Source organism: Jeotgalibaca sp. PTS2502 (genome assembly GCF_001975685.1).
Lineage (GTDB): Bacteria > Bacillota > Bacilli > Lactobacillales > Aerococcaceae > Jeotgalibaca > Jeotgalibaca arthritidis.
Genome location: NZ_CP019433.1, coordinates 230,685 through 288,355 on the forward strand (window position 1 = coordinate 230,685; position 57,671 = coordinate 288,355).

Annotated in this window: 57 protein-coding genes, 4 pseudogenes, 1 riboswitch and 1 other annotated feature (2 of these 63 cut by a window edge); of the genes and pseudogenes, 38 read left to right on the plus strand and 23 right to left on the minus strand. The window is 36.2% G+C overall.

Translation table 11 applies throughout. From position 1 onward, the window contains the following. The 4 genes in view from BW721_RS01095 to BW721_RS01110 are tightly spaced (each overlapping or abutting the next) and all read right to left on the minus strand, a layout consistent with a single transcriptional unit that may run on beyond the window. Positions 1–645: the 5' portion of a bifunctional lytic transglycosylase/C40 family peptidase gene (locus tag BW721_RS01095; RefSeq protein WP_076765352.1), read on the minus strand. It extends 378 nt beyond the left edge of the window; only the first 645 of its 1,023 coding nucleotides appear in the window; the start codon lies at positions 643–645; its stop codon lies beyond the left edge, outside the window. Beyond that, complete coding sequence (locus BW721_RS01100) at positions 642–2,669, minus strand: CD3337/EF1877 family mobilome membrane protein (RefSeq protein WP_076765354.1); 2,028 nt, start codon at positions 2,667–2,669, stop codon at positions 642–644. The genes BW721_RS01095 and BW721_RS01100 overlap by 4 nt, the downstream gene beginning before the upstream one ends. Further along, positions 2,666–5,119 (minus strand): ATP-binding protein, encoded by a 2,454-nt coding sequence (locus tag BW721_RS01105; protein WP_076765356.1) that lies wholly within the window; start codon positions 5,117–5,119, stop codon positions 2,666–2,668. Before BW721_RS01105 ends, BW721_RS01100 begins: the two co-directional genes overlap by 4 nt. After that, on the minus strand, positions 5,103–5,498 hold the full coding sequence (locus BW721_RS01110; RefSeq protein ID WP_076765358.1) for a conjugal transfer protein: 396 nt from the start codon (positions 5,496–5,498) through the stop codon (positions 5,103–5,105). The genes BW721_RS01105 and BW721_RS01110 overlap by 17 nt, the downstream gene beginning before the upstream one ends. Before the next feature lie 180 nt (positions 5,499–5,678). Here BW721_RS01110 and BW721_RS01115 point away from each other — a divergent pair, with 180 nt between their 5' ends. Beyond that, entirely contained in the window at positions 5,679–7,367 is a 1,689-nt protein-coding gene (locus BW721_RS01115; protein WP_076765360.1) for an IS1182 family transposase, read from the plus strand. A gap of 5 nt (positions 7,368–7,372) precedes the next feature. Here the strand turns inward: BW721_RS01115 and BW721_RS01120 are convergent, their stop codons facing one another. From BW721_RS01120 to BW721_RS01160, 8 genes are all read right to left on the minus strand, one after another. Then, the gene (locus tag BW721_RS01120) at positions 7,373–8,011 is read right to left on the minus strand and encodes a DUF6037 family protein (RefSeq protein WP_076765362.1); all 639 of its coding nucleotides are present in this window, start codon (positions 8,009–8,011) and stop codon (positions 7,373–7,375) included. A 55-nt stretch (positions 8,012–8,066) separates the two neighbouring features. After that, on the minus strand, positions 8,067–8,561 hold the full coding sequence (locus BW721_RS01125) for an antirestriction protein ArdA (RefSeq protein ID WP_198031418.1): 495 nt from the start codon (positions 8,559–8,561) through the stop codon (positions 8,067–8,069). Positions 8,562–8,684: 123 nt separating this feature from the next. Further along, positions 8,685–8,906, minus strand: coding sequence for a hypothetical protein (locus BW721_RS01130; RefSeq protein ID WP_001009054.1), 222 nt, complete (start codon positions 8,904–8,906; stop codon positions 8,685–8,687). 265 nt (positions 8,907–9,171) lie between these two features. Beyond that, positions 9,172–10,356 carry a MobT family relaxase gene (gene mobT / locus BW721_RS01140; protein ID WP_000426691.1) on the minus strand — a complete coding sequence of 395 codons (1,185 nt, stop codon included), beginning with the start codon at positions 10,354–10,356 and terminating at the stop codon, positions 9,172–9,174. A 181-nt stretch (positions 10,357–10,537) separates the two neighbouring features. Continuing rightward, positions 10,538–11,941: an FtsK/SpoIIIE domain-containing protein gene (locus BW721_RS01145; RefSeq protein ID WP_001130247.1), complete on the minus strand. Its 1,404-nt coding sequence runs from the start codon at positions 11,939–11,941 to the stop codon at positions 10,538–10,540. Positions 11,942–11,962: 21 nt separating this feature from the next. Then, positions 11,963–12,736 (minus strand): Mom family adenine methylcarbamoylation protein, encoded by a 774-nt coding sequence (locus BW721_RS01150; RefSeq protein WP_000185760.1) that lies wholly within the window; start codon positions 12,734–12,736, stop codon positions 11,963–11,965. A gap of 9 nt (positions 12,737–12,745) precedes the next feature. After that, positions 12,746–13,123 carry a YdcP family protein gene (locus BW721_RS01155; protein WP_001234189.1) on the minus strand — a complete coding sequence of 126 codons (378 nt, stop codon included), beginning with the start codon at positions 13,121–13,123 and terminating at the stop codon, positions 12,746–12,748. 20 nt (positions 13,124–13,143) lie between these two features. Continuing rightward, positions 13,144–13,458, minus strand: a complete 315-nt coding sequence (locus BW721_RS01160; RefSeq protein ID WP_076765366.1) for a YdcP family protein — start codon at positions 13,456–13,458, stop codon at positions 13,144–13,146. A gap of 319 nt (positions 13,459–13,777) precedes the next feature. On the opposite strand from BW721_RS01160, the gene BW721_RS01165 reads away from it, so the two are divergent. The 19 genes and pseudogenes from BW721_RS01165 to BW721_RS01260 all read left to right on the plus strand — a co-directional run bounded on the left by BW721_RS01165 (position 13,778) and on the right by BW721_RS01260 (position 30,215). Further along, positions 13,778–14,092 carry a UvrB/UvrC motif-containing protein gene (locus BW721_RS01165; protein WP_076765368.1) on the plus strand — a complete coding sequence of 105 codons (315 nt, stop codon included), beginning with the start codon at positions 13,778–13,780 and terminating at the stop codon, positions 14,090–14,092. Between the two features lie 62 nt (positions 14,093–14,154). Next, positions 14,155–14,266: riboswitch (TPP riboswitch) on the plus strand. A gap of 97 nt (positions 14,267–14,363) precedes the next feature. After that, positions 14,364–15,146 (plus strand): bifunctional hydroxymethylpyrimidine kinase/phosphomethylpyrimidine kinase, encoded by a 783-nt coding sequence (gene thiD, locus BW721_RS01170; protein ID WP_076765369.1) that lies wholly within the window; start codon positions 14,364–14,366, stop codon positions 15,144–15,146. A gap of 45 nt (positions 15,147–15,191) precedes the next feature. After that, a complete protein-coding gene (locus BW721_RS01175) occupies positions 15,192–16,592 on the plus strand; it encodes a sodium:solute symporter family transporter (RefSeq protein WP_076765372.1) in 1,401 nt (466 codons plus the stop codon). Then, entirely contained in the window at positions 16,573–17,217 is a 645-nt protein-coding gene (locus BW721_RS01180) for an HAD family hydrolase (RefSeq protein WP_076765374.1), read from the plus strand. The genes BW721_RS01175 and BW721_RS01180 overlap by 20 nt, the downstream gene beginning before the upstream one ends. Before the next feature lie 55 nt (positions 17,218–17,272). Then, positions 17,273–18,109, plus strand: a complete 837-nt coding sequence (thiM, locus tag BW721_RS01185) for a hydroxyethylthiazole kinase (RefSeq protein WP_076765376.1) — start codon at positions 17,273–17,275, stop codon at positions 18,107–18,109. A 3-nt stretch (positions 18,110–18,112) separates the two neighbouring features. Beyond that, positions 18,113–18,823, plus strand: a complete 711-nt coding sequence (locus BW721_RS01190) for a thiamine phosphate synthase (RefSeq protein WP_076765378.1) — start codon at positions 18,113–18,115, stop codon at positions 18,821–18,823. Between the two features lie 420 nt (positions 18,824–19,243). Further along, positions 19,244–19,462, plus strand: coding sequence for an NAD-dependent epimerase/dehydratase family protein (locus BW721_RS01195; protein ID WP_076765380.1), 219 nt, complete (start codon positions 19,244–19,246; stop codon positions 19,460–19,462). Next, positions 19,401–19,703 (plus strand): hypothetical protein, encoded by a 303-nt coding sequence (locus BW721_RS11735; protein ID WP_156892168.1) that lies wholly within the window; start codon positions 19,401–19,403, stop codon positions 19,701–19,703. Before BW721_RS01195 ends, BW721_RS11735 begins: the two co-directional genes overlap by 62 nt. A gap of 57 nt (positions 19,704–19,760) precedes the next feature. Next, positions 19,761–19,955 (plus strand): hypothetical protein, encoded by a 195-nt coding sequence (locus BW721_RS01205; RefSeq protein WP_076765384.1) that lies wholly within the window; start codon positions 19,761–19,763, stop codon positions 19,953–19,955. A 188-nt stretch (positions 19,956–20,143) separates the two neighbouring features. Next, complete coding sequence (locus tag BW721_RS01210; protein ID WP_076765386.1) at positions 20,144–20,368, plus strand: helix-turn-helix domain-containing protein; 225 nt, start codon at positions 20,144–20,146, stop codon at positions 20,366–20,368. 178 nt (positions 20,369–20,546) lie between these two features. Beyond that, the gene (locus BW721_RS01215; protein WP_076765387.1) at positions 20,547–21,065 is read left to right on the plus strand and encodes a DUF4358 domain-containing protein; all 519 of its coding nucleotides are present in this window, start codon (positions 20,547–20,549) and stop codon (positions 21,063–21,065) included. Between the two features lie 206 nt (positions 21,066–21,271). After that, on the plus strand, positions 21,272–22,489 hold the full coding sequence (locus BW721_RS01220) for an MBOAT family O-acyltransferase (protein ID WP_198031377.1): 1,218 nt from the start codon (positions 21,272–21,274) through the stop codon (positions 22,487–22,489). Positions 22,490–22,497: 8 nt separating this feature from the next. Next, on the plus strand, positions 22,498–23,625 hold the full coding sequence (locus BW721_RS01225) for a DHHW family protein (RefSeq protein ID WP_076765391.1): 1,128 nt from the start codon (positions 22,498–22,500) through the stop codon (positions 23,623–23,625). 829 nt (positions 23,626–24,454) lie between these two features. Next, complete coding sequence (locus tag BW721_RS01230) at positions 24,455–25,048, plus strand: helix-turn-helix domain-containing protein (RefSeq protein ID WP_076765393.1); 594 nt, start codon at positions 24,455–24,457, stop codon at positions 25,046–25,048. A 109-nt stretch (positions 25,049–25,157) separates the two neighbouring features. Continuing rightward, entirely contained in the window at positions 25,158–26,297 is a 1,140-nt protein-coding gene (locus BW721_RS01240) for an alpha/beta hydrolase (protein ID WP_083686743.1), read from the plus strand. A gap of 133 nt (positions 26,298–26,430) precedes the next feature. Then, positions 26,431–26,685 (plus strand): annotated as a pseudogene (locus BW721_RS12300) (transposase); the annotation flags it as partial. 288 nt (positions 26,686–26,973) lie between these two features. Next, a complete protein-coding gene (locus tag BW721_RS01250; RefSeq protein WP_227004680.1) occupies positions 26,974–28,461 on the plus strand; it encodes a DUF1538 domain-containing protein in 1,488 nt (495 codons plus the stop codon). Further along, positions 28,454–29,122, plus strand: coding sequence for a P-II family nitrogen regulator (locus BW721_RS01255; RefSeq protein WP_076765400.1), 669 nt, complete (start codon positions 28,454–28,456; stop codon positions 29,120–29,122). Before BW721_RS01250 ends, BW721_RS01255 begins: the two co-directional genes overlap by 8 nt. Before the next feature lie 589 nt (positions 29,123–29,711). Further along, positions 29,712–30,215, plus strand: a complete 504-nt coding sequence (locus tag BW721_RS01260; protein WP_076765402.1) for an IS110 family transposase — start codon at positions 29,712–29,714, stop codon at positions 30,213–30,215. A 442-nt stretch (positions 30,216–30,657) separates the two neighbouring features. Here the strand turns inward: BW721_RS01260 and BW721_RS01270 are convergent, their stop codons facing one another. The 5 genes from BW721_RS01270 to BW721_RS12150 all read right to left on the minus strand — a co-directional run bounded on the left by BW721_RS01270 (position 30,658) and on the right by BW721_RS12150 (position 34,555). After that, entirely contained in the window at positions 30,658–31,119 is a 462-nt protein-coding gene (locus BW721_RS01270) for a hypothetical protein (RefSeq protein ID WP_076765406.1), read from the minus strand. Further along, a complete protein-coding gene (locus BW721_RS01275; protein ID WP_076765408.1) occupies positions 31,116–31,556 on the minus strand; it encodes a prepilin-type N-terminal cleavage/methylation domain-containing protein in 441 nt (146 codons plus the stop codon). The genes BW721_RS01270 and BW721_RS01275 overlap by 4 nt, the downstream gene beginning before the upstream one ends. Before the next feature lie 18 nt (positions 31,557–31,574). Further along, entirely contained in the window at positions 31,575–32,918 is a 1,344-nt protein-coding gene (locus BW721_RS01280; protein WP_076765410.1) for a prepilin-type N-terminal cleavage/methylation domain-containing protein, read from the minus strand. A 628-nt stretch (positions 32,919–33,546) separates the two neighbouring features. Then, positions 33,547–33,846, minus strand: a complete 300-nt coding sequence (locus BW721_RS12145; RefSeq protein WP_250637834.1) for an IS30 family transposase — start codon at positions 33,844–33,846, stop codon at positions 33,547–33,549. 31 nt (positions 33,847–33,877) lie between these two features. Next, positions 33,878–34,555: an IS30 family transposase gene (locus BW721_RS12150; protein WP_083686745.1), complete on the minus strand. Its 678-nt coding sequence runs from the start codon at positions 34,553–34,555 to the stop codon at positions 33,878–33,880. A gap of 159 nt (positions 34,556–34,714) precedes the next feature. Between BW721_RS12150 and BW721_RS01290 the strand changes: the two are divergent. Continuing rightward, a pseudogene (locus BW721_RS01290) lies at positions 34,715–35,035 on the plus strand (hypothetical protein); the annotation flags it as partial. A gap of 598 nt (positions 35,036–35,633) precedes the next feature. Here the strand turns inward: BW721_RS01290 and BW721_RS11740 are convergent. Next, positions 35,634–35,762: pseudogene (locus BW721_RS11740) on the minus strand (IS3 family transposase); the annotation flags it as partial. A 394-nt stretch (positions 35,763–36,156) separates the two neighbouring features. On the opposite strand from BW721_RS11740, the gene BW721_RS01305 reads away from it, so the two are divergent. Further along, positions 36,157–36,435 (plus strand): DUF1905 domain-containing protein, encoded by a 279-nt coding sequence (locus BW721_RS01305; RefSeq protein WP_076765416.1) that lies wholly within the window; start codon positions 36,157–36,159, stop codon positions 36,433–36,435. A 1,639-nt stretch (positions 36,436–38,074) separates the two neighbouring features. Continuing rightward, complete coding sequence (locus BW721_RS01320; RefSeq protein WP_076765420.1) at positions 38,075–39,430, plus strand: ISL3 family transposase; 1,356 nt, start codon at positions 38,075–38,077, stop codon at positions 39,428–39,430. A 497-nt stretch (positions 39,431–39,927) separates the two neighbouring features. Here BW721_RS01320 and BW721_RS01330 read toward each other — a convergent pair whose 3' ends face one another. Continuing rightward, complete coding sequence (locus BW721_RS01330; protein WP_076765422.1) at positions 39,928–40,773, minus strand: AraC family transcriptional regulator; 846 nt, start codon at positions 40,771–40,773, stop codon at positions 39,928–39,930. Positions 40,774–41,157: 384 nt separating this feature from the next. Between BW721_RS01330 and BW721_RS12305 the strand changes: the two genes are divergently transcribed. Next, on the plus strand, positions 41,158–41,250 hold the full coding sequence (locus BW721_RS12305; protein WP_232222953.1) for an antA/AntB antirepressor family protein: 93 nt from the start codon (positions 41,158–41,160) through the stop codon (positions 41,248–41,250). Positions 41,251–42,007: 757 nt separating this feature from the next. On the opposite strand, the pseudogene BW721_RS12020 reads toward BW721_RS12305, so the two are convergent. After that, positions 42,008–42,636, minus strand: a pseudogene (locus BW721_RS12020) (IS3 family transposase); the annotation flags it as partial. A 266-nt stretch (positions 42,637–42,902) separates the two neighbouring features. On the opposite strand from BW721_RS12020, the gene BW721_RS11895 reads away from it, so the two are divergent. From BW721_RS11895 to BW721_RS12310, 4 genes are all read left to right on the plus strand, one after another. Continuing rightward, entirely contained in the window at positions 42,903–43,148 is a 246-nt protein-coding gene (locus BW721_RS11895; protein ID WP_198031379.1) for a hypothetical protein, read from the plus strand. A 200-nt stretch (positions 43,149–43,348) separates the two neighbouring features. Next, positions 43,349–43,882: a helix-turn-helix domain-containing protein gene (locus BW721_RS01355; RefSeq protein ID WP_076765426.1), complete on the plus strand. Its 534-nt coding sequence runs from the start codon at positions 43,349–43,351 to the stop codon at positions 43,880–43,882. Positions 43,883–44,024: 142 nt separating this feature from the next. Then, a complete protein-coding gene (locus BW721_RS01360) occupies positions 44,025–44,654 on the plus strand; it encodes an IS3 family transposase (protein WP_232222954.1) in 630 nt (209 codons plus the stop codon). Positions 44,655–44,684: 30 nt separating this feature from the next. Next, positions 44,685–44,747, plus strand: coding sequence for a hypothetical protein (locus BW721_RS12310; RefSeq protein WP_442905238.1), 63 nt, complete (start codon positions 44,685–44,687; stop codon positions 44,745–44,747). A gap of 230 nt (positions 44,748–44,977) precedes the next feature. Here the strand turns inward: BW721_RS12310 and BW721_RS01365 are convergent, their stop codons facing one another. Further along, positions 44,978–45,361 carry a MerR family transcriptional regulator gene (locus tag BW721_RS01365; RefSeq protein ID WP_076765428.1) on the minus strand — a complete coding sequence of 128 codons (384 nt, stop codon included), beginning with the start codon at positions 45,359–45,361 and terminating at the stop codon, positions 44,978–44,980. A 76-nt stretch (positions 45,362–45,437) separates the two neighbouring features. Between BW721_RS01365 and BW721_RS01370 the strand changes: the two genes are divergently transcribed. The 3 genes from BW721_RS01370 to BW721_RS01380 all read left to right on the plus strand — a co-directional run bounded on the left by BW721_RS01370 (position 45,438) and on the right by BW721_RS01380 (position 47,174). Continuing rightward, positions 45,438–45,737, plus strand: coding sequence for a hypothetical protein (locus BW721_RS01370; protein ID WP_076765430.1), 300 nt, complete (start codon positions 45,438–45,440; stop codon positions 45,735–45,737). Positions 45,738–46,017: 280 nt separating this feature from the next. After that, complete coding sequence (locus BW721_RS01375) at positions 46,018–46,506, plus strand: GNAT family N-acetyltransferase (protein WP_076765432.1); 489 nt, start codon at positions 46,018–46,020, stop codon at positions 46,504–46,506. A gap of 80 nt (positions 46,507–46,586) precedes the next feature. Next, the gene (locus BW721_RS01380) at positions 46,587–47,174 is read left to right on the plus strand and encodes a 3'-5' exonuclease (RefSeq protein WP_076765434.1); all 588 of its coding nucleotides are present in this window, start codon (positions 46,587–46,589) and stop codon (positions 47,172–47,174) included. 110 nt (positions 47,175–47,284) lie between these two features. Here the strand turns inward: BW721_RS01380 and pdxR are convergent, their stop codons facing one another. Continuing rightward, positions 47,285–48,673 carry a MocR-like pyridoxine biosynthesis transcription factor PdxR gene (gene pdxR, locus BW721_RS01385; RefSeq protein ID WP_076765437.1) on the minus strand — a complete coding sequence of 463 codons (1,389 nt, stop codon included), beginning with the start codon at positions 48,671–48,673 and terminating at the stop codon, positions 47,285–47,287. A 135-nt stretch (positions 48,674–48,808) separates the two neighbouring features. Here pdxR and pdxS point away from each other — a divergent pair, with 135 nt between their 5' ends. From pdxS to BW721_RS01415, 6 genes are all read left to right on the plus strand, one after another. Continuing rightward, on the plus strand, positions 48,809–49,666 hold the full coding sequence (pdxS, locus tag BW721_RS01390; RefSeq protein ID WP_076765439.1) for a pyridoxal 5'-phosphate synthase lyase subunit PdxS: 858 nt from the start codon (positions 48,809–48,811) through the stop codon (positions 49,664–49,666). 690 nt (positions 49,667–50,356) lie between these two features. Continuing rightward, positions 50,357–52,138, plus strand: coding sequence for a pyruvate oxidase (gene spxB, locus BW721_RS01395; RefSeq protein ID WP_076765441.1), 1,782 nt, complete (start codon positions 50,357–50,359; stop codon positions 52,136–52,138). A 160-nt stretch (positions 52,139–52,298) separates the two neighbouring features. Further along, entirely contained in the window at positions 52,299–52,814 is a 516-nt protein-coding gene (locus tag BW721_RS01400; protein ID WP_076768612.1) for an FUSC family protein, read from the plus strand. 417 nt (positions 52,815–53,231) lie between these two features. Continuing rightward, a complete protein-coding gene (locus BW721_RS01405) occupies positions 53,232–53,585 on the plus strand; it encodes a carbohydrate ABC transporter permease (protein WP_232222955.1) in 354 nt (117 codons plus the stop codon). 126 nt (positions 53,586–53,711) lie between these two features. Beyond that, positions 53,712–53,972, plus strand: coding sequence for a DUF2382 domain-containing protein (locus BW721_RS01410; protein WP_076765442.1), 261 nt, complete (start codon positions 53,712–53,714; stop codon positions 53,970–53,972). 112 nt (positions 53,973–54,084) lie between these two features. Then, a complete protein-coding gene (locus BW721_RS01415; RefSeq protein WP_076765444.1) occupies positions 54,085–55,032 on the plus strand; it encodes a YsnF/AvaK domain-containing protein in 948 nt (315 codons plus the stop codon). A 656-nt stretch (positions 55,033–55,688) separates the two neighbouring features. On the opposite strand, the gene BW721_RS01420 is transcribed toward BW721_RS01415, so the two are convergent. After that, complete coding sequence (locus BW721_RS01420; RefSeq protein WP_076765446.1) at positions 55,689–56,837, minus strand: cobalamin-independent methionine synthase II family protein; 1,149 nt, start codon at positions 56,835–56,837, stop codon at positions 55,689–55,691. A gap of 425 nt (positions 56,838–57,262) precedes the next feature. Then, positions 57,263–57,496, plus strand: a binding site (T-box leader). Between the two features lie 66 nt (positions 57,497–57,562). Between BW721_RS01420 and BW721_RS01425 the strand changes: the two genes are divergently transcribed. Further along, positions 57,563–57,671 carry the 5' portion of a M20 family metallopeptidase gene (locus BW721_RS01425; RefSeq protein WP_076765447.1) on the plus strand. Its footprint extends 1,082 nt past the window's final position, so only the first 109 of its 1,191 coding nucleotides appear in the window; the start codon lies at positions 57,563–57,565; its stop codon lies off the right edge, out of view.

The window sequence follows — 57,671 nt, forward strand, 5'->3', positions numbered from 1 at the left end:
ATCATCAAATTCTGTTGGGGAAGTAGCGGTTAGGTATTGCGAAACCAACTGAACATAAAACTGATTTCCATAGTTATATCGCCAACCACCATTCACAGGTATGGCTATGGGATTGGGATAGTCTGCTTTTTGACCACCCGACTTCTCTTTAGAAAACTGTTCGGCTAATTCATAGGTATATTTTTTCCCATGATTCCCCATATAATTTAAAAAGCCACCGCCATAATTGTAAGATTGGATAACAGAATCTATATCCACTCCTTGTTTTTCTGCACTCGCTATTAATTCACTAAAATATTTAACCCCTTGTTTGATGGATTCTTCGGTACTCAAACTGTTGGGCGGTAAACCCAAAGATTCGGAACTTTGCATAACATCTTCTGCTGTACCGCCTGATTCCACTTGCATAATGGCTAAGATATAAGAAACATAGTCTTCCATTCCATATTCCTTACCATATTTTTCAACCAACGGACGGTGTGCCAATACTTCTGGTGAAACGGTCACACCGCCTTGTGGAATAGAAGAATCCTTGTCGTTTCCATCACTTTCCGTATCATCTGCAAAGAAAATGACTAGGAACAATAAGAGAAAAAAGAACAGAAAGAAGACCACACTACAAATCACTGTTATTTTTAGCTTCATGTTTGTTGACCTCGCTTATCCGTTCTTTTATTTAGCTTCCTCTGATTGAATTGCTTCGGTGGCGTCTTTTGCTTTTGCTCTTTTTTCAATGGTCGCTGATGGGTTTGGCGGTCAATATTTTGTGATACAACGGGCGTGACAATTTGCTGACGCTTGCGAACATGCTGTTGGTTTTTCTGAACAGGAGGTGATGGCTTTTCTTTTCGTCTTTTTTCTTTTGCTTTATCCAGTTCCAAACGCTTTTGAGCAATGTTCTTTCGTTTTTGCTCCTGCTGATTCATACGCTGTTGTTTACGTTGAACTTTGGTATCTACCATCGATTGTTTAAAGTCTGTTACATGATGAGTGACATTCTCTTTTCCTTGATGAAGGGCATATTTGACATGGGTTGGTGTCGCCTGTATCTGTTGTTTTGCCTGCTTTCCTTTATCGACTAGACGATTTTTCGTGTCTAATACATGGGCAGTCTTTTCACCTAATCGTTGCCCGATACCGCCTTGTTGCTTTTTCTCATTGGAAAGTGCTGTTTCTTTCTTTGGTGTAGTCCGTTCATTTTGACGAGTATGGTTAGCTTTATTGGTTTGATTCTGCTTTGTTGTCATTGTTTTTTGCTTCGTTGAGCCTGCTTTTCCACGGAAAATCTTACTCATACTGCGTTGAAATCTTCTGGTTTGCCGATTCATCATTTGACGAGGTCTGCGGAAGACTTGTCTGCCCATGTTTTGAGAATCGTTGCTTTGTAAAGAGAACAGGCTCATTAAATCGCCCAGTTTAAAGTAAATCCCTGCAAAGGTCACAATTTGTAAAAACATAATCATGAAGAAGGGAGAACTTGATGACAGCGAATAAAGCATAGTGGAAATACTAAAGGCAACGGTAATAATCAAGGTAATACCAGCCCTTGTCATAATCACATTAAATAACTTGGTAATGGCACGCCTGCCTATGCCATCAAAACTCGGCAACATACTTAATAGGAAACTGATCGGCAAAAACATAGCGAAAATAATAAATAGCACTTGCGAAAAAATCATGATTCCTGTTAGAAGGAAAACAAAAATCGAGATACCAATATTGAATACAAACAAAAAGAAGACCGTTCCTAATCTGGAAATCGTCTTCGGTAGGGTTAAATTGGTATTGTCATGGTCTTCAATTTCTTCAATCACTACATTTTCTCTATCTTCACCATTGTTCGTGTCTGGACTGGTAGACAATAAACTTTCCACACGGTCTTCCCCTAACGCTTCTACATCAGTGGAGCCATATTGAAGCAATAGCCATGGTTGCTTGACTTGAACAGAGAATAGGCTGTCACGTGTCATGTCCACACTGTCTTTCCCTTGACTATCGGTATTCGGAAGAACAATTTTTGTCCCAATATCCAGACTGGCGGTACTGACATCTTTGGAAAAATCATTGATTTTCCCAATATAATCGGGTGCATACGCAATAAAGGAAGCCGATAGAATAAACACCACAACAAAGTTTAAAACAGCTCGTATCGCTTTTGTCGTTTCTCGCTTAACCAACCCTGTATAGGCAACATAGATTCCAACAATGAGAATAAAAAGAAGGAGGAAACCGACATAAAACCCTGAACTGGAAAAGCCATTTGGTGTAATGCCTGCAATCGTCTGCATGTTTTCCCCAATCGATTGGGAAGTTTGACTAATAAAATCTAAGGCATAGGCTTCTTTCACCAAATAACCCGTGGCGTTTGATAGATAAAGAGAAATTGTCCAAATAAAATTAGTAATGGCATATAGTCCATACATCACCGATTGCCCTATGCCATCACTCCAATTCCATGGAAGCCAGCCCCAGCTATTGTCTACATAAAAATCAAGCTGATAATGATTCAACCCATACTTGGAATACTCATTGCTTGTATCAATGGTTTCATCAACTAAACCTGTCGCTTGTACGGCATTGCCCAGCGTGCCTAATAAAAGTAAAATAACGCCCACACAAAGGAGCGTTATCCAACTATAATGAAGAAATTTCTTTTGTTTTTGTGTCATTCTTCCACCTCATTTCGCACAGGCGGTCTGGTATCAAAGGCATGAAGCAACTCTTCAAAAATCGGGTGAAACTGCATAACCCCTACACGTCCGTAGATGTCTGAAACTAAACATTGTCCATTTTCTAATTCACGTAAGCGTTTCTGATTGTTTTCATCTTCCTTGTCCACGCCAAAAAATTCTAAGGTCTTTTTGATTTCCACTAGGTCAGTCGAACGAAAGGCGAATTTCAAGCCAATATTATTCTTCATCTTTTCATCTAGTAAATCGTCGGCGTTTTGAGTGACAAAGTAGACCCCAGCATTCATGGCACGTCCTGCTCGAACTAATCGCATAGATAGAGCTTTTCCTTGTGCTACTTGTAAAAAACTCCAAGCCTCGTCAAGGTCAACAATTTTAAAAATGGAGCGGTCAGAGTGGATAAAATCTAAAGCAAAGGTACTAATGACAATCAGCATTGCCACACTTAATAATTCCATGGTAGTGTACTCTTCAAAATAGCTATCGGAATCGGGTAAGACCAAATCAGCCACTTGAATAATATTGAGCTGCTTTTCCAAGCTAATGGATTGGGTGACATTGCCATCACTGAATAACAAATGGGCAAAATCATAATCGACAAAGCTTTCGATATGGTCAGCAATACTATTGCTGATGGGCGTATCTTCTTTTCGCAATTCATCAATCACCAATAACAACCCTCGTTGTTCACTTTGAGTGACACTCCGAATAGCTTTACGCAGAACAGGGAACTTCTCACTATCTCGGCTGGAAATACCTGTTAAGAACGTGAGAATATCAATGGCTAGGCTTTCTGAATCTTTCGGGAGTTTTAAAATCACATAAGGGTCAAGTAACCCTTTATTGTCGTTCTCACTCGTGAGATTAACAATATTGATTTCATGGGCAATATCAGGTAAGGTTTCTTTCCATTTACCACGTTCAGCTTTTGGGTCAACAATGATTGCCTGTCCGCCAAAGAGTACTGAATAATAGACCAGCATATTGTTAGAGAATGATTTTCCGCCACCTAAGGAACCAATAAAAGCGGACGCTAATGCATTTGTTACAGAGCCTTTAATTCCTTGACTTGCAAGGCTAGGTTGGAGATAAATATTTCTGCCTGTATCGAGATTGTAACCGACGTAAATACCAGAATTTTCACCAAGCATTTGTGTAGCACCAAAACCAAGACCAGCCAAAAAATCCGACGTGACATATTGAATATAGTCATTGATATATCGCTTGCTTGAGGGAATAAATTCATTATGCAAGCCTAGCATATCACCAAAAGGTCGTACTAATTTGATAGACAGATCATCATAAAAATCTTTCACTTCATCACAACGTTGTTTCAGCTCATCTAAATTCTTTGCCGATACCCGTACCACATAGCTTAGTTTGTACATAGATTCTTTGGTTTGGTCTAAGTTGGTTTCTAATTCATCGACAGATTCTAAAGCGTCCACCACATTGGTACTGGTTTCGTTATCACTTTCCCATGCGTGGCTATCTAAATCTTTCAGTTCTTTCTTTTTATTGCGAACGGTAGACAAGGCTTTTTTATTGGCGACAATTTCAACATTCATACTGGTATCAATGGGGAAAGTAAACTGCTGTTGCTGGTAATAAAAAATTTCACTATTAGGGAAATCCAATTCACCAACAATACTGTTAATTGTAAAATACGCCACATAAGTGGTGGTATCTTCCTGTTCAATCCGTAAATAGCGTTGATTTTCTTCGATTAAACAGCGAGTAGGTTTGAGAATATCGTATTTCTTTACCAGTACTTTTTTATCTTCGTATCGTTTTGGTAAATGGTAGTCGTAGTCATCAAAAGGGACACCTGTTTGCCCGTAAAGATGTTCAATAATATAGCCAAAATCATCTTTCCCCAATTTACGAATATGAAAGCGTCTGGATAATTTGCTTTCTAATAACTGTTCCATCTTAGAAAAGCGTTCGATTTCCGCCATAGGCATAGAAACAAAATCACCCATTAGTTTGTGATTCACACCATGAAAGAATTCCGCAAATGCTTTTTGAATTTCTTTCCCAACATTTTTTACGGATACTTCCTGTTCATTGAGTAAGAGTTTAAAACCAATAAAAAAGCGATAGTCCACTTGATTGTCACCAATCATAGAAACTAACGCTTCGGTCTGTTCATCTATTTTTTCGTAAGCTATCTCTTTTAATCGTCCAGTGATTTCTTTTTTCGATTGTTCCTGTGTGGCTCGAATACTTGATTCGGTTGCTAGTTGTAGAGCATGAATCTTGCCATCACGATTTTGGGCAATCAATTGACGGAAATTATCATGAACTTGAATTTTTTCATCGGAACTTAAAAAACTGTAATTATAGGGAATTAATTCATAATAAGCGAATACTTCGCCATCATGATTAAATACGAGATTATCTTCCATATATTTAATCGGGTATGCCATCTAGTTGTTCACTCCTTACAATCGTAATCGATTCATTCATTTTTTCTTTTTTTAATCGTATTTGTTTGCCGGCATGGGTTACTTTAGGACGTAGAGCATAGGTAATGATAGATTTTAAAAATCCATAGGGTTTCTTTCCATCAAAGGTCTTTTGGCACATGAACCAAGTGAGGACAACGGGAATCCCTAAGTATTTGAGTAGTGCTCCGTCAATCAAAGAAAGTGGTGGTAAACTGCCAAAAAGTATGACGACAAACAAAGAAACGATAAACCATGTCATTTGCGTGAAGGTAATTGGGAAAGGGAGTTGTAAATCATTAATCGCATAAATCACTTTTTCTATTGACCAAATACTGGTGTAACTTCTTATTTTTTTCATGTCTTCACGTCCTTTCCTTAAAAATAAAAAAGGGACTGGGAAAAAACTCAGTCCCTGAATAAAGAAAATCCCCAACTCTTTCTAAATTGAAGGAGTTGGGGATTTTATTGTTTTAAAAGACATAGTGAGCCAAATACCTTATAATTTAAGTACGACCAAAAACCAAAGGAGTGACTCACCATGTATCAAAATTATAACACAATGGAGACGGCCTTAGCACTACAATTGGATTTTACAATCCCGAGTGATCACGAAGCACGCCTCATCAGCCGTTTCGTCGATTCGATTCCTTCGGAATTTCTCCTGGAAGAGACGTCTCATACAGGTCGCCCTGCCTTTCATCCCGCGATGCTTTTGAAGATGTGCTTATTTGCCTATAGCCGCACCACATTTTCCGGACGCAAAATGGAACGCATGAATGAAGAATCGATTCCCATGAAGTGGTTGACAGGCGACACTTCTGTTAGCTACAAGACAATCAACAATTTCCGTTCAAGCGAGCATGCATCAAAGCTTATTAAGTATGCCTTCATTCTTTTCACAACACTCTTGAGTGACAACGGCTTGATTCACGAAGATGCGTTATATATCGACGGTACGAAGATACAAGCCGATGCAAATATTTATAGTTTTACTTGGAAGAAAGCAATCGAACGCTATGAAGCAAAACTCAATGATAACGTTTCGAAATTGTATGATGAACTCGTCCAAGCAAAAGTAAACCTCGCTTTATCGGAAGAGACATTGAAAACAGCAGAAGGTATTAAAGAAATAATCGGTTCTCTCGACAAGGAACTTGTGGCCGTCGAAGCTGCGATTACAGAAGAAAAAGTGGTTCCTAAAGGTGGTTCGGAACAGAAGCGACGTCGTCGCATCCTCAAAAAATACCGGAATAAATGTAAAAAAGATTTCTTACCGCGTAAGCAACGCTATGAAGAAGCAAACGCCACATTTGAAGACCGAAACAGTTTCTCTAAAACAGATACGGACGCAACGTTCATGTGCATGAAAGAAGATCCGATGAAGAACCGTGAGTTGAAACCGGGCTATAATCTTCAGGTCGCATCGAGCAATCAGTTTGTCATCGCCTATGATATTTTTTCAAATCCGACGGATACACGCACGTTTATCCCTTTTTTGGAATCCATTCAAACGTTGGATTTATTCACGTATATCGCTGCAGATGCCGGTTATGGCAGCGAAGAAAATTACGAGGCGGTTCTGGATACCTTTGGTAAGGTTCCGCTCATCCCATACGGCATGTATCATAAAGAAAACACTAAAGCCTATCGCTCTAATCCTAAACACCGCTATAACTGGGATTATGACGAGATCGAGGATGCCTATACAGATTTAGACGGTGTACGCTTTAGTTTCTCGCATTACAGTACGCGAAATGATAAGAATGGTTTTCAAAGACAATTTAAAGTATACAAGGCTGATGTGGAACAACAGGACGAGTCGCGCAATCAATTAGCCAAGACACCGAAAGGTGCCCAGCGCCAGACAGCGGTCAACTATAACTGGGAATACTTCAAGCAGCATGTAAAAGAAAGCCTTGAGAGCGATCGTGGAAAAGAAATCTACGCACAACGAAAAATCGACGTAGAAACTGTTTTTGGTCGTATGAAAGGTGTATTTGGCATGCGCAGAACTCATGTCAGAGGCAAGCAAGCCGTTCATAATGACATCGGGATCATGCTTATGAGCATGAATCTTACAAAACTAGCCCTTGAGGCTAGAAGAAAAGCGGAAGCTTTTTACAAAAATCCAGTGAAAAATAAAAATCGCAATGAAACAATCAGAATTATGATTATTTCATTACGCTTTTTTTATTTAAGGCTAGTTATTTCCCAGTCCCTTCAATGATTTAACTATTCAATTTTATTTTTTGTCCATTTTGCAATAATACCTTCATCAGTTTCTTCATCATCTGGATTCATTGAATATCTGAAACTTAAATTGGTATCAGACCCTAATCGTTCATATAAGCTGGGTCTATACAGTCTCGTTTTATTGTCATTAAAAGGACTTCGTTTTCCCAGCTCACCATTCCCCTTTAAAGGATTTCTTCTAACTGAAAAACAATATTTTTTTCTGGGATTTTCTGAATCACTTTGACTTAATGAGAAACACATGGCTTCTTTTTGGTCTTCATTTTTCTTCTCACTAACTTCTATCGGAATAAATCGAGCAAGAGTTTGGCTAAATTGAAATAAAACATCTCCCAAGTTACTACTGTATTCGATACCAAAATATTCTCTTAGTGTTTTCGTGTCTGTAAATAATTTTACCGAATTAGCATAGACAGCTAGCATATCTGAAAAATCGTTTTCCTTTAAAAACTCTAGTTTTAACAGAGCATATTCTGGAACTTTTTCCTCTTTTTCAAATAGCTTAACAAGTACAATATAATTTTGCTGTTTGTAACGAAAGTAAAAGGAATCTATCACCCAGCCTTTATCTTTCATGTCTAGTTTTAATAGTTTAAGATTTTCAAATACATTTACCATAATTTATACCTCTCCGTGCTATTTATTAATTTAATTATAACACGGATTTTTAAACTTACTGACAATATTCAAATACCCCATTAGAGGTAACTAGGTAATTACCCTCTATTTCCATATCACGCCCTAAAGCTTGATAGTCAATATAATTTTGTAAATTGGAAGGAACTTCACCAAGCTGTCCTGTTTCTTCCACATAATAACGGGCGACATCTTCCATTGAATCACAATCACTATAACAATGAATATCCTCTTTGTTTTCCAGTAATTCTTCCAAGCTACTAAACCACATACCTTGAATTTCTTTGAGTTCATTATAAATAGGAGTACCTTCGATTGCTTGAATGGCTTCACACAGACGGTTGACTTCACTAATCGGCGTGTATTCGTCCACATCAAAAGGAAGCTCAAAGTCATGTATGGCGTATTCTTCGTAGTTCTCATTTAAACCGATTTTTTCTGCCATTTCTTCTTCATCAATTGGTGGGGTAAACCATGCTCCAACTAATTCACCTTCATTGTACCGTCCCAAATTTGCCACATAGACTTTCATGTCCAATTTCCATCACGTCCTTTCTTTGTAAAAGCTCCAAATGCCTACCGCACTTCGTTTGGTGCACCATTCTTTTGCAAAAGATAAGAAATTCACTTCTCTTCCACAAAAGAACGGTATAAATTAAGCCCCAATGATCCGATTAAATAAGTTTAATAGCACATCTTTCACGCCAGCTGCATTGAACACAAGTCCGACGGCGATTAAAGCAATAATCAAAAAGCCAATAAGTTTTGAAAATTCTCGTTTAAAACCTAAAAACAGTCCAATGACGACAATCGCTAACAATACCAATGACTGTGCATTATCCAAGAACCAGTTGTACAAATTCTGCCCAAAATTCATGTGATTGTCCTCCTTTCCTTAAGATATTTTTCTCGATAGTAGATATAGCTTTTTACACGCTTTAATAATTGAAAAGGAGTTAAATGCTCTCCATAAACAGTTATTCGACTGGTATAATTCTTATAAAAGCTCACTTTGTAAAAATCATAGGTATAGATGGTATCACCAGCTTGCCGTTTTCCCTCAATAATGAGAGACGTATATTTCCCTGTATTTTGTATATACGCTTGAAACCCTAACTTCTTTAATTCTTCTGTTAAGAGGCTCATGTAATCAAATCCTCCATGCCTAGATGTTGTTGTTCAATTAATTTCTCATGTTTTTCTGTCAGTTTGGCTTCATGAATCATGGTGGAAATAATGGTTGTACCGTTGAGAATATCTAAAATGCTTGCGACTTTTAATGTAGGGGCGACTTGATGATGTAACCAGTTCAATGTTCGTTCAAAAGAATAAGGTTCTGGCTGTATGGTTAGGCGTAATGCTCCACGATTTTTGCCGATAAACCATTCCCAGCGTTCATTGGTTTGCCAATCACTCCGTCGCTTGGTTTCGTCCTTATCGGCAAAGCGAATATAACGATTGATAATCTCAAACGCTGTTTTTTCTGCATTTTGATGTTCCAACAAATCTTTCATGGCTTGAGTGGCTCTGTCGTTTTTCAAACGAATTTCAAAGCGATTCTTTATTTCTGCGTCTTCTAAGGCAATATCATTTTTCACGTATTGCTCATAATCTTTCTCATATATACAGAAATAGACTTCGCTTTTTAATGAGCCAATATAAAGGGTGTTTCCCATGTCTGGTTTTTCATCACGGTGAACCAATTCACCACTGCGATAATTTTTAAAGCTCCGAAAGACGGAAATACATTCTTCCTGTTTACATTTCTTTGCCAATTCTGGAATATTCAAAATCCCTGTTTTATCGTTGATGGCTAAATCCAAGCGTTTGAAAATACCTTTATGTTCCATGCAATCTTGAAAGAAACCATACCAGCTCCGATGTTGAGCCAATAGAAAGTTTTCAAATTGCCGACAGCCTTTTCCTTTCAGTTCTAATAAAACCCCTTTACTTACATCATGAGAGACTAGGACAACAATATCACCGAAACGATAGTGTTCGGGATAAGAATAATAGCCAAAGTCTTCGTGTAGCATATAATCCATATTCAAGCGTAAAACCTCACCGATAATTTGAGACACATCATTGGTAGGGAATCGAATCCGTACATAGTCGAATAACATCTCCAATGGGTTATCGGGATTGAAGCGTTCCAAAGCGTTCAGTAAATCTTCTTTCACCTGTTGAGTAGGGACTGCCTTGCCTGTTTCAATATCCGATAGGTAAGGTCTGGTAATATGAGAAGCAACCGCCAGTTTATTTTGAGAAACGCCATAAGCCAGTCGCTTTTCTTTCAATTCCTTAATCCAAATTTTTTCGTTTTCCATTCGCAAACCTCCAATCTAAAAAAGATGTAAACTATGACCCTTGAGTTTACATCTTTCCTATTTTCCGCAATTCCTTGTACCATCAACATTGGTTGATGAGAATTGCCTGTTTTCAGTTGTATTTGTGCCCCCCTGTTAGGTAGAGGGGGCTAAAGGATTGGCGTGGCTAACGCCACACCAATCAAAGCAAGTCTGAACCTGTACCTTTCACTTCGTGCGGTACAGGCTCAGATTGCTTTTTTTGAATGACTTTTCCTATTTCTCCTAAGAAATCATACCTTTTTGGTACAAGGGGTGTATAAAACTCACTAATCACACTTTTTCCTGTATCCACATAACCTCTTCCCTTGATGGGTTTTAAGAAAAATTGTTTTTGTGTATCGCTTCCAAACATCATACCGAAGCCCATTTCAGACATACGACCCAAAGCCACACGGAAGTTAAAGTTATCTCGAATACCATCACTAAAATATTTTGCGTCTGGACGCTGACAGGCAAGAATTAAAAAGAAGCCTGCTTGTCGTCCGAGCATAACAATTTGTTTGAGTTTATTCATAACTTGTGCACTATCACGACCTAACATATCCATCATCGCCACATATTCATCAAAAATCAGGAAGTTCGCAGGTAGACCAAGATACGCATAATTTTCTCCTGTTTTGTAGTTCGGGTGTTGCTTCATGGTTTCACTACGGGCAATCATATCGTCGTAAAATTGACTAATACATGCCAGCATATCGTCTTTACGGTAATAGACATTATCTATGACCGCTCCTAAGTCTGCCAAATCAGCATTTTTAGGGTCGAGAATATAAAGCTTCGCATTTGTATGCAGGAGAGATTCAATCAATGTGAGAATAAAATAGGATTTTCCACTACCCGTGCCCCCAGCAATTAACATGTGAGGGAGAGAATCAAACTCCCAATAGACCGATTCCATCAATTTGACACGTCCATCTTGAGCTACCACATCTTCAATGCCAATTCGATTGCCAATGGTGTCATAAAGTAGAACATACTCTACATAAGAATCTTTCAACGTTTTTTCCACTAATTCACAATACAAGCCTGTTTCTAGTTTGTTTTCTAAGTGCAAGAGCTGATCTTGATATTTCCCTAAAGTGATTTCTACATGAATATGGATCAGTCCATCTTTCATTCGGTAATACATTTTAGGAAAATGGCGGATTCGTTGTTTGGTTTTCTTGCTGGATAAGTCTTTAAAGAATCCCTCTGATTGAGTTTCTTCGGCTTCATACCAATGGTTTTCTAAAATCATACGAGCTAACTTTTGACGGTGCTCTAACTGTTTTATAGAATCTATGCGATAGTGATAATAGAGCCAGCTGATGAGTCCGCATACAAAAAAAGCAGTGAGAATACTGCTCCAAAAGTATGGCGTATGCAGTTGATAGAAAAATGTATCTAACTGAACTGTTTGCCAATTCACCGATTGTAACGTTCTCCAATGAAAAGGGAGTAGAACGACTAGAAAAACTATCAGCAATGAAATCAGCACAAAATGATAGACCAAGTCCTTATCGTTGGCTTTGATTCGCTTTCCTCTGTCATGAAGCAATGGCATAAAAATCCTCCTTTCCATCTATCAAAATAATTGTGTATTGTAGATACGAGCCTGTTTATCAAAAGTTGGTTGAGAAATGGCTTCATATTTCCGATAAGCGATTCGCTTTTCAAAGCGTAAATCTTTTTCTTTCGGATAATAATGACGTCGATAGAGCGTGTGTCCTAACAGTTTTTTCGCTTCTTTTGTCAACGGATAGAGATAGCGAAACATGCGTCCATTGATTTTCTCAATCCCTTTGTATTCGCAAAATGCCTGGGAAAGCCAATGCTTTTTCTCTACCTGTTCAAAACGAGCATTTTCCTCTAATAAAAGGCGAGCACTTCGAGGGTGTATCTTTTCCCATGACTGTTTATCACGATAGACACTTGTCTTGAAATACCCGCAGTAAAAGAAGTTGGACGCTTGATAGACATAGCCACATTTTCCCTCAATTCCATCTGCCAATGTATATAAAAAATGACAGTCCGTATGTTCTTTCAACCACTTAATTAGAGCTGAAAGAGCTTGACTGCCAAAATAATTGGTTTGATTCATTTCTGGAAGAAAACACATCTTTCCAATTTCTAAATAATCTGTGGTTTGAAGGGAACTGTCGGGAAAGAGTTTGCGTATGGTTTGTAGGGGTTGCGTACCCCAGCCTAATTCCACAACGCCTAATAATTTTTCTTCTGAAAAAATCCCTAGAAAGTATTTACACAATCTAGGGAGTATCTTTGAATAATGGTATTGCCGAATAAAAGAAATGGCTTCATCTTTCGGAATTTCTTTCAAAATCAATGGTGTGTTTGTCATAAGCAACACCTATTTTTCACTTTCGGACGCTTCTTTTTTATATTTCTGATGAGGTTTTGTCTGTCCTTTTAATACAAGATCGTCTGCTTTCACGTACCAATCAACGTCTGCCCCTCGAAAAGTAGCCGTCGCTACGGTATCTGCCACAGGATTGATTAATTCCACTTCTGCGTTGTAGTCAAATTCTTTCAAAGGAACAGAAGCGGGGATACTGACTTGTATCATGCGTCCTTGTCCTTTTGATTTTAAGTCATAGGTACGTTCTTTAATTTCTTCGGAAACCGAACCATCTTCATTTTGAATACGAACCTCACGACGTAAAGCGGAAAATTTCAATGTGCCAAATGTCTGGTCTTTTTCAATCACAATACCTTCTGCTAATCTCATATTTTTTCACCTTTCCTTTCTTAAGCTTTCACCATATCGTCTGCGTGCATAATGTAATTGGTAAATCCTCTATTGCCAATTTTATAACCTTCTGCGGTAATACGTGGGTTGATGAGTCTGACTTTTTCGTCGGATTCAAAATGTTTCTCGCCAGCTTCGGAGGGAAGAATGACAACAATATCATCTGCTTGTTGAATCGTTGAGTATAAATTGTAGCTACGAGAGAGAATAGTTGGTCTGCCATTGACTCGACGTTGTTCAATATTCCCTTCACCAGCATATTCTAATTGACCAAATGTTTTTTCCATATTGGGAATGACATATTTTAATTCCATAAGTGTATCGTTCCTTTCTCACATAAAATATTTTTGGCTTACTTTATTCATTTAAAAATTTGTTAGTATCACAACCTTTCAAAGCATAAAAAATAGACGCTCATTATGAACGTCTATCATTTAAATGAATATTGAGTTTAGAATTCCATTTCGAATTTAATCAGGTCTGCTTAGGTGCAAATACTGCACTTTTATTGCACTTTTTATTTTTTTAAATATAATTTATTCGATTTTATACGTTTCCAAAATCCTTGATATTACAGCATTTTCGCTTATATGCCATACCCTTAAAACAGAGTGGGAGTAGGTGGTCTAGACCTTGGAATGGCTAAATATAGCTGTTACAAGGTCTTCGGTTTTTCGGAGGGTTCTAAAAAAGTTAGAAGAAGAGATGAAGGAATCATCCCTAGCCCTAAGATTTGAAATGGCAGCCTACTTTAAAGATATGATTGATATCCTTAAGGAGAAATATAGAAAATTAAATGATAAGGATATAGAGGATTTTATAAGAAGAGGCAAGGCTTTAGTATTAGCAAATCCTAAATTTACAGATGAAAAGATAAGTATGGATTTTCATGATATATTATATTCAGAGATAAACTCTTTATCTGATGAAATGGTAATGATTTTATAATATTTGTCTATCTTGCATCTTTAAATATATTTATGTTATCCTGTTTATAATACAAAAGAATAATTAAGCACTGGGAGCGCTGAGTAGTTCAGCTGAGAGAAAGATACGATTACATCTTTGATCCCTATACCTGATCTAGATAATACTAGCGTAGGAAAGTGTATAATATTAAGCATTTAATTAGGATAAATTTAATTTTTGCATAATAAGCACATACCTATGACTGGGTATGTGCTTTTTTCATTCCAAAAAAAGGAGGAGTTTGAGTTAGATGAAAAAAATATTAACTATAGCAGGGTCAGATAGTAGTGGAGGTGCTGGAATTCAAGCAGATATAAAAACATTTTCAGCCCATGAAGTATTTGGAATGAGTATCATTACAGCTGTAACTGCTCAAAATACAGAGGGTGTTTTTGCTGTTCAAGATATTAGACCAGATATTATCCAAAAGCAAATAGAAGTTATCTTTGATGATATTCCTGTAGATGGGGTTAAAATTGCCATGGTGTCTAAAACAGAGACCATAAAGATAATTGCAGATACACTAAGTAAATATTCAGTTAAGAATTTAGTTCTTGACCCTGTAATGATTTCAAAAAGTGGGTACCATCTACTAGAACCAGAAGCTAAAGAGGCTTTAATAGACCATCTATTACCTATGGCAAGAGTAGTTACTCCCAATTTACCAGAGGCAGAAGTGATTACAGGATTAAAAGTAAGCACTATAGAAGATATGAAAAAGGCAGCCAAGGTAATCTTTGACATGGGGCCTAAATATGTATTAGTTAAAGGTGGACATTTAGAGGGAGAGGCTGTAGATATATTATACGATGGATCTACATATACTTACTATAGTTCTCCTAGAATAAACACTATAAACACCCATGGGACAGGTTGTACTTTGTCATCTGCAATTGCTGCTAATCTTGGTAAGGACCTTAATATTACAGAAGCTATTGATGAGGCCAAGGGATATATAACTAAGGCTATCCAAGAATCCTTTTCCATAGGCAAGGGAGTAGGGCCTGTTCATCATTTTTACAAATGGTATTAGTAGGGTAGAAAAATTATTTTAAATAAAGTTTTAGGAGCGAACAAGATGATTTCATATTTCAGTATAATGACTATATTAACCATAACAGTTGTAAGTTTTACTATTATAGGTGTTTTATATAGTAGGGGTAAGATAGAGACTATGGATGACTTTTTAACTGCCAGGGGAAGTACAGGCTCAGGTATATTATCGGCTACATTTTTAGCTTCCTTTCTAGGGGTTTTTGTCTTATTTACACCACCAGAGGCAGGTTCAATTGGAGGAATTACAACTATTATAGGCTATGGAATAGGAGTAGCTAGTCTTTATTTTGCATTTTTAGTAATAGGTCCTAGGATTAGAACTTATGTACCAGAGGGTAGTACATTAAATGATTTTGCTTTGAAAAGATATGGTTCAAGAATGCATATCTTAACAGTATTATTATCCATCTTCTATATGTTTGTCCACCTAGTCGCGGAGCTGACTGCTATTGGTTTAGTAGCCTATGAGTTAGCCGAAGTCCCTTTAATTTATACCGCATTATTTATTGGAATTGGTACCTTAATATATACGGCTTATGGTGGACTTAGGGCGTCTATGTTTACTGATATGATTCAAATGGTATTAGTAGTCATATTGCTAGTAGTAGTAATAATAGGAGTTGGATATTATGGTGGAGGAATAGGAGAGATATTGGGAAAAACTACTGTAAATGTACCCCATCTATTTGATTTTAAAAACTGGGGTGGAATAGAATATGGCTTAACCTTGTGTATTGCAGTATTCGCATCTAATTTATTTCATCAAGGCTATTGGCAAAGGGTATATGCAAGTAAGGATGATAAAACCATTAGAAAATCTTTAATTACTTGTATATTAATAGTCCTACCTATAATGATATTAACAGGATTATTAGGTATTGTATCTACTGGACTTGGAATTGCAGAAAGCCCATCTGTTGCATTGTTTTCTCTAGTATATGAATTTTTCCCTAGTGCCTTAATAATAGTTGTTTTTATATTAGCTTTAGTTTTAGTAATGAGTACAGTAGACACACTTTTAAATGCAATAGTAGCATCCTTTACTTTAGATGGTCAAAAAATATTTAAAAGCGCTAAAAAAGAATCCTTGTTAATATATGCAAGAATTATGACTGTTATATTGATAATACCTGCAACTTTAATTGCATCAAAGGGATATAGTGTTCTTTATCTCTTCTTTGTTGCAGATTTAGTATGTGCCGGAGTATTTTTTCCCTTGTTCTATGGGCTTTTTAATGATAATTTAACAGAAAACATTGCATTGGTGGCAGCTGTAGTTGGGGTAGTCTCAGGAGTACCATTTTTCATAGCTGATAAATTATTAATAGCATTTGTATTGCCAGTGGTTACTTCAGCCATTGTAACTATCTTTGGTTCAATACTAAACAAGAAAGGGAAATCACATGAAAGCTGCAGTATTTGATATAGATGGAACTTTAATAGATTCCATAGACTTTTGGAGAAACTTAGGAAAAAATTATTTAATATCTCAGGGAATTAGTCCTAGGGATGATTTATACCAGGCTATGGAAACTCTTACAGTGGCGGAAGGTATTTCTTATATGAAAAAAGAGTATAAAATAGGAAAAACTTCTTTACAAATAAAAGAGGAGTTAGATGAATTATTGTTTTCATATTATAAAAATGATGCAAAACTAAAACCTTATGTTATAGAAGTAATAAAAACCTTAAAGAGTAAAAATATAAGACTTGCAATAGCAAGTGTAATAGATGAGGAATTAGTATTTTCAATTTTAGATAGATATGGTATATATGATTATTTTGAATTTGTACAAACCAGTGAAAATACAAACTTAAGCAAGGACAATGGGGAGTTTTTTAAACTTTTACCTAAAAGGCTAAATATAAAGCCTGATCAAATTTTCTTATTTGAAGACTCCCTACATTGTATGGAAGCTGCTAAAATGGCGGGTTTAAATGTAGTAGCTATAGAAGATAATTATGCTAAAAAAGATTTAGAAAAGATAATAGAGTTTGCAGATATTTATCTTAAAGATTTCAAGAAACTTATAAAATTTATAAAGTAACTATTGAAAGAAGATAAAGTTGGAAGTAAATATATCCTAAAAAGGAGATCTAAAAATGTTAAAGAAACAAGAAATTCAAGAACAAATTATTGAGGCAGTAAAGACTGTAAAAAAGAACAACCCTATGGCAGGATCTATTACTAACTCTGTAACCATTAATTTTGTAGCAAATGCCCAGCTGGCAGTGGGAGGATCGGCAGCTATGGTATATTTGCCAGATGAGGGAGAAGTTTTGGCTAAAGCGGGAGGGGCCGTGTATATAAATGTTGGAACTCTTTTACCTATATATGAAGAGACATTAGGCCATCTAGGTAGAATTTTATATGATATAAAAAAACCATGGGTTTTAGATCCAGTTGCAATAGGTATTGGCTCCCTTAGAACTAAACTACTAAAGGAATTTAAGGATTGCAAACCTAGTATTATTAGAGGAAATGCTTCAGAAATTATTGCCCTAGCTGGACTATGGGAATTAGATGGAGGAAGGAGGGATTCTCAAGTAAGAGGTGTTGATTCTACCAATCTAGTAGAGGACGCAAAAATAGCTGCTATTGAACTAGCTAAATGGACAGGTGGAGCTATAGCAGTATCAGGACAAATAGATTTGATAACTGATGGTAATACTCTAGTATATTCCCATGGTGGATCTAATTTTATGCAAAAAATTACAGGTGCAGGCTGTTCCTTGGGAGGGGTAATGGCAGTTTATGCAACAGCGACCACTCCATTTATTGCAGCAATAGCTGGAAGTCAAATTTATAACCTAGCTGGTCAATTTGCTGAAAAGAAAGCAGATGGGCCAGGTAGTTTTGAAGTTCATTTTTTAGATGAATTGTACAAGGCTAGACCAGAAGATATTGCAAATAACTATTTTCATATTGAGGAGGCATAAAAAATGATTAATAGACAAAACTTTCATCTTTCATCATATTTTGTTGTTGGACCTGAGAATACTAAAGGGCGACCAGCAGGTTCAATTATAAAAGATGCAGTAGAAGCAGGATTTACATTTATACAGATTCGTTCCAAGCTAGCTTCTGCTAAGGAGTTAATTAATTTAACAGTGGAGGCCTCAGATATAATTAAAAGTCTAGGTAAGTCAAATAAAGTTGCATTAGTTGTTAATGACCGCTTAGATGTTGTGCTAGCTGCTAGGAAAGAAGGAGCAAAGGTAGATGGAATTCATGTAGGCCAAGAGGATATTCCAGTAGGAGTATGTCGGGAATATTTGGGGGAAGACAGTATAGTAGGATTAACAGCTAGATCTGCTGACTTATTTAAATATATTGAGACAGAAGATGTGTCCCAGATTGACTACTTTGGTGTAGGGCCATTACGTAAAACCATGACCAAACCAGATTGTGGACTTAGTCATGATGGAGAAATTCTTACTAGAAGCTTTGAAGACCTTTCTAAGGTTGCAAAACTCAGTCCTATTCCTATAGTTATAGGAGGAGGGGTTGGGCTGGAGGATATAGAGGAACTTGCAAAAACTGGAGTAGAAGGTTTCTTTGTAGTTTCTGTCATATCTCAAGCAGATGATCCAAAAGAGGTAGCCATGAATTTGGTTAAAAGCTGGGAAAGTCATAAGGTGAATAAAAAGTAGAAGTGGAGACAATCGTTCTTTAACTCATTATATATATTGTAACACTCTTTAGAATACTTAAAAAATATGGTGTTTACAATGACAAGTAAATTCAGTTAATGTTGGATAAGAGTCATTTTTTTACTGGAACTGGGACTGGAACGGGTAAAATTAATTATAAATGTATCCAAATTAGACGGATAGAACAGAAATGAACGTTCTAATAATGGCTAATTTAAAAGGTTTAATATATATCTGATGATATGAAATGAAGAGTGGAAATAGCATAAAAGTAAAACAGCGACATCCTTTTATCCAAAAAGGGTGTCGCTGTTTTTAATAGATAGCAGTTAGTATGTTAAAGTAGACAACTTTGAGTGAGTGGGATAGTCTAGGACTATTCTAAAAATAAATTAAATAAAATCAGAAAAGGTGAAGGAAATGAAAAAAATACTTGTGTTAGGTGGAACGAATTTTTTTGGTAAAAAAACTGTCCAATTACTATTAGATAAAGGCAATGACGTGACTGTTGCGACGCGAGGTAACAATCCTGTTCCGTTTGAGGGTCAAGTGCAACATATTGTGTTAGATGCGAGCGATGCAGCTCATGCTGGTTGGCAAGCAGTTCAAGCACAACAGGTGGGATGCAGTATTCGATAATATCTGTTATAACGCTGAGGATGCACGAATCCGTATTGAAAAATTTGGTCAACAATTGAAACACTATTACTTTACCTCTTCATTGGCAACCTATGCGGGAAATAAAGACGGATATGTAGAGGCGGACTTTGATCCATTAACCTATGATATTGATCCAAACAAAACGGTTGATTACGGTGAAGGCAAGCGTCAAGCAGAACAGGTTTTATTCACCCAAGCACCTTTCCAAGTGGTAAGCTAAAGTTCGAAAAGTCGAATAACTAAATACAACTTCAAATCCAGCGAGGTGAAGCAAATAATGAATTATAAAGTTTTGAAAGATAAAAAAGTAGTGATTGGATTAATTTCAGCTATGGTATTAGCAATTACTGCAATACTATTAGCAATTTACGATATTAGTTATTGGGTGTTATCTTCAGGGTTATCAATAGTGATCCTATATTCAAGTCTCGGTAGAGCTGATAGAATAATGAAAGATGATAGCAAATCGTAGATAATGATAAATTCATTTCTTGAAGGATTACTTCTTGTTTTTATATAAGGGCAAGAAATAAAAAATAAATTTCCGATAGCCCATGACTCTACAGTAGAGTCATGGGTTTTCTTTTGCTTGCTGATTATAATAATATTTTAATAACTATTGTGTTTATAATATTCTTAGCGTAAACTTGGAGGTGCTGTATGACTACGGCAGAAATGATTAAAGAACTGTGTGAGCAAATGAATATAAGTGTTTCCGAACTTGCTAGACGTATTGGAGAGACTCCACAGAATTTCAATAAAAAATTACAACGAGAAACTGTAACCTTGGATGAGTTGAAGGCTATTGCTGATGTGCTAGGTGTCAAGTTTGTGCAGGCATTTATTTTACCGGATGGAGACGAAATAAAAATATCTAACGAATAAAGGAGGCAGTCCAAAATGATGATTAGTCCGGAAAGTTACTATGAAGAGTATCTCAAAGGAAAAACAAAAGAAGAAATAATGACCGCCATTCGATAACTAAGGAATAAATAATTCTTAAGTTGTATGTAAAGCCGATAAAAATGATTTATAATAGTCAAAGAAGAAAAGGAAGGTAATTATGAAAAAAATTATCGTTGCGTTATTAGTTGCGTTATTAGTTTTAACTGGTTGTACTTCAGCTCCAAGTACGAAGGATGTGAAGTTGGAAGATATCCATACAGCAATTAAAGAGGCTTATGGAGAAGATTATATTCCAAACATGGAGTTTGAGGCTGAGTTCTTAGAAATGGAATTTGGTCTTACATCTGATCTATATGATGAAGTCATCGCTGAATTATCCATGATGAGTATGCACGTGGACCGTTTATTGATTGTTCGTGCTAAAGAAGGTAGTGCTGATAAAGTGGAAGAACTTTTAAATGAGGCTCGTGATAGAAAGATTGAAGATACTTTTGCGTATCCTATGAACATTGCACGTTTGAATGCGACTCAAGTCGTTCGTCAAGGTGATATCATGGCGTTCATGATTTTAGGTGCTTATCCCGCAGATGATGTCATTGATGAAGAAGTACAAATTAAATTTGCTAAAGACGAGATCCAAAAAGGGGTCGACGCCTTTAATAGCGTTTTCAAATAGTTAAAGGATAAATCATGGTCTTTAGCAGCCTCACATTTTTATTCTATTTCTTACCCGCTATGATTATTACGTACTATCTTGTACCCGAAAAGTTCAAGAACCTTGTGATGATCATAGCAAGTTTTGCGTTTTATGCCTGGGGTGAAGTGCGCTTCATTCCCATCATGTTAAGTCTTTCGGTTATAGACTATGTTTGTGGTCGTAAAATGGACAAAACAATCGATGACAATCCTAAGAAGAGAAAACTCTATTTATTGATTGCGGTAGGCAGCAATCTTTTTGTGCTTCTTTATTTTAAATACACAAACTTTTTCTTAGGCTCACTCTATGGTCTTTTTGGACAAACTTCTCCTTGGGTGAAGATTGTCCTGCCAATTGGGGTGTCCTTTAACTCTTTTCAATCCATCTCTTATGCGATTGACGTTTATCGAAGAACCACTAAGAGTGAAGAGAAATATTATAATTATTTAGCTTATACGACCCTCTTTCCTCAAATCATTGCTGGACCAATTGTCCGCTATGTGACGGTTGAAGATGATTTAGATGATCATCAATTAACGGTTGATTCATTCTCTATGGGAATGCGTCGCTTTATTATAGGTTTAGGAAAGAAAGTCTTGATAGCCAACAATGTGGGACTAATTTGGAGTGAAATATCCAGTGGTCAAGCCGGTGCTTCTTCAGTCTTACTGTTATGGGTTGGAATTATCGCCTATACCTTTCAAATTTACTTTGATTTCTCAGGATACTCTGATATGGCCATTGGTTTGGCTCGTATCTTTGGTTTATCCTTTGATGAAAACTTCAACTATCCCTACATCTCAGAGAGTGTCACTGAGTTTTGGCGGAGATGGCACATTACCCTGGGTTCCTGGTTTAGAGATTATGTCTACATTCCATTAGGGGGGAATCGTGGATCGGTAATTAAACATTTACGTAATCTCTTTATTGTGTGGTTACTTACTGGTTTATGGCATGGAGCTTCGTTTAACTTTATGTTGTGGGGTCTCTACTTTGCTCTAATTTTGGTCATCGAGAAGTTCTTCTTAAAGAAACACATGGATAAGTGGCCACACTTGATCAGACACCTCTATACCTTGATACTCGTCATGATTTCATGGGTCATCTTTTACTTTGAAGATTTATCGCTGGCCTCTGGCTACATTCAAGCAATGTTTGGGTTTAGTCACATCCCATTAGTTAATAATGAGTCATTGTATTACTTAATTAGTTACAGTATTATCTTCATAGTGGCAGCCTATGCCAGTACTCCCCACTTTAAAAAATGGAATACACGAAGTGAGACCAATGAGAATATCTGGTTATCAACCGGTGCCACTTTGATCTATATCGGTGTCTTTATGATCTGTGTCGCTTATTTAGTGGATAGTACCTATAATCCATTCTTGTACTTTAGATTCTAGGAGGGCTCATGAAAAAATCATTCAATAAAATATTCTTTACTTTGTTTATGTTACTGTGGGCTGGATTAATCGTTATTAATCTAATCACTCCTACTAAGTTATTCTCACAATCAGAGAATAAAGTCTTAGCTCAGTTCCCTGGTTTTGACATGACCAAGTTTATTGAAGGTGAATTTATGGAAGAGATTGATCTGTTTATTAATGATCAGTTTATTGGTCGTAATCAATGGATAAAACTGTCAACCATCGTTGAAACTGCTCTTAATAAACAAGACATTAACTCAGTCTACTTAGGCAAAGAGGGCTATCTTATTGAGCGTCATCGTGACAGTGATGTCAACCAAGAACTAGCTGAAAAGAACATTCAAACACTCATTGATTTTATGACTAAAACACAAGGAGTATTAGGTGTTGAGCATGTCAAAGCAATGTTAGTTCCTAGTGCCTCACAAATCTTAACCGATAAACTTCCTAACTTTGCGAGCGGCTATGACCAACTGGAGGTTATCAATCGCTTAGATCAAGCGCTACCTCATAGTATGATTAGAGTGGATTCGGTGCTGAAAGCTCATGCAAGCGAGACAATTTATTATCATACTGATCATCACTGGACCAGCCTTGGTGCCTATTATGGCTATCAGCATTGGGCTAATGATTTAGGCTTTGATGAACTAGACTTTGATGTGAAAACCCTCAGTGAGACTTTTTTAGGAACACTTCACTCCAAGATTAATCTTGCTTTCAAAGCAGATACACTTGAGCAATATATCCCCCAAAATGCGACAACTTATGATGTTTTGATTAATCAGACTAATGAAATGTCTGGTCTCTATGATTATGATAAGCTTGAAACCAAAGATCAATATGGAGTGTTCTTTGGTGGTAACTATGGTCAAATTGAAATTACGCCTAGCCAAGGTGGATCAGGAAACTTACTTGTCATCAAGGATTCCTTTGCGAATGCGATGGTTCCGATGATCGTTAATCACTATGAAAAAACATTCATGTTGGACTTGAGACATTACAATGGGAGTGTTGAAAGTTTCATGGCAGAAAATGACATTACGGATGTCTTGGTGCTCTATAACACCATGGGATTTGTTAAAGATATCACAATTGGTAAATTATCAAGATAGACAACCTTCGGGTTGTTTTTTTTTGTTCTCTTAACTTGTATTTTTAGAATTAAAGCGTTTAAATTAAAAGTAGATAAGTGTTTAGTAAAAACAAGCAGACGACTATAAAATAAATGATGCCATCGCTATGGTCTGGGAAAAATAATTGTGAAGAAGCATGAACTATTATGTGACTATTTTTCCTAATTCAAAAATCACTCGAATTATTGACTATCCTGATGAAAAACTAGATGAACATTTTGTGGGAATGTAAAAAAAGTCTTAGTTGGTAAGTTCTCCCTGAACCATGAACAGTATGAACGTTGAGCCAGCCAAGCGAAGTCAGAAGGAGTTCCGGAGATAAGCATTCTCAAAAATGAAGAGGGAATTGATTAATACTTTCTATGTTGATATTTTCCCAAATACAAAAGCCCACAATGGTTACTTTCCCTCAAAGAGAATTATGTTCATATCCCTAATTTTTGACAGCTATCCACTCATCTCAAAACATGTGGAGACGGTAGTATTGATGTCAAGGGTGGATAAGTAAGCGTGTAATAAGATAAGTAAATAAAGGCTTTCCGTGATTTGAGATCTGGTTCTAAGCCGGAAGGATAATCACGGATTTTTGCTTTGAGGGAAGTTATCCAAGAATGATGAAATAAAAAAATATCAGCCGAAATAATTGTTGATGTGGTGAGTTGATAAGATGATTGGCAAAACAATGGTGAGTTGATAGAATTGCTGTCAAAAAGTCAGAAAACATTTATACTTTTTATTGACCGAGTCAATAAAACGAAGTACAATAAATATTAGGTGGGATTATAGCTCTGCACCAGGAGGTGAGAACTTGATAGGATTAGAATATGTTTTAAACCTCTATAACCTTCAACATATAGAACTTGCAGAAAAACTTGGTATTAAAAAACAAAATATAAACATGTGGGTGAAAGGGCGACAGAACATTCCAAAAAAGTATCTACCGATTTTAGAAGAACTTTTTGGAATTGATGTGTCTTACTTTGGACGTGAGCTTACAGAAATTGATCAGTTGGAAATCCAGAAGGAAAAGTTGAAAAGAGATCTGAAGCCTGTAATCAAGAAGCATGAGCGGCAGTTTTCTTTGGGAGAGATTAATGAACTTGTTGAAGTTCCCATTTACGATAAAGAAGAAATGAATGCCATCGAACGAGATATTGAAAAAGCAAAACTCATATCAAGGTTTAAGGCTGCAATGGATGTGGTGGAAAACAACCCATATATGGAGACGTATAAGCTTATGGTAGAACTACTTGAAAAAGTCCAGCATGAATCCGTTCTCCATAAAACGATTGAAGCGTTGGCACACTATTACGAAGTCTTACCTGATTGGGTAAGCAGCGAACCAGAACAAGAAGGCTTTGAAGGTGAAATATTCGAAGTCTTTGAAGATCATAACTATTAAACATTTGAAGGAAAAAGATGACCGAGAAAACAGGAAACATAGGATTTGAAGAAGACCGAGATGAATACGAAGCAGAGAATATCATCTGGGTTCCTAAAGAACAGGGCGAATGGGAAATATCATTAAACCGCGTGCTCTCAAATCTAAGGAGATGCAAAAAGAACGAACCAAATCAAAAGCAGAGGTGTTCACACCTACCTGGATTGTGAAGAAACAAAATGATGAGATTGAAAAAGATTATATAAACCGCCACTTGACAATAATTATTAATTTGTTTTGTATTATACTAAATAAAATTAAATTTGATAGGAGCAGGAAAATGGAACATACAACTATATATACTTCTTCCCATGATGGCCAAAAGATATTTTTACGTATATGGGATCAAGTAGAAAAACCAAAAGGAATCGTTCAAATTATTCATGGAATGGCCGAACATTCTGCACGATATGAAACTTTTGCATGTTTTTTGAATAAGAAAGGTTATATTGTTTATGCGGATGATCATCGCGGTCATGGTCATTCTTTAACAGAAGAAGAAGTTTTTGGGTATATTGGTGAGAATGGTTTTCAAAAAATTGTTAAAGATGAACAACTAATTTCTGAGTTGATAAAAAAGAAATATCCTCAACTGCCTTTATTTATTTTTGCTCATAGTTTTGGTTCATTTATCGGGCAGGAGTATATCATTCAAAATTCTGAAAAAATAGATGGGATCATTCTTTCTGGTTCAGCCAAACAAAATGGATTGGATGTAAAAATGGGAAGAATATTAGCTACCTTTCAAAATACTGTATTTGATAATAAAAAAGAAGCCAAATTGATTGATCAATTATCTTTTGGGTCATTTAATAAGAAATTTAAAAAGCAGCAACCGACATCTAGTTGGCTCACAAGAGATGCTAAAGTTGTGGAACAATATGAGAAAGACGAATTGTCTGGTTTCGTTTCTTCGATAAACTTTTACTATGAACTCTTCCATGCTTTTAAATCGCTATATCAAACTAAACGACTAGAAAAAATTGAAAAGGATTTGCCTCTTTTAATTGTTTCTGGTGATATGGATCCTGTTGGTAAGTATGGCGAAGCAGTTCAAGCATTATATGAGCAATATGTTCAATTAGATTTGGAAAATGTAACACTTAAGTTATTTAAAGATGCCCGGCATGAATTGGTAAATGAACTAAATAACGAGGAAGTGTTTTCTTACATAGATGACTGGTTGCAACAGCAGATAGAGAGTAATTAAATGTCAATTAAGTTATGTTATAGTTACAGGATTTTATAATAAAGTTAGCCACTTAAGCTAACATAAAAAACGCCATGTGAATTTCATGTTATATTGAAGTTACCACTAACTCTCAATAGACAGGATGAATTCACATGACGCTCTGAAGGACTCGCTGGATGTCTATTTCAGTCACCCCTATGCCTCATTTGAACGAGGCACGAGTGAGAATCAACACAAATTTATTCGACGGTTCATTCCTAAAGGGAAGCCCATCAGCCAAATCGCGGACGTTCAGTGCTTACGTATACAACAATGGATGAACGATTATCCAAGAAAAATACTAGGCTACAGAACACCACACGACTGTTTTGTTCATGCGCTAAGGTCAGAACGGCAAGCGGCTTAACCCGTGAGGGCTTGACAACGAGCCTCCTTCGACATGACTTGAATGCTGGAAAGCTGGACTAGGCCAGCTTGTCAAAAGACTATCATGTCTCAGCTCATTATCAAGCCCTCACTATCTAGGCGAAACGACTAACAATTTCACAAGGAATTAATTAATATCAAGTGGCTAACTTAAACTTGAAATTTACATAAATAATTATGAGACAAAATACAATTGAAATTTATAAGTGAGGCGATGCTTACATCATAGAAGCATAATTAGCATAAAGAAAGGATGACTGCATTGAATGTGATTGTTTCAAAATTTAAAGAAGTGCTATTTTCTGTTCTTCCAATTACATTATTGGTTTTAGTGTTAAATTTTACTGTTTCTCCGATAGACACAATATTAATTATTCGATTTCTTATTGGTTCTTTTTTTGTGGTATTGGGTCTGACCATTTTTTTGATAGGAGTAGACATTGGTATTACTCCGCTTGGAGGGTTTACAGGAACATCACTTGCTAAATCAAACAAGCTATGGATTGTTTTGATCGCAGGATTAATACTTGGGTTTTTTATATCAATTGCGGAGCCTGGTTTAATGGTTCTTGCAAATCAAGTCAATCTAGTGACATCAGGTCAAATATCAGGAATTAGTATACTTATTATTGTGTCAATAGGGTTAGCAATAATGCTAGCATTAGGTTTTTTAAGAATATTCTACAATGTTCCTTTATATAAAGTGCTGTTTGCTTTATATTTAATTATTTTTGGATTCGCAGTTTTTGCTTCACGTGAATTCTTGGCGATATCTTTTGATGCTTCTGGATCAACAACAGGAATACTAGCAGTACCATTTATTTTATCCTTATCAGTGGGTATATCAAAGCTAAAAAAGGATAGCAAGGCATCAGAAAAAGATAGTTTCGGATTGGTTGCCATCGCGTCAACTGGTGCAATAATGTCCGTATTGCTCTTAGACATATTTTCAAAAACAAATGAGTTCTCTGCTGCACTTGATTCAGGAATTTCTGATTCAAATTCAATCATCAGACCATTTATAGATATAATTCCTGATTACTTAATAGAAAGTTTTATGGCAATCTTACCATTGCTAGTAATATTATTAGTTTTGCAGAAAATATCTTTTAAACTAAAGAAAAAAGAACTTCGAAAACTACTTACGGGATTTGCATTTGCATTTACAGGTTTGCTTGTATTCCTAATAGGTGTAAATGCAGGTTTTATGGATGTAGGAACGAGCATTGGTAATAATTTGGCTTTGTTGGATAATAAAGCTTATATCATAATCATTGGTTTTGTTCTTGGGGTTGTAACAATTTTAGCAGAACCGGCTGTTTATGTTTTAACTCAACAGATTGAAGATGTAACAAGCGGTTATGTAAAGAGAAAAGCAGTTCTAATTCCGCTGGCAATTGGAGTTGGTTTTGCCGTGGCTTTATCGGTTATACGTGTATTAGTGCCTGGGATACAGTTATGGCATTACTTGCTACCTGGGTACATCATATGTCTGTCAATGATGTTTTTCATACCAAAGCTCTTTGTAGGAATTGCATTTGATGCTGGTGGGGTGGCTACTGGTCCTATAACTGCAACTTTTATTTTGGCATTTATACAAGGGGCAGCACATGCTTTTGAGGGGGCGGATCTAATGGTTGATGGCTTTGGAATGATTGCGATGGTTGCCATGACACCAATTATCACCTTAGAAGCTTTGGGCTTGGTGTTTGCTATAAAATCAAAAACAAAAGGAGTTGAAAAGAGGGATGACTAATTATAACAGTATACCGATTTTTGAATTAATATATGTAGTTGTTAACTATGGAATGGGTAGCAGGATATTACAGAAGGCAAAAGAACATGGTATTTCTGGTGGGACCATTTTCCTTGGAAAGGGAACTATAAATAATTCCCTGTTAAATTTCTTATCTTTATACGATGAAAGAAAGGAAATAGTCTTATTGGGAACAGATTACCATACTGCAGACCATGCATTAGTTGAACTAAACAAAGAATTCAAGTTTGAAAAACCAAATCATGGTATTGTCTTTACCACAAGTGCTTGTGAAATTGTAGGATCTAGGTGTTATAAGTCTGAAGAAAACGAAGAAGGAAGAGGTGTTAATAAGCTAATGTATCAAAATATTATAATCATTGTTAATAGAGGTAAAGCTGAGGAAGTAATTGAAGCAGCAAAAGCTGCTGGCTCAAAGGGTGGCACAATAATTAATGCAAGAGGCTCGGGGGTAAATGAAACGAGTAAACTATTTAATATGGATATAGAACCTGAAAAAGAAATAGTTATTATCCTATCAAAAGAGGATATTACTGAGGCCATTGTAACGTCAATACGAGAAAAACTTGAAATTGATAAGCCAGGAAATGGGATCGTTTTTATTCAAAATATAAATAAAGCTTATGGTGTTTATGAGTAATAGATGTTTAAGTAGTGCAGAGATGATAATCGAATTGATATGCTCCTTTATGTGAATGCTTTGATAAAGGAGCGTTATCTAGGTTTATAGAAAGAGTTAAAAGATTGGATAGTGATTTAGAATCTTACTCCGATATTTATTAGCGGTTGATTTGTTCCCGCAAACGACAGTCAATCTTGGATATGTTTCCAAGAACGAGCCTTAATAAAAATGGGGTTTGAAACAATGAATTTGACAGCTATAAACTCATCTCAAAACATGTGGAGACGGTTGTATTGATGTCAAGGGAATAATTACATCGGCAATTGAAGTATTGATATAGCAGGGTTTATAGGTTCTTTGTCAAACATACTAAGATTAGTAGTGTAATATCCACGACGGTGGTATTACACTACTATTTTTTTTATAGTAGATGTGAAGTATTTGAGACCGACAACACCAAAGGGTTTTAAATCCGTATGTCAAACAGGTCCACTTCACTATTTTTGTTTAATTTGTTTATAGTATGTTGGTCTATAAGATCGAATTTAGGAAAATAGATAGACAAATCTTAGTGAAGACTTCAGATTAAGCGAAAGGAGGTAAAATCATGTATATTATGGCATTTGATGTAAGTAAAGGAAAAAGTTATATAGTCCTTTATAAAAATCAAGATTTGATTTATGAAGGTGAAATTCCTCATAATCCAACGGCATTCAATGAACTATTGCCTTTTTTAAAAAGAAATGAAGTTGAGTTAGTTTTCGAAGCCACAGGTGTCTATTCTAAACCGTTAGAACATTTATTTGAAACCAATGGCTTCGATTATTATTGCTTAGACCCATTGGAAGCAAGTTTCCAAACAGCTACACTTAGACAGATGAAAATAGATCAAGCTGACGCTCATCGACTCGCCTTATCTCATCTAAAATTCAACCGTCAAATCACTATCCCACCTTCTCTTCGGCACAAAGAACTTAAAGCAATGTCATTTTCATATCATCAAGTTCATGACGAATTATTGGTAAACAGAAACTATGTGCACAGTGAATTACAGTATACTATAACTACTTCTGGACAAATGACTTCATTTTATCATAGTAAATGTGGTTAAAATACGAATAGCACCAGGTTAGGTTGTCGTGTCACCTATAACTGAAGAAGTTGAATTAAGTGATTGGAACGGCAGGCGGCGACTCCAGCGGGAACAATCGTGTCCGAAGATCCAGTGATAAAAGCTTGGAAAGCTTTTATCAATTAGCTGAGTTTAAGGAAGGCAAGCTAAAACCGTCACGTCGTGGGACTGCGGTTACTCGTCCCACCGAAAACATTTGTGACGACGCTTGCATGACCTACATCCTGTAGGCCCGAAAGCGTCCGCCTAGAGTGGAAATCACCGCGTAACCTCCCAGTCAATGTTTCGTGTTTTCTAGTCAATGAAGTTATTTCGATAGACAGTCAAATAAAATAGCGTTAGTGAGTTATCATTTTTACTCACCGACGCTATTTATTGCACAACCTTTTTTTATGGGCTCCTTAATTGAGCACGATTAACCTCAATTGATAACTATTTCTGTCTCTATCTTTATTTCAATTTTAGAATTATTAACAGCTACTTCTGTTCCAACAGTACCTATTATTTCATATTCAATAATAAATATATCGACACCCTCAACCTTCGAAATCTCTAAGGGCCTAATTTTAAAGCTGGAATTAGACTCCGAATCAATCTTCATACCTTCTTCAGAGGACATAAATGGAGTCTTTAATTGATCCTTTAAAAATGTTAAATCGACTGAATCAGGGGCATCCTGAACCTTTTTATTGACATAGGCTTTGTAATATTCTTCCCCCATATCTGCCAAATGCTTCGCTTCAATAACTGCTTCTGTTTTTTTAAATTGCGCGGACATATTGTTAATTTGAAAAGATAACAAAGAAACGGAAATAGTGAATATCACTAAAACTAACAAAACGATAATTAAAGTTGAGCCATTCTCATTTTTTAATCGATTCATTGCGTTTCACTTCCTGTTAAATGAAAGTATGTGAATAAACTTGCCTGATTGGTCCCACTTGCATCAGCAATGTCAATTTTTACTCGATATAAACCTAACTCCTTTTCTTTATCTGTAGATTGGCAGATACTAATAGTCGGTTTATATTGGCTATTATTAAGTTCATAAGCTGGAACACTAGTTAAATTAACTTTAGCCCAATCAGTACCCCATTCCTCTGTATCATTTAATAATTGGGCTAACTCGCCATTGTTTTTTATTTCAGTGACGAGTTTTTCTGCAACATGTACTGAAGTGAGCTTATTCTCTAATATTTTTGTGAAATTAGCATAATTAATAAAAGCTGTAGAGACGGCAATGATAATTATCGTTATCAACGAAATCGATGCTAATATTTCTATCAATGTAAAGCCTTTTTCAGATTTTCCAATTTTCATGATCTACACCTGCACTTCTTAATAATCCTTTAACCAATCTGGTTCTCCTTTTGAAAAGTTGGTTTTTCCTCCTACGTGTAAAGTTCCGTTATTTCCATCGTCATCTTGTCTAACTTCACCTTTAACCGTCAAATCCCCTATAATTTTTAAATTTGAGTTTCCACCTAAAATTAGAGCACCATCGATTATAGCATTTCCTTTAATCGTTAAATTTGAGTTTCCACCTAAAATTAGATCACCACCGATTATAGCATTTTCTTCTACGGTTATTTGTGGTTTGTACCCAGACATTTCAAGATTTCCATCAATTATAAGGTTTTCACCTATATTAAGTCGTGCATGCTCTCTAGCTAATAGTTTGTTAGCAAAGAGGTTTCCCCCAATTTCAGAAAGTAAACCAGTAACTTGACTCGTTATTTCGAAACTTCCATCGGCAACGATACTTCCTGTAGCCTCTAATTGAGTTTTATTACCTACCACAACCCCCCTACCATTATTATCACTACCAGCATGAATATTTGTAGCTATAAATTTCGCTTGCTCTTTGAGCTCTAGTCTTCCTTTGAATACAGCGTCACCACCGACTTTCATAGGGTGTTTATTATCGACGTTAAATTCAGGCGGGTCGACAAATAAGTTTTTTGTAACAATAAATCCTGCTGTATCATGTTTCAAATCAACGACGTTATGATGATCGTCAGAAAACCATACGTTTCCTGTAATCGTTACATTCTCTTTAAATCCATCAGGAATAAATTGGTTGGAATCAACTTTAGCATATTTTGTGTCCCGGTCATAATCTATACCGTAATCACCTTCTTTAAAATCTTTTTTGACAAGTGGAGGTGGAAGAGGTGGATCGGGTTTATTGATTTTCTTGAAAACTTTCAATGCAATCTCTAGTTCTGCTGGTTTTTCGATCGTCGTGGAAATGCTATAAGTTTGCCCAGCTTCATTTTTCAACGTTAAATCAATTGACAAGGGTGTACCATCAGCTTTAACAATCATACTGTCATTTGCTGCTGATATTGAATTCTCACCATTTTCTAGTTTTAATTCAGCAATTGAACTAGTCATTGACGAGTTTACTTCCTGTCCGTCAATTAAAAGAATGTTGCCATTCTCTAGACTTACTTCAAATTTGTCTTCTTCAAGATCGTCTTGGTTATAATGACTTCTCAATGTTGAGACAAGTAAATTGGCATCTTGACGTAATTGGGCGTTATCACTTATGTTTTCACTGTTTCGAAAGACGTTAAAGAGGACTGTCATAACTAATGCGCTTACAATCGCAAAAAGAGAGAGGGCTGCCAGTAGTTCGACAAGTGTTATACCTTTTTCATTTAAAAAGTGTTTGTTCATCAAAATCACCTCCTTTACATATTTTTGTGTAAGTCTTCGTAGTTTTTGATAACCAATTGACTTATATAAAACTAAAGTCTATGGAATCGGTTGCACAATTTAGTCTGTTTTACCTAATGTAATATACACTTAATAATCTGCCAACTATTTATTTGAAAAAGGGAAAGTTAGTTTACTTATATTAATATGATCATTAGCATTGCATAAAAACATTTTACAGTTGTCAAATCATTAAATTATGTTCCAAACAAATATAGTTAAAAATTACCATCTGCCGTTCGATTTTAAAATAAAAAAAGTGAACAGCGAACAAAGAGTAGCCCCATCCACAATTTGTCATTTTATAAAGTTAAACAAACAAAGGATCAAAATCAAGTGTATTTAAATGCTCCACCTCACCTTCGGTATATTGTTTCATAATGATTTGTCATTGTCAATTTTTTCTCGGTGCAGTTATTCCCTTGTTAAATGCAACTTAAAGTGAGAGTCTTTTTCCTGTACAACATTTTTAGGCAGATTCTTGAAAAATCTGTTGAACACTTGGAATATATTCTCTAGTTAACAACTGCATCGAAGTATTTGCTTTTAGTATTCTTCTAGGATAGTTATTTATCCAGTTTTGAATTTCTTATACACGTTCCTTCGAATATTCACTGATGGCACTTCCTTTCGGAATGAATCGACGAATCAATGTGTGCATCTGTTCGTTACTTCCTCTTTCATAAGAAGCATATGGATGACAATAGTAAATATTTGTTCGCGGCTTAGAACTCTCTTTAATGGATTTTTCTAATGTTTCTGAATCTAGAAATTCTGTCCCATTATCCACAGTAATTGTTTTAAATGTATTTGAAAAATCTTCGGTTCCTAGCTGTTTCTCTAAATTATCCAATACTCTGTGCACTTCTTTTTGAGTCTGAGCCCTCAATTTAAAGATAAGTGTTGATCTATGTTTCCGTTCAACTAGGGTAAAGGAGGCAGGCAGTGCCTAACTTCTTTCCTGACTCTACAGTGTCCATCTCCCAATGACCTGTCTCTAGTCGTTCTTCGGCTTCTTTAGGACGATGTGTAATATCTTTCCCGAAAGGCACTTTCTGTCGAGGCTTAACCTTTCTTTTCTTTCTTTTTTTTATTTCACCACGTCGTGGTAAATCAGTTATTTCTACATTTAAGAACATATTATTCTCGATATAGTAATAAAGAGTTCGAGTACTGATTTCTGTATCAAAAGGATTACCATTCTTTTCTAAGTCCATAATAATGGCATCTGGAGACCACTTTTCTTCTAGTAATTTAGATTCAATATACTCTACGAACTTATGATCATCTCGAATCTTTAACTCAGGACCCTTACTCGTTGCTTGAAGGTCATAATCTTCTTGAGCAACATTCGCTGAATAAGACTGATAATCTTTCCATGCCGAGTCTTTCAAAATCACTTTCCCACGGCGTAACTCTCGATATAGACTAGAAACACCACAACCTATAATCTCAGCCATTTCTTTTCTCGTTATTTGTTTATTTTTTGGTAATATACGATTAGCTTTGATTGGGTTTTCAATTTTTAATCGATCTTCAAACTTTAGATGTTTTTCTTTCTTTTTACGTATTGAATTGGTAAACTTATTAAAGTTCATAAGGAGTCCTCCTGTACTTTTTGGTTTGGTTACTTTAATTATACAGGAATTCCTTATGGATTTTTTTATTGAACTCTCACTTCATTTTACAATTTACCTAAAGATGTTGCAAATGTATTTGGTCATAATTATAAAGGATATCAAAAGGGTGGCACTACTCATCCCTACTATGATGATGTTATGATTTGGTTTCCTAAGTTATTTCCAAATGGTGAGTGGGATAACTCGATTTCTCCAGATGGAAAAATAATTAGAGAAAAAAATGTACATGAAGATAAAATTGATAATCACATAAACGAAGTGATTCAAAATCAAAAACATAAAAGAATTGTATTCGCTAAAGTTAAAGGACCTTTAGGGCATATCATGTATAAATTTAAAGGTGAGTTCAAACTTGATCCAGTCACATCAGTTGAAGACAGATGTTTGATTTGGAAAAGTATTTCAACAACAGTTAAAACTTTTCCACCCAAAATATGAAGCGAAAACAGAGTTAAATTTACAGTGCCAGAAAATAAAACGAAAAGGATTACGAAATTTAGTGAATTAGTTGACCTGTTCCTGCAGACGTATGAAGCTATAAAAAGCCCCTAGACATCAAGCTTGGTGGCTCGTCCAATGTTGAGTGTGTGGTGTTGCTTGAGGCTGTTAGAGCTTAGCGATATACAGCCTCCGCTGCGTAACGAAGTGTAGCTGATGCAAAAGGTCAGAGACTAAAATCTTGATGTTATAATGTTCTTGATGGACCACATAAGAACTTTCACTAATATTAAAAGGAGTAAACTTAGTTCAAAGATTAAGTGACTCTTTTTTATTATGCAAGCAGGGGTATGTCTGTGGGAACTAGTCAATAAGAGTAAGGGTGTTAGGTTGGATAGGAAAATGATCAAACTTATGATGAAAGTAGTCAGCACGTGATTACAGGTACACTTACCATTACTTATAGAGCTTTGAAATGGCAACACTTATTTTGACAAATTTTATAAGGTGTATATAGAATTCTTGCACTTTGTTCCGATTGCCCTTGACAACGAGCCTCCATGGTCATGAATTTCAACGGCAGAAGCTCAATTGGGAATTACGCTGCCTCGCTTTCGCTATCATGACCATGCTCATTGTCAAGGGTTTGCTGCGCCAATCTCTGATAACGGATATGAATGGGTGTCTCGTAGCCAAGTGTACCGTGCAAACGAAGATGATTCCACCACCTATGTTGTAGAACTGACAGATGGATTGAAAGCCTACACTAAATTATGGGGAGGTGAAGAACCACTCTCTTTATGGGATGAGCATAATGAAGAGCCCTTCACAAAAGACACTTTTATCGACGCGCTTAAGGATTTTCATATTGGTGAATGGCGCAGACGATATTCAACTGAACGCTTCGGATACATCGTATGTGACGGTACTCAATGGGAGCTGGAGTTTGAATATAATAATGGCCATAAGCCAGTAAGATTTAATGGTGACAACTCATACCCCTATAACTTCGATAAGTTCCAGATGCTATTTGGCATTGATGCTATTGAGGAAGATGAGAATGAGTAAATCCGATGTTTTGAAAGAATAATTATATTAGCCTCAAAGGAGCTGAAATCAAAATGATAAAAATAATTGATAATCAAGAACTCAAATTGGAATATAAAAAAGGATTTGGGGCGTGGACATATCACCTTAGAATTCCTGGCACAGCTAATATTGAAGGTAAATGGGGTTATTTAAAGGTATCTGGGACTATTGATGGTTATGAAATAAAAAGCATCAATTTGGCTCCAAGAAAAAATGAGGATAAGATAATCTCAATCAATAAAAAAATTAGAGATGCAATAGGTAAAAGCGGCGGAGATACAGTTAATGTGACTTTGTTTTTGCACGACTAAAATGATTGAACCATCTGAAAAAAGAGAAAAGACATAACGTTGATAACTTGAAGTCGAGTAAATAAGAAGAGGGAATTGCATGAAAGAGATAGATTTCCTGAAAAGCTGAGGGGTCACCGAATTAATTCACTATATCCTGCAGCGGAACTGCCAAACATTCTGGCAAATGGAATTATCCCACGGAACCTCTTAGAATGGAAGGCGCAGAATTTGTCCAAGGAGATGAACGCAACGGATACACGGTTTGTGATGGTACCCAATGGGAGTTGGAATTTTAATACAACAATGGCCAGAGGCCGGTAAGATTTGATGGCGATAACTCTTACCCTTATAACTTTGATAAGTTCCAGAGACTATTTGGCATTGATGTTCCTGAAGAGGATTAGGATGAGTAGATTTGATTGGTTAAAGTAATAAGGAAGAAGTTTTGAAAAACATTATATTAACACTAGTTATGAGCTGCTTTGAGTATGTAAAATAGAAAATTATAAGGATGAGATATGAAAAATGATATTTTGAAAGTACTTCACTTAGAAACTAGAGATGAGGCAGTTCGATTTCTAAAAAGTCTCTGGGCAGAAGAACCACAGCCATGTCCACTCTGTGGAGGCATGTTGGATTACATGCATAAAAAAGCGAAGAAAAGCAATAGCAATTGGAAATGCACAAGTTGTGGGAAGGTGTACAAAGCAATTAATATTCTGGAGGAACTGCCTGATAGCTAAGAGGGAACAATGATATCTTCTCTCATACGAAAGCCCACAGTAGATATCTTCCCTCAAAGGGAATTTAGTAAAAAAGGAAAATGGAAATTGCCCTTTGACAGCTATGACTTCATCTCAAAACACGTTGAGTGTGTGGTATTGATGGAAAAGGTAAAAGGGTAATATGTTGCTATATCAGCTTTTTGAATGTGTATACCATATTCAAGAGGCTGATTTTTTAGAATAATTGGTTTGGAAACGGTTGAGATTGGGAATGATATCCAATAATTAATAGGTAGTAGGTGGGAACTGGTCAACATCTTTTTCGTTGATGAATTATAAATCCTTCACCGAACTTAATTAAGGATATTCGAGACTATAATTTGGCAAAAGTAAATTATGCCATGGTTGATGAAACAGTAAAAAAACTCTATCAACTTCAATTTCCCAAATCAAATTTTTTAACATTTTATGAGATAGCAAATTTAAAGGAAGTAGACTTTGTTTTAATCATGAACAGAGATTAAAAAAGTAATATGGCGGATATTTTTTTAAAAGTTTAAAATGTTGTGTAAATGAAGATTCAAAGATTGTTGAGTGTATACCTAATGTTTGGTTTGATAATTTTGAAAATGGCAATTATTTTGAGATTAATAAAAATAAGTTTTATCCAAAAGAATTATTACTAATTGATACTACTATTTCCACAACAACTCCTAAAAAGAAAATGATAGTCACTTTTGATAAAAGCAAATCGAGTACTTTAAATTTATACAATTCTGCATTTAATAAAGAGGAAGAAATTTTATGGTTCTATAATATATGGTGTTGGTGAATCGAAATGATTCACTAACATCTTTTTCTATTTTTAAACACAAAAAAGGTCAGTGAACCCCTATAATTAAGTTACCACACCAAATAATAGGAGGATTCACATGACCCAAATTCATTGTATTAAAAAAATGTTCGGAATAAAAGACCCAAATATTATTTTAGAAGATATTCCTGTAGAATTTGAAAAACTAAACCAAATCAATCATATGATTATACAGGGGAAATTGACCTATACACCGCGTTGTTGCGTCAATTGTGGTGTTTTAAATCAATCTCATCAAGATATAATCAAGAATGGAACAAAAGAATCGACCATTAAGCTGACGCACATCAATTTTCAGCCACTTCTTCTACGCCTAAAGAAACAACGTTTCTTGTGCAAGCATTGTCATCAGACTTTTATCGCTGAAACAACTCTGGTTGAACGCCATTGTTTTATCTCCACTATTATTAAACAAACTATTGCGATGGAGCTGCGTGAAATACAGTCCATGACATTGGTAGCTCAGCACTTGTCTGTTTCGACGAGTACTGTTATTCGTGTGCTTAGACAGGTTGCGAAACCGCTAGCTTCTAAGCATCTCTACTTGCCTCAACATCTCTCTATTGATGAATTTAAGTCAGTTGGAGCTGTCTCAGGTGCGATGAGTTTTCTATTTATTGATGCTCAAAACCATCGGTTAATGGATGTCGTTGAAGACAGAAGAAAAGATCATCTCATTGATTATTTTTTACGGTATCCAAAAGAGTCTCGTTATAGCGTGAAGACGGTCACGATGGACATGTATTCGCCTTATATGGCAGTGGTAAAAACGTGTTTTCCAAACGCCCAAATTGTCATTGATCGCTTTCATATCGTGCAGCATCTCAATCGCGCACTCAATACACATCGTATTCGTGTGATGAATAATCTCTACAGTAAACGCCCGAGGGATTACCGTAAGTTAAAGAAACAATGGCAGTTGCTTTTAAAAAATGACTGGGAATTAAATGTGAGTGATTACCGAACCCATCGTCTTTATGACGGTCTGATGACTGAAAAGATGATGGTTGATTATTTATTGTCCCTTGATCCACAGTTGCGTCAGGTTTACATGTTAGTCAATCATCTCAATTTCGCCCTTTATCAGCATGATTTTGAACAATTTAGCACGATTTTAGAAGACACTAGACAACAGATATTACCAAGAAAGATCCGTACCACCGTCCAAACGTTAGTGACACATCGAGTGGGTATTAGCAATGCCTGTTTTTATACCCTTTCTAATGGCGCCATTGAAGGGATTAACAATAAAATTAAGACCATAAAGCGATCTGGGTTTGGTTATCGTAATTACACGAATCTCCGTGCGCACATTCTGGTCAGTTTCCGCTTGACTATCAATCATTTTGAGCCCAAGGGATTACGCTATCAAGACGAACAAGCTAGACAAAAAAAAGCCAAAGTGAGAATTTAATTCTCACTTTGACTATTATACGTTCACCAACACGATTTGACAGAGAACCTTTGGGGGTCAGCTTAGGTATCGGTGGGACGAAAAAGTGGGAAAGAATCGAAAGCTACGGTCCAAAATTTGTAGAGAATATTGTCCAGGCAATCAGTCGTGACATTTTGTGCCACGCCATGCAGACGTTAAAGAATTGTTCCATTGTGGCCCATGTGCACGGTGAAATTATCATCAGGGCAGATATGGGAATGTCACTTTCTGCTATCTGTGAGCAGATGGCTAGGATACCAATCTGGGCAAATGGTCTGTTACTTAGTTCTGACAGCTATGAGTGTCAGTTTTATAAAAAAGATTAAGTTATATATAATTGGGTATTCGGATTAACTTGTGGAATGAGGTTAACAGACCTTCAAATGTTAAATAACGAAGATAGGATAGCACTTATTTTATAACTAGTAAGTGCTATCCTGTTTGTTCCACAATCACCCGATAATGGAATATGCATTTTACTTAGGGATAACAGGAACCCAAAGTTCATGTCTTGGTTTATGCTTCGGACCATAATAACATTCGATACACGGTAAATTTGCAAGTTCATACTCAGATGTTGGAACCCACTCAGAATATAAACGTTTCCATGCATCTACTATATTTGGAAAAACTGCCCATGTACTTGCAGGAATAATAAGCGTTTCCATATCTGAAGGTGGAACCCCATCGTATCTTACCCCCATAAAGTAGGAAAACTCTTCATCTGTTATAGCAGCTTCCTTTCCACAAACCCCCAAAAGGCTTTCAAGCGTACATTTTGGATTTTCCCATGACATGTCCTTTAGTTCTTGCATAAACCCTTCTTTTTTTGCAGTATTCCAGAGTGTAGGGATTGTTTTAAATGCTCTACTTGTTTTTACTGGCTTGCTTTTTCCTACAATTCTTATTTCAAAATCAAGGTCTTCAATTCTGTACTCCATCTCGGTATCTCCTTTAATAGAAATTTGAAAGGAAATTCTCGGAAAGGCTTTTAACTGTACCCCTTTATTACGAGCATTGGAGGGGCTTATTCCATGCATTTTTTGAAAAGCACGTGAAAAAGTATCAGAAGAAACATAACCGTATTTAATTGCCACATCAATGATTCGAATATCACTTTTTTGAATCTCAAATGCTGCAAGAGTTAATCGCCTTCTTCTAATATATTCTGAAAGCGATACCCCTGAAATTGAAGAAAACATTCTTGAAAAATGAAACTCGGAGCAATTAGCTGCTTTTGCAATCTCTTTGTAGTCTATTTCTTCATCTAAACTATTTTCAATGTAGTCCAATGCATTATTCATTCTTTCTAACCAATCCATGGTTTTCTCCCTTTCAATTCCTACTTTAATACAGATTAGATACTATTTACCCGACATTTCATGCCTAAAAAAGTAGGATCACTATTAAAAATTGACTCTCCACACAATATATTGCACAATGCGTTATTCCAGATAATGGCCCGTTAGTTGAATTGACCACTATTATTGAATCAGTCTTCGATTCCATTTTAACATACACAAATTCCGTATGATAATCAGAATTCAAAATTAATTTTTTCAAAATCCTCAACAATCATTACCTCCTGTGGCTATTAGGTAGAGGAACTTTCCTCTGACTATATTACAGGGGGTAATTCGTATGGACGAATTAGTAAAAATCAACGACCAACCTTACTCGATCGTGATTTACATGGAGCATTAGAAATAAAAACACCTTATGATAAATGGTTTCCAAGAATGTGTGAGTACGAATTTGAGGAAGGGTGTATTGAACCCCAAAAGTTGGAGTTTATTTAATTGAATATAGCATGAATACTTGAGGAGAAAGTTGCTAGCGATGTTTCTGTTTGCAACATCGGTATGAAAGAGACAATTGAGATTGATTTTTTTTAATCCTCTTACTCAGTAAAAAGATACGATAGTGAAGTTATAAAGCACATCATTGAATATCGGTTCTCAGAACATCCCATTCACCGGATCCAAGTGGAATTAGATGCAAGAAACTTAGACTCTATAAACTTTGTTAGCGAGCGCCTATGTGACAAGACCCCCACTTTTTTCAAAATTATTGGAGTCAATATGAGTGGACGGATAGTTACGTTTATGGCATATTGGCCTCTGAACATGGCCCTTCTTCTTACTAAGATCAATAAAATACATTGAGAATAAGGACAGACCATTCATCCAAAATAAAATTAAAACAAACGACGAGCACACAACCGTTTTTATACTGTGTACTCGTCGTTTTCTGTTTTCAAAAATATTATTAAGTTTCGAGTGCTCCGAAGAATAGGGCTTCAATTCTGAGTAGCTCCTGTCTGAATTCACTAGAACTCAGCTCATAGGTTTTTTTAACGACGTAAGCTCTTGTTGACATTGCAGCAGTAATTTCAGACGAGATTAACAACATTAGCACTGGCTATAAATTGAGGATTAATTTGCTCAAGCAGATATTTAACCCTTAATTCAATGGCCATTTCTAAAAAGTCCAATTTTTTTCGGTTGACCAAGAATCAAAGGTGAAACGATTAAAAATTTCTTGCCCTTTTACATTTACACGTACATAGGTTAAATCGCTAACGACAACAGCTAGTTCTGCCTGGTAATCAAAAGCTCTATTAAGAATGTTTTTTACTGGCACTTCATTTACTTTGGACTTGAATGGCTTGAATTGAGCGACTGTGTAACTTGATACGAGGCCTTCTGCTTTAATGATTCGACCGATTCGTCTTCTAGAAACTATTAGCCCTTTCTATTCAAGTTCAATTTTAATTTTTCTCGTCCCATAATTATGACGGCTTTCTTTAAAGACTTTGATAATCTCTTTATTTAAAGAGTCGTTCTCTGGTTCTTTTTTGGATTCATAATAGTAGGTACTTCTAGCGATTCCAAGGACTTCGCACATTGCTGATACCGAGTATTTGTGAACGTTATTACGGATTACATCTACTTTCGTCCCATGATCAGCGCGGCTTGCTTTAAACTATCATTCTCCATCATTAGACGTTGATTTTCTTTGAAAGAGCCAGAAGCTTGGCTTTGTTTCACCCATTTATCAAATGCAGAGGCTGTAAGATCATATTCACGTATAATGTCTGCACGTGGTTTTCCGCTTTCATAAAGTCATACTACTTGGCTTTTAAGTTCTGGCGTAAACGTTCTGCGTACTCTTTTTTCAGTCATGGTAGATTCTCTCCATTTCAGGTTCTTTTATTTCATTCTACTAGACCTTAATTTTACTGTCTAACTTAGTGTAGCCTATTCACATTTCACCTGTAATTGATAAGTTTTTTTCAGCAGATACACTTCTGATTGGAACACCAATCTATCTGGGCAGGCCGACTAGTCAATATTTTGCCTTCTTAGAACGATTGCATTTTTGTGCTCTGTCCTACGATGACTACAGTAACTATTTTAAAGGAAAAGTTAATGTCGGAATGTTTTTGACAATGAATGCTACGAAAGAGTTCTATGAAAAATTGTATAAGGAACAGCTTGAAACATATGCAAATGAACTAAAGGCTTTAAATGGAGAGGTTTACCTATATCCAGTTTATAACACTCTTCAAGTGAAAGACTATTCAAAATTTGATATGAGTGGTTTTAACGAGAATGAAAAGAAAAGCGTTCATGAAATGTGCTTTCCGACAGATTTGAAAGGTGCGTATGAACTGGGAGCTCGATTAAGTCAATGAATTTTATATGATAACTGGAAAAGCCCAGTCTAGTAGTAATTCCAGTTTTTGAGTCAGCAGATCATCCTAGATCCGCCCAAAGTAGTTTAGCCGCATCGGTTTTATTAGACAAGAGAATGCAAAAAAAGCGTACGTAAAAACAGGTAAATGTACTGACCCCAAAAGTTAGAGTTAAAAATTTAACTTTTGGGGTTATTTGTATGTCGAAAAAATATTCAGTTGATTTAAAATTAAAGATAGTCCAAGAGTATCTACAAGGAACAATGGGTGCTCGAGTATTAGCTAAAAAATATGATCTATCAAGTAAGTCTTTGGTGACTAAATGGATCAATCAATACAAGCAGTTTGGCGAAGCGGGCTTACGTCATCAAATAACGAAGCAAGACTATCCTTTAAATTTTAAGCTAGATGTTTTAAGATTTAAGCAAGACACTGGGGCTTCCTATAAAGAGACTGCGAATCTATTCAACATTAAAGAGCAGTCGATTATAGCGAATTGGAAACGAACTTATTTAACTGAAGGTGCCAAAGGTCTGAATAAACCGCAAGGGAGACCGCCTAAGATGCCTAAATATTCAAAAAATGTGAAGGGTTCAAACAAGAAGTCAACGCCTAAAACCGATGAACTTAACTTATTAAAACAAGAAAATGAATACTTACGTCTGGAGCTAGCTTACTTAAAAAAGTTAAGAGCGCTGGGCTTGAAAGACCCACGCGCAAACAACAAGCCATGATTGTCTATGAATTAAATCAGGAAAAGTTTAAGCTTAAAGATATTTTGACCGTAACTGGCTTACCAGAATCAACTTATCATTATCACTATTCAAAAAAAGAAACGAAAATAAAGATGAAGCGCTCGAAAGTCTTATTCAAGAAATTTTCGAGGAAAATGATGGCAACTACGGGTATCGTCGTATTCAAAAGGCGCTTAAAAATAAACGGCATCAAGTTAACCACAAACGAGTTAAACGCTTGATGGACCAGTTAGGAATCAAGTGCACTAAGTTTTCTCATAAAAATCGCCGCTATAATTCTTACAAAGGAACAGTTGGTAAGACCGCTAAAAACAAACTGAATCGCCGATTTACCACACCGATTCCTTTACAAAAACTCGTGACAGATGTGACCGAGTTTAAGTGTTTAGATGACCAAAAACTTTACTTAAGTCCAATATTAGATTTATATAACGGTGAGATTATTTCGTTTAAGATATCCAATCGCCCGACATTAGATATTGTCTTAGATCCTTTAAATGAGGCACTCGCTTTGGTCACGGAACATGCGTTGTATCGAACGACCATCCACAGTGATCAAGGTTGGCATTATCAACATAATTCATGGGTGAATGCCTTAAAACAACACGGTATCTTTCAAAGCATGTCTCGCAAAGGCAATTGGTTAGATAACTCACCGATGGAAAATTTCTTTAGTCTCTTAAAACAAGAAATGTATCACGGTGTCGAAAAAGTAAGTTATGACACACTAAAAGAGCGCATCGAACATTAGATAGATTATTATAATCATCGACGTATCAAAATAAAATTGAGCGGCTTATATCCGGTTGTATACCGAAAACAAGACACTCAATTAGCTGCTTAATATTCAATTAAATAAACTCCAACTTTTGGGGTTCACTACAATTACTTGAGCCCCCTCATCTCCATACTAAACTATTGAAACAATAATTGTTCAATAACAATCTCAAAAGAGTATATTTAAACCTTTCAAAACTCAACTACTATTTACATAGTTGAGTTTTGAAAGGTTTTTATTATGGTCATAATTAAAGCTGTGTTATAAAATTAATAATCTTTTACTAAAATATTAGTTCATCTGTCATTATTTATGCTTTTAATTTTTTCTTGCATAACTTTTAGCCTAGCCAAGCCAGCTTCAATCATCTTAGATTTTTCTTCTAAGTAGTTTACTTTATTATCTAATAGTTGGATGATTTCTTGATAATCATCATGTGTCATTGAGTAGATTTCATCAATTGATTGATATTTTTCATCAATATCAACAAGTAACTTTATTTCAGAAAGCGTAAAGTCTAAACCTTTTAATTGTTTAATTTGTTCTATTCTTTCTAAATCATCATCTGCATATTCTCTGGAATAACTTTCCCTATTAGGTTTCACAAGTCCTAATTTTTCATAAAACCTAATTGTATCTTTTGATAAACCAGATAACTTAGTAATATCTTTTGTTTTCATTTTGATTACCTTTCTCTTGACATAGACCTTACTCCATCTTTTAAGATAAGTATATCAAATAGTAAAGGAGAATTTCATGATTTTATTTAGAATATTTATTTTTTTGTATGGTTTACTTACTGTAATTGCTGTTGGGGAAGAAGTTAAGGTTGAACAATTCAATTGGTCGCATCCAATCTATATTTTGTTAAGTCTTTGCTTAATGATATTTGCGGTAAAAACTGATCCAGAATGGCTATTGTATTTTGGATTGATTGCTCTTATCATTTTTGCAGTATTCAGGGGTGTGACAACAAACTCTTTTCACTGGATACATCTGATTGTCCGATTAATCACTTCAATTACGCTTATATTCGTATGGAATTGGTTGAAATAAGATAACTAATGATTGTTGAATAAATCAATTGTTAGATGTTATCTTACCTAAATTATGAAAAGTTTCTAAAAATTCAGGTAAAACACTAATTTAACAGTGTTTTACCTGATTTCTTGTTATTTTCAGTTTCTTACTATTGCTTGCGTTATATGTAACTATTATAAAATAAATGCTTATTACAGGGAGAGTATTAACCACTTAAAGTATCTTTTTCAATAATTCAAAAGAACGTTTGAGTTCCATTTTTTTGTAATATAATCCAAATAAAAGGAGACATGGATTGAAACATTACACTATAAAACAAGTGAATGCACTTGAATATCAAATTTTACAAAAGTTTCTTTATGAGGCATTATTTCAACCGGATCCCAAGAATCTCTTTCCATTTTCGATTGTCGAGACAGCAGAACTCAATAAATACATTGATAAATTTGGCCAATTGATAGGCGATTATGCCATTGTAAGTTATGATGGAGAAAATCCAATTGGCTTAGTTTGGATGCGACTTGTTGAAGGCTATGGGCATGTGGATAGTAAAACTCCAGAATTGAATATCTCTATCCTATCCCCATATCGTGGTAAGGAGATAGGGCGTACATTATTACAAACTATGTTCCAATTACTAAAAGACAAAGACTACAGACAAGTATTGTTATCTGAGCAAAAGGCTAACCGGGCTTTGGCGTTGTATCTGGCGCTAGGCTTCGATATTTATGCCGAGGATGAAGAAACGTTTACAATGATTTATTCATTGATTAATAATGATTAAGTAGACTACCTCGAGTCCAGTTTGTTTTTTGTTTATAAGAAGTTTAATATGGGTAGATGATTAAGAAAAGAGGTTATTGTATGCATGATTTTGTCGCCTTAGACGTTGAAACGGCCAATCAGAATCGTTATACGATTTGTTCCATCGGGATGGTGCGTTTCAAATATGGGGAAATACTGGACAGTTATTACCAACTGATTAATCCAGATGAAAGTTTCTCATTGGCGAATATTCATGTTCATGGCATTCAAGAGCATGAGGTCATTTTTTCGCCGAGATTTTATGATATAACTAAACAAATTGAAGATTTTATTGGAGGGCGACCGGTTGTTGCTCATAATGCAACGTTTGATACGGGCGCTTTGAAAGATAATTTTAATCGCTATGGTTTAGAAATACCTGCCTTTAAATATGTTTGTTCATATCAACTTGCAAGGGCAGTGCGAAAGAACTTTTATAACTATAAATTAAGTACGATTGCGAATTATTATGGCATACCTTTAACGCATCACGATGCCTTATCAGTTGCTAAAGCGGCAGGGCTTATTGTATCTAAGTTTATACATGAAAATCGGTTTTCAAACTTAGATCAATTAGTTAGATTTGCTGGATATCAAAATTACGGTGTGTTAGATGGCACGGGCTTTAGAAAAGGTCGCATTCGTTAAACATTATAGTGAGTCAGTCAGCAATAAGTGTACTGACCCCCAAAAGTTAGAGTTAAAAAATCTAACTTTTGGGGGTCACAACATTTCGCTGACTAACTGAGCCTTTTTCTTTATTTAAAAATAGTGACTAAAGCTTGAATAGCGTGATCAATTTCATCAAGCTCTAGCCCACCATAACCTAAAATATAACTTTGGTTGAATCGGTTCTTTAATTTAGCGTAGTGGTTGACCGGTTGTAAGCGGATCTTATTTTCAGCTAGCCTAGCTTGAATCACGTCAGTCGGTGGAATCTCACCCTCAAAGTTAATAATTAAGAAAAGTCCAGCCCCTGCTTCCTTAATGGTTAGGGGGAGTTGGGTTTGGTTAAGCGCTGCAAGAACCGCTTTTTCCTTACGACGGTAATTAGTCCGCAGGCTATTAATATATTTAGGAAAATGGGCAGAATTGAGAAAATCAGTCATTAAATATTGCTCAAAGCTGGAAATATCACTGGTTTTTAATTTAGCTTGATGGAATTTATTCATTAATGGATCGGGTAAAACTAAATAAGACATCTTAAAAATTGACCCCATACTTTGACGAAAGGCCCCTAATAAAATGACTCGCTCTTGGTCGTCCAGACTAGTCAAAGCAGGAACAGGACGGCCCTTAAGGCGGAACTCATTATAATAGTCATTTTCAATAATATAACGGTTTTCTGACTGATAGGCCCATTTTAATAAACGCTGACGTCGACGCATCCCCATGATAATGCCAGTGGGAAACTGATGGCTGGGAGTAGTTATTACGATGTTAGCTGAGGTAGTCTCCAAATCTTTAACTGAGAAACCATATTTATCAATCGGAATTCGAATCGTCTTTTGCTGATAGTCCTTAAAGAGATCTAAATTTTTATAATAGCCAGGATCTTCTAAGGCATAAATTGCATCTTCTAATAAGGCAAATAGAGTCTGTAAGCTAGCCGTATGACCACCTGTAATGATGATATTGTCAGCTGAAGTCATCACTCCCCGGTATTTACGTAAATAATTAGCAATAGCCAAGCGTAAAGAGAGAGCACCCAAGTCATCTTTAAAATTACAATTAGCCACGCTTCTGGCTAGCGCTTCGGGTGCATACTGTAATAATTGTTTGGGATTTAAAGTAGATATATCACGGTTGGCAAAGTGGAAATCATAAGTATATTGGCTGGCTTCACTTATTTGAGAATGTTCATGTTTTAGCGGCTTTGTCTCCATTTCCTCAGAGGGCAACATATCAATCTCTAGTAAATCCACATAATAACCAGATCTTTCTCTCGGCACTATATAGCCTTCATCAGTCAGTTGGTCATAAGCGTTAATGACCGTATTAAGACTGACTTTTAAATGATCTGCCAAGGCCCTCCGTGAGGGGAGTTGGTCACCACTTTTTAAATGTCCTTGGGCAATTTGCCGGATGACTTCATCGACTATTTGTAAGTAGAGGTGTTGGTCTTCGTTAAAGTTCACTGTAATCATGCTTTTCCTCCTCTCGTATTATCCATTATACAATAAAAAAACTAGTTGGACCCATAAAAATATCTGTTTTTGCATCTTAAGAAATATCCAAAAGGCTGTTAAAGTAGAGACAATATTTGTAAAGGAGTAATCAAAATGAAACGATCAATTGAAGAAGTACATAAACAATTAGCTGGTGGCGTCATCATGGACGTGGTAAATGTGGAACAAGCTAAAATTGCTGAAGCAGCTGGTGCCGTAGCGGTCATGGCTTTAGAAAGAGTTCCTGCAGACATTCGAGCTGCTGGTGGTATTAGTCGGATGAGTGACCCTAAAATGATAAAAGAAATTCAAGCAGCAGTTTCTATACCAGTCATGGCGAAAGTAAGAATTGGCCACTTTGTCGAAGCTCAAATCTTAGAAAGTTTACAAATTGACTATATTGATGAGTCAGAAGTTTTATCAGTAGCTGATCATGTTTATCATATTGATAAACAACCATTTGAAACACCTTTCGTTTGTGGAGCTAGAGATTTAGGTGAAGCTTTACGCCGTATTCAAGAAGGGGCTAAAATGATTCGTACTAAAGGTGAAGCAGGAACGGGGGATGTCAGTCAAGCGGTTAGTCACTTAAGAAAAATCCATGAACAAATCCGCTATGTGGCTTCGTTACAAGATGATGAGCTCTTTAACCAAGCTAAGGAATTAGGCGTCTCTTATGATTTATTAAAGCGAGTCCATGATACTGGTAAATTACCTGTGTTGAACTTTTCAGCTGGCGGGGTGGCGACACCTGCTGATGCGGCTTTAATGATGCAATTAGGTGCTGAAGGAGTTTTCGTTGGTTCAGGTGTTTTCAAATCAGGTAATCCAGAAAAACGTGCCAAAGCCATAGTTGAAGCAGTAGCCCATTACAAAGATGCTACCAAATTAGCCGAAATATCAACTGATTTAGGCGAAGCGATGGTAGGTATTAATGAAGACGAAATTGAAGTCATCATGTCTAAGCGTTAACCATTAAAAACGAGGGTTTCAAAAGTCAGTAGGCTTGGTCTACTGACTTTTTTATTTTGTTCTAAGCCGTCTGGGAGCTCCTCTTCCGTGTAAAAGACGCAATTAGAGAGTTGATAATAAAGTTCAATGAAATATTAGATCAAGAAGCTTTGAGAGGGAATCAAGATTTTGATACTGTGATGGTAAATCAAATTGTAGGCCATCAGTTGCTTGGGTAAGGTGGCTTTGCTAAGGTATACTTTGTTCATCAAACAAAAAGTGTCATTAAAGTCCTTAATATATGAAGAAAAGATGACTCTGCTTTTACTCGATTTAGACGAGAGTATGAGATGGAATATTGCGATATGACTTTAGAAAAATATAAATCAAAAGAAAAATAACGATTCTTGGTTAGAGTATTTGATTATAAGACGATAATAGACATACCGTCTAGTCTGAAATAAATCTCATAAACATCATATTAGTACAGATTGTAGCGCAGATGAAACAGAGAAAAACCCACACTATTGAAATAAAAATGCTTGCAAATTAACGACATTATTAAAATAATTTTCTATAATTAAACTGACCGTTCATCATTATGTTAGTTTAATTACTTAAAATAAGTACTTTCCCTTGAATTTAAAATTGAACATGATACTATCGTAAATGTATTATTTTTACAAAGATTGATGTGGGGAGATTGTTAGAATGACAGACGGAAAAACTAAAGTTAGTACAGCTATGCTTAAGGTGTTAGCTGGATGGGATGTAGATACAATTTACGGAATTCCTTCAGGAACATTAGCACCATTGATGGAAGCTTTGGGTGAACAAGAAGAAACAGATATTAAATTTCTTCAAGTAAAACATGAAGAAGTTGGCGCAATGGCAGCCGTAATGCAATGGAAATACAAAGGTAAATTAGGTGTGTGTGTTGGATCAGGTGGTCCTGGTGCGACTCACTTAGCAAACGGACTTTATGATGCAGCAATGGATAATACTCCTGTATTAGCTATTTTGGGATCTCGTCCACAAAGAGAATTAAACATGGATGCTTTCCAAGAATTAAACCAAAACCCAATGTTTGCGAACATTGCTGTTTACAATCGTCGCGTAGCATACGCAGAACAATTACCTAAATTAGTTGACGAAGCTATTCGTACTGCTATCTCCAAACGTGGTGTAGCTGTATTAGAAGTTCCTGGAGATTTCGGTTTCCACGAAATTGCTAACGATGCATTCTACTCAACTGGTCACAGCTACCGTGATTATGTTTCTTCAGCAATTAACGAAGCAGACATCGATGCTGCAGTTGAAGTATTAAACAACTCAGACCGTACTGTCATTTATGCAGGTATCGGAACTATGGGACATGGACCTGCTGTTCAAGAGTTATCTCGTAAAATCAAAGCGCCAATCATTACTACTGGTAAAAACTTTGAAACTTTCGAGTGGGACTTTGAAGCTTTAACTGGATCAACTTACCGTGTAGGTTGGAAACCAGCTAACGAAGCTGTTAAAGAAGCAGATACTGTATTATTCGTTGGATCAAACTTCCCGTTTGCTGAAATCGAAGGTACTTTCTCAAACATTAAAAACTTTATCCAAATCGACAACAACCCTACAATGTTAGGTAAACGTCACAATGCTGATGTTGCAATTCTTGGCGATGCTGGTGAAGCAGTTCATTCATTACTTGAAAAAGTAACACCAGTTGAAGAATCAGCTTGGTGGAACGCTAACGTTAAAAACGTACAAAACTGGCGCGATTACATGAACAAGTTAGAGCAAAAAGAAAGTGGCGATCTACAACTTTACCAAGTGTACAACGCTATTAACAAATACGCTGACGAAGATGCAATCTACTCAACTGATGTTGGTAACTCAACTCAAACATCTATTCGTCACTTGCACATGACACCTAAAAATATGTGGAGAACGTCTCCATTATTTGCAACAATGGGTATCGCACTTCCTGGTGGTATTGCTGCTAAGAATGTTTATCCAGATCGTCAAGCATGGAACTTAATGGGTGACGGCGCGTTCAACATGGTCTACCCTGATGTGGTAACTAACGTACGTTATAACATGCCAGTAATCAACGTAGTATTCACAAACACAGAATATGGCTTCATCAAAAACAAATATGAAGACACAAACAAAAATACGTTTGGTACTGAATTTACTGATGTTGACTACGCTATGATTGGTCAAGCACAAGGAGCAGTTGGTTTCACAGTGAGCCGTATCGAAGATATCGATCAAGTAATGGCTGACGCTGTTAAAGCTTACAAAGAAGGTAAAACTGTTGTTATTGATGCTAAGATTACTAAAGATCGTCCAATTCCAGTTGAAACATTGAAATTAGATCCATCATTATACAGCGCAGAAGAAATCAAAGCTTACAAAGAAAAATATGAAGCAGAAGAATTAGTACCATTCAGCGAGTTCTTAAAAGCTGAAGGATTAACGTCTAAAGTTTCTAAATAATTTTCTAAGTTAATGAGTAATAGAGGGCGAATCACTTTGATAAGTGGTTCGCCTTTTTATTTTTTTCACATTATAAAACGTTATCATGACAATTGATACATTTTATTTTAGGCAACTATGATATAATATGAGCAAAAAAGGATAGGACGGATAAATGTTCATGAAACAGCATCAATCAATTCGAACGAAGATTCCCGGCTTGGGGCAACGGAGTTTGAAAACAGCATTAGCTGTTGTCGTTCTGGCACTAGTCTATTATCCATTAGATCGAGAGCCGACTTTCGCTTGTATTGGTATTATTTTTGGAATGGGAAATAATATGGAAGATTCACGATTAAATGGTGGTAATCGATTAATTGGAACGATTATTGGTGGAGTAGTGGGGATGACGACCTATTGGCTCGAACACCTCATTCAACCAGAGGGCAATTATGGACTAAAAGTATGTTTAGTTTTCTTAGGAATCATTATTTTAGTGTGGTCAGCAGTCGCTTTTCGCTGGCCAGGTGCGGTGCAACCAGGTGGTGTTGTTCTTTGCATTATTATGTTCAGTACCCCAGCAAACCACATTTTTTATGCGTTTAATAGGATGCTGGACACAGCGATTGGTGTCATTTTTGCGCTCGCCATCAATCGTGTTATTACGAGGGAACGTATTGATCGTTTGATGAACTGATAATGTGAATGATATAGAAGGGCTGTATCGACATCGATACAGATTTTTTGTAGACTAGGGGATTATAAGTTCAGCCATCAATGTCTAGCTCCCAAGTCCTGACCTAGTGAAAAAAAGATAAATTTGCCCCATTGCGCGCTTCGCTGCTCGTTCAGGGTCAAATTTCCTATTTTTTCATAGGACAAGGCGGACTTGTCCGCTTTTCTAAGTGTAGTTTAGGGATTGAGAGAAAAGTCACGGCATATTATTTTCAGGTTTAATCCGTAAGAAGGAGCAAGAGCGCCTTTTTTAGTTCGTGATGATAGCAATCAAAAATTTTATCTCATTGTATCGGATTTACTCATCGCAAGTGCCACCTGTGGGTATGCATTTGCCAAATATGATCAGAAATGGCTGAGTTTTTTCTTTGTTTGTATTATTGCAACAACGATGTTGCCTACGGAAGTAATTATGAATCCTGTTTTTATTGTAATTCGGAAATTAGGACTTTATGACAGTCTTGCAGGAATTATTATTCCTTCAATTAATACAGCTACAGGCATTTTTATGTTCCGAACATTTTTTGTATCGATACCGGATGATTTAGTTGAATCCGCGCGAATGGACGGTGCTTCTGACGGTCGTATCTTTTTCAATATTATGCTACCCATCGCGAAACCAGTGATTCTGACTCTCAGTATTTTTTTCTTTCAATGGAGATGGAATGACTATATTTGGCCATTAATCGTATTGAATAATCCTAAAAATTATACGGTTCAGATAGAATTTTGAATATGTCTAGCTCTCAAGCCAGATTTTCTGCTTTTCTACTAGCCTAAAGAGAAGCTATCATTTGTAATAGAAACTCCTGACTCGCTATAATAGAAGCAACAAGATGCGGAGGAAGGAGGATCTCAAATGAAGAAAAAAGAAGATAAAAACCAGTCCGAAGAAATCATCATCAAAAAGAAAACGGTGAAAGAGATAAAGAGAATAAAAGTACCCATTAAGAAAGAAGAGTTAATTGTAACAGAGAGAAATCAAGTGAAAAACAAAAAAGGTGAAACAGAATGGGAAGAGAAAACGACGACCATTCCATTGAAGGAAGAAAAAGTGGACGTAGAAGTGACACCTGTTGAAAAAGAATACATTGTGGTGGAAAGAAAAGAAACAGAGTGAGTTATCTTCGCTGTGAAAGGGCTATTGTTTGAATGTGAAATTCGTTACTGTTATACTAAAATTAGTTCTAAAACTTTACTATATTCATAATCAGAAGGAGGAAAATAGTGTTATGAACAGAATTGTAGAAGGAAGTTATGTAAGGGTGGACGATGCACTGAGAGCAGTAGAGCGGTTGAGAGACCAAGGCTACAGCAAAAACAGCATCACTCTCATTGCTAATGAAAGTGTGAGAAATTCCATTCCTTATACGATGGATGCAGAAGTAACGACAGACACGGATATGAGAGACAACGTACACGACGATGATCGATCACTCTGGGAAAAAATTAAAGATGCATTTACGATGGATGATGACTATGATGTCAATCGTTATGATGACCCTGAATACAATACAGATGATGACCCATTGTTCGAATATAGAAGTGATATCGAACAAGGAAACATTCTTGTTTTAATTGATGAGGATGCATCAAGGAATACAACTGTAGACACGACCTTAACTGATGATACAAGAGCTACGGATCCCTTATTAACAGAAGATATGGATGTAGATGTGAATGCTGCAGATCCACTGTTAACGGAAGATGTGGATATGGACCCAACAGTGCCTGCACCTCCTTTAGATGATGACTATCTTACAGACGAAAATGAAGAAACGATTCGTTTGAGAGAAGAACGTCTTGATGTAGATACTCAAGAAGTTCAAACAGGAGAAGTTCGCCTTGGTAAGCGTGTTACCGAAGAAACGGAAACGATTGATGTTCCAGTAACTCACGAAGAAGTAATCGTGGAAAGACATCCAGTAAGGGATTCTTATTCAACAGATGAGACCATTACGGATATTGATGGAACAGAAGAAATAGTAATCCCCGTTACGGAAGAACAAGTGAACGTCCAAAAACATACGGATGTTGTAGAAGAAATAGATGTTCGTAAAGAAAAAGTTACGGAACAAAAGAAAGTTTCTGATACCGTTCGTAAAGAAGAATTGGATATCGACTCTTCAGGAGATGTTCGTATAGAAGATGAAGACGAGGACTTAAACCGTCCTTTGTAAACATAGAGAAAAATAAATGAAGCATCAGAAGCTTTGGTTTCTGATGCTTTTTCATAGACTAGGGGATAATAAGTTCAGCCATCAATGTCTAGCTCCCAAGTCCTGACCTAGTGAAAAAAAGATAAATTTGCCCCATTGCGCGCTTCGCTGCTCGCTAACGCATATCATTCGACTAACCCGCTGAAGCGTGAAGTCTCCTGACAACTCAGGGTCAAATTTCCTATTTTTTCATAGGTCAAGGCGGACTTGTCCGCTTTTCTTACTTATCACTTCATGTGCACAATAAAAAAGAAATGGAAATGGATCTGATGGCTTTTATGAAAGTAAATCGATACAGACTATCTCAGCAACACATAAACTAAAGGAATACTGATTATTATTGGCATTACAGTATTAGTAATGCTGATTCGCCAAATCGTGAAGAAGAGACCAAAAACTAGCCTTAAATAACACAATGGCAATGACATAATCGAAATTTTGATTATGTCATTGCTAATTTTTTTAGCTTCTTTCATTTATCCAAGTGTGCGATACAGCTTCAAAAATTGAGCTGTATCGCACACGTTTACCTTGAATGTCAGATCCAGTTGCTATTTTTTAGGCTGTATCTGACATCGCGACAAAAAGGGCTGGAGAAAATCCCCAGCCCTCTTGTATTATGCCCAATAGCTAGCAGCTATTTTTTGTCCTTGTTTAATTTTAGCCCATTGTTGGTCTTCAGATAGCTCGTTTCCACAGTCACATGATGCAAAACCGCATTGATGTGATAGGAAGAGCTGGTCTTTTGGAAGAATGGTAGCAGCTTTATCTAATAGGTCGTAGACACGTTTCTCGTCATCTAATGATGTTGTTTTACTTGATAGTAAACCAAGAACAACTTCTACATTTGGCTTGTCTTTTAAGACTTCCAATGCAGAAATATCACCTGCACGCTCATCGTCCCACTCTAAGAAGAAGCGGTCATAATGTTGCTCACCTAGGAATTTTTCAGCAATTGCCTTGTATGTCCCATTTGAAGCATGACGGCTTTGGTAGTTACCACGACAGTTGTGAGTCCATACTTTTAAGCCTAATTCATGGCCATAATCAGCCACTTCGTTATTAATGGCAATAAATTCATCTGCTAAGTTCTCTAAGGCATCGTTACCTTGAGTATAGAAGCTCTTATCATTGTCCTCAGCAAATAACTCCCATAAACAGTCATCAAATTGGACAATCTCTCCGCCGGCAGCCTTGTAGTCATCTAGGAATTCCTTGTAAGCATTAATTAAGCCTGCGCGTAGGTCTTCTTTTGTTTTATAAACGTGGTCTTCTCCGAACAACTCGTTAAAGACCGTTAGTTCTGTAAAGGCGTGTGCGGCACCCCAAACAGTAATTTTGGTTTGTTTATCGCCAGCTTGTTCTTTTAGGGTGTTGAAAAGAGTAATAAAATGATGGTTTTTACCTGATAAAGGTGCGTTGATGCGAACACCGATGTCTTTACGTGTTTCAAAGTGACCGCCATCTAAATCTTCAAACGTATAACCCTTATTAGAGATGTAACGCTCAATACCATCTAACCCCCATAGGAAATCCAAATGCCACATTGATCGACCATGCTCGCCATCGGTTAACACATCCACATCGTGTTTTACTTGATCTGCAATGATTTTTTCAATGGCAGCTTGCTCTGTCTCTTTATATCCAGGGAAGGCGTCGTAGAAAGGATATTGAATGCCGTCACGATGTTCAATTTTTGTTTTGTAATCCAATAAGTCTTGTGGGCGAAGTAGGGAACCTACTAGTTGAAATCTTGATGTTGTCATATGTTATTCCTCCGTTTAATGTGATGACGTCATTCTATCAGCACTTTCTAGAAATAGGTAATACTTTAAAAATGGGAGGAGTAATAGTTTTAAGCTATAACATGATTTATAAAAAATGAAATCTGATGATTTTTGTTTCTAAGTTAAATAGATTGGATGATAAACTGACGATTGCTTAAAGGTTGAAAGGAGGACAAATCATGAAACGAGTAACGGAATGGTTGTTAATGATTAGTGGGGAATTGTTGATTTATCAATTATTTAATCATGCGGGAGTTATTATCAATCATTTCGGTACCAGTGGCGGCATTAATTAGTATGATGGTTAAAGATTACCTTGTTTTTAAAGAAAAAAGAAAAAGTCAGTTGACAAGTTCAAAATGATACCCTATAATCTCATTTATATCTAATCGAAAATTAATTTTAGAAAAACGATGAAGAGAAGAGTAGCTTGTCAGCTTTAATCAGTAGAGACCCCGGTTAGGTGAAAAAGGGGATTGAAGACGCAAGTGAAGATGAACTCTGAGTATTCAAAAGGTTAACGCTTTTTGAACGGTCGCAACCGATATATTGCCGAGCTTCAATAGGAGCTAGCGAGGTATTAGTCATGAGGCTGATACGAATTAGGGTGGTAACACGGAACTTAATCCGTCCCTTTGCAGTACGAGTGTGTATTGCAAGGGGACGGTTTTTTTGTATATCAAGATAAAAGGGGAGAAAATATAATGACACATGCTAAAACAATTGAACAAGAGGTAGATGGACGTTTAAATGCTTATAAGGAAATCGCTTTGGCGATTCATGATAAACCAGAAGTGAGTAATTATGAATTCT

Coding starts and splice junctions, on each gene's coding strand:
- BW721_RS01100 (WP_076765354.1), bottom strand. CDS start 2,669: ATGACACAAAAACAAAAGAAATTTCTTCATTATAGTTGGATAACGCTC.
- BW721_RS01105 (WP_076765356.1), bottom strand. CDS start 5,119: ATGGCATACCCGATTAAATATATGGAAGATAATCTCGTATTTAATCAT.
- BW721_RS01110 (WP_076765358.1), bottom strand. CDS start 5,498: ATGAAAAAAATAAGAAGTTACACCAGTATTTGGTCAATAGAAAAAGTG.
- BW721_RS01115 (WP_076765360.1), top strand. CDS start 5,679: ATGTATCAAAATTATAACACAATGGAGACGGCCTTAGCACTACAATTG.
- BW721_RS01120 (WP_076765362.1), bottom strand. CDS start 8,011: ATGGTAAATGTATTTGAAAATCTTAAACTATTAAAACTAGACATGAAA.
- BW721_RS01125 (WP_198031418.1), bottom strand. CDS start 8,561: ATGAAAGTCTATGTGGCAAATTTGGGACGGTACAATGAAGGTGAATTA.
- BW721_RS01130 (WP_001009054.1), bottom strand. CDS start 8,906: ATGAATTTTGGGCAGAATTTGTACAACTGGTTCTTGGATAATGCACAG.
- mobT (WP_000426691.1), bottom strand. CDS start 10,356: ATGGAAAACGAAAAAATTTGGATTAAGGAATTGAAAGAAAAGCGACTG.
- BW721_RS01145 (WP_001130247.1), bottom strand. CDS start 11,941: ATGCCATTGCTTCATGACAGAGGAAAGCGAATCAAAGCCAACGATAAG.
- BW721_RS01150 (WP_000185760.1), bottom strand. CDS start 12,736: ATGACAAACACACCATTGATTTTGAAAGAAATTCCGAAAGATGAAGCC.
- BW721_RS01155 (WP_001234189.1), bottom strand. CDS start 13,123: ATGAGATTAGCAGAAGGTATTGTGATTGAAAAAGACCAGACATTTGGC.
- BW721_RS01160 (WP_076765366.1), bottom strand. CDS start 13,458: ATGGAATTAAAATATGTCATTCCCAATATGGAAAAAACATTTGGTCAA.
- thiD (WP_076765369.1), top strand. CDS start 14,364: ATGAAAAAAATATTAACTATAGCAGGGTCAGATAGTAGTGGAGGTGCT.
- BW721_RS01175 (WP_076765372.1), top strand. CDS start 15,192: ATGATTTCATATTTCAGTATAATGACTATATTAACCATAACAGTTGTA.
- BW721_RS01180 (WP_076765374.1), top strand. CDS start 16,573: ATGAAAGCTGCAGTATTTGATATAGATGGAACTTTAATAGATTCCATA.
- thiM (WP_076765376.1), top strand. CDS start 17,273: ATGTTAAAGAAACAAGAAATTCAAGAACAAATTATTGAGGCAGTAAAG.
- BW721_RS01190 (WP_076765378.1), top strand. CDS start 18,113: ATGATTAATAGACAAAACTTTCATCTTTCATCATATTTTGTTGTTGGA.
- BW721_RS01195 (WP_076765380.1), top strand. CDS start 19,244: ATGAAAAAAATACTTGTGTTAGGTGGAACGAATTTTTTTGGTAAAAAA.
- BW721_RS11735 (WP_156892168.1), top strand. CDS start 19,401: ATGCAGCTCATGCTGGTTGGCAAGCAGTTCAAGCACAACAGGTGGGAT.
- BW721_RS01205 (WP_076765384.1), top strand. CDS start 19,761: ATGAATTATAAAGTTTTGAAAGATAAAAAAGTAGTGATTGGATTAATT.
- BW721_RS01210 (WP_076765386.1), top strand. CDS start 20,144: ATGACTACGGCAGAAATGATTAAAGAACTGTGTGAGCAAATGAATATA.
- BW721_RS01215 (WP_076765387.1), top strand. CDS start 20,547: ATGAAAAAAATTATCGTTGCGTTATTAGTTGCGTTATTAGTTTTAACT.
- BW721_RS01220 (WP_198031377.1), top strand. CDS start 21,272: ATGGACAAAACAATCGATGACAATCCTAAGAAGAGAAAACTCTATTTA.
- BW721_RS01225 (WP_076765391.1), top strand. CDS start 22,498: ATGAAAAAATCATTCAATAAAATATTCTTTACTTTGTTTATGTTACTG.
- BW721_RS01240 (WP_083686743.1), top strand. CDS start 25,158: ATGGGAAATATCATTAAACCGCGTGCTCTCAAATCTAAGGAGATGCAA.
- BW721_RS01255 (WP_076765400.1), top strand. CDS start 28,454: ATGACTAATTATAACAGTATACCGATTTTTGAATTAATATATGTAGTT.
- BW721_RS01260 (WP_076765402.1), top strand. CDS start 29,712: ATGTATATTATGGCATTTGATGTAAGTAAAGGAAAAAGTTATATAGTC.
- BW721_RS01270 (WP_076765406.1), bottom strand. CDS start 31,119: ATGAATCGATTAAAAAATGAGAATGGCTCAACTTTAATTATCGTTTTG.
- BW721_RS01275 (WP_076765408.1), bottom strand. CDS start 31,556: ATGAAAATTGGAAAATCTGAAAAAGGCTTTACATTGATAGAAATATTA.
- BW721_RS01280 (WP_076765410.1), bottom strand. CDS start 32,918: ATGAACAAACACTTTTTAAATGAAAAAGGTATAACACTTGTCGAACTA.
- BW721_RS12150 (WP_083686745.1), bottom strand. CDS start 34,555: ATGAACTTTAATAAGTTTACCAATTCAATACGTAAAAAGAAAGAAAAA.
- BW721_RS01305 (WP_076765416.1), top strand. CDS start 36,157: ATGATAAAAATAATTGATAATCAAGAACTCAAATTGGAATATAAAAAA.
- BW721_RS01320 (WP_076765420.1), top strand. CDS start 38,075: ATGACCCAAATTCATTGTATTAAAAAAATGTTCGGAATAAAAGACCCA.
- BW721_RS01330 (WP_076765422.1), bottom strand. CDS start 40,773: ATGGATTGGTTAGAAAGAATGAATAATGCATTGGACTACATTGAAAAT.
- BW721_RS11895 (WP_198031379.1), top strand. CDS start 42,903: ATGAATGCTACGAAAGAGTTCTATGAAAAATTGTATAAGGAACAGCTT.
- BW721_RS01355 (WP_076765426.1), top strand. CDS start 43,349: ATGTCGAAAAAATATTCAGTTGATTTAAAATTAAAGATAGTCCAAGAG.
- BW721_RS01365 (WP_076765428.1), bottom strand. CDS start 45,361: ATGAAAACAAAAGATATTACTAAGTTATCTGGTTTATCAAAAGATACA.
- BW721_RS01370 (WP_076765430.1), top strand. CDS start 45,438: ATGATTTTATTTAGAATATTTATTTTTTTGTATGGTTTACTTACTGTA.
- BW721_RS01380 (WP_076765434.1), top strand. CDS start 46,587: ATGCATGATTTTGTCGCCTTAGACGTTGAAACGGCCAATCAGAATCGT.
- pdxR (WP_076765437.1), bottom strand. CDS start 48,673: ATGATTACAGTGAACTTTAACGAAGACCAACACCTCTACTTACAAATA.
- pdxS (WP_076765439.1), top strand. CDS start 48,809: ATGAAACGATCAATTGAAGAAGTACATAAACAATTAGCTGGTGGCGTC.
- spxB (WP_076765441.1), top strand. CDS start 50,357: ATGACAGACGGAAAAACTAAAGTTAGTACAGCTATGCTTAAGGTGTTA.
- BW721_RS01400 (WP_076768612.1), top strand. CDS start 52,299: ATGAAACAGCATCAATCAATTCGAACGAAGATTCCCGGCTTGGGGCAA.
- BW721_RS01410 (WP_076765442.1), top strand. CDS start 53,712: ATGAAGAAAAAAGAAGATAAAAACCAGTCCGAAGAAATCATCATCAAA.
- BW721_RS01415 (WP_076765444.1), top strand. CDS start 54,085: ATGAACAGAATTGTAGAAGGAAGTTATGTAAGGGTGGACGATGCACTG.
- BW721_RS01420 (WP_076765446.1), bottom strand. CDS start 56,837: ATGACAACATCAAGATTTCAACTAGTAGGTTCCCTACTTCGCCCACAA.